At 74.3% G+C, this 57,671-nt stretch carries 44 protein-coding genes (1 of these 44 only partly in view); 19 read left to right on the top strand and 25 right to left on the bottom strand.

The window, feature by feature from the left end:
• Both ACFY32_RS12885 and ACFY32_RS12880 read right to left on the bottom strand, forming a co-directional pair.
• A protein-coding gene (locus tag ACFY32_RS12885) for a LuxR C-terminal-related transcriptional regulator (RefSeq protein ID WP_390674156.1) crosses the window boundary here: on the bottom strand, nt 1–64 show its start. Its footprint begins 1,211 nt before the window's first position; the window shows 64 of its 1,275 coding nt (coding positions 1–64); its start codon is at nt 62–64; the stop codon falls past the left edge of the window.
• Nucleotides 65–645: 581 nt separating this feature from the next.
• Nucleotides 646–1,131, bottom strand: a complete 486-nt coding sequence (locus ACFY32_RS12880) for a nuclear transport factor 2 family protein (RefSeq protein ID WP_390674155.1) — start codon at nt 1,129–1,131, stop codon at nt 646–648.
• A 460-nt stretch (nt 1,132–1,591) separates the two neighbouring features.
• On the opposite strand from ACFY32_RS12880, the gene ACFY32_RS12875 reads away from it, so the two are divergent.
• Genes ACFY32_RS12875 through ACFY32_RS12860 form a run of 4 tightly spaced genes read left to right on the top strand, consistent with a single transcriptional unit; the run spans nt 1,592 to nt 6,742 of the window.
• Complete coding sequence (locus tag ACFY32_RS12875; RefSeq protein ID WP_390674154.1) at nt 1,592–3,217, top strand: ABC transporter substrate-binding protein; 1,626 nt, start codon at nt 1,592–1,594, stop codon at nt 3,215–3,217.
• Nucleotides 3,218–3,249: 32 nt separating this feature from the next.
• Nucleotides 3,250–4,203: an ABC transporter permease gene (locus tag ACFY32_RS12870; protein ID WP_390674153.1), complete on the top strand. Its 954-nt coding sequence runs from the start codon at nt 3,250–3,252 to the stop codon at nt 4,201–4,203.
• Nucleotides 4,200–5,114: an ABC transporter permease gene (locus ACFY32_RS12865; protein WP_390674152.1), complete on the top strand. Its 915-nt coding sequence runs from the start codon at nt 4,200–4,202 to the stop codon at nt 5,112–5,114. The genes ACFY32_RS12870 and ACFY32_RS12865 overlap by 4 nt, the downstream gene beginning before the upstream one ends.
• Entirely contained in the window at nt 5,111–6,742 is a 1,632-nt protein-coding gene (locus tag ACFY32_RS12860) for a dipeptide ABC transporter ATP-binding protein (RefSeq protein ID WP_390674151.1), read from the top strand. The genes ACFY32_RS12865 and ACFY32_RS12860 overlap by 4 nt, the downstream gene beginning before the upstream one ends.
• On the opposite strand, the gene ACFY32_RS12855 is transcribed toward ACFY32_RS12860, so the two are convergent.
• Nucleotides 6,732–7,079, bottom strand: coding sequence for a hypothetical protein (locus ACFY32_RS12855; protein WP_390674258.1), 348 nt, complete (start codon nt 7,077–7,079; stop codon nt 6,732–6,734). The genes ACFY32_RS12860 and ACFY32_RS12855 overlap by 11 nt on opposite strands.
• A 174-nt stretch (nt 7,080–7,253) precedes the next feature.
• The gene (locus tag ACFY32_RS12850) at nt 7,254–7,829 is read right to left on the bottom strand and encodes a TerD family protein (RefSeq protein WP_390674150.1); all 576 of its coding nucleotides are present in this window, start codon (nt 7,827–7,829) and stop codon (nt 7,254–7,256) included.
• Nucleotides 7,830–8,033: 204 nt separating this feature from the next.
• On the opposite strand from ACFY32_RS12850, the gene ACFY32_RS12845 reads away from it, so the two are divergent.
• Nucleotides 8,034–9,218: an acyltransferase family protein gene (locus ACFY32_RS12845; protein WP_390674149.1), complete on the top strand. Its 1,185-nt coding sequence runs from the start codon at nt 8,034–8,036 to the stop codon at nt 9,216–9,218.
• 152 nt (nt 9,219–9,370) lie between these two features.
• Here the strand turns inward: ACFY32_RS12845 and ACFY32_RS12840 are convergent, their stop codons facing one another.
• A complete protein-coding gene (locus tag ACFY32_RS12840) occupies nt 9,371–10,468 on the bottom strand; it encodes a class I mannose-6-phosphate isomerase (protein WP_390674148.1) in 1,098 nt (365 codons plus the stop codon).
• 258 nt (nt 10,469–10,726) lie between these two features.
• On the opposite strand from ACFY32_RS12840, the gene ACFY32_RS12835 reads away from it, so the two are divergent.
• The 8 genes from ACFY32_RS12835 to ACFY32_RS12800 all read left to right on the top strand — a co-directional run bounded on the left by ACFY32_RS12835 (nt 10,727) and on the right by ACFY32_RS12800 (nt 21,380).
• Nucleotides 10,727–11,008 carry a polyprenyl synthetase gene (locus tag ACFY32_RS12835; RefSeq protein WP_390674147.1) on the top strand — a complete coding sequence of 94 codons (282 nt, stop codon included), beginning with the start codon at nt 10,727–10,729 and terminating at the stop codon, nt 11,006–11,008.
• The gene (locus ACFY32_RS12830) at nt 11,001–12,053 is read left to right on the top strand and encodes a polyprenyl synthetase family protein (RefSeq protein WP_390674146.1); all 1,053 of its coding nucleotides are present in this window, start codon (nt 11,001–11,003) and stop codon (nt 12,051–12,053) included. The genes ACFY32_RS12835 and ACFY32_RS12830 overlap by 8 nt, the downstream gene beginning before the upstream one ends.
• A 58-nt stretch (nt 12,054–12,111) precedes the next feature.
• Nucleotides 12,112–13,275 carry an oxygenase MpaB family protein gene (locus tag ACFY32_RS12825; RefSeq protein WP_390674145.1) on the top strand — a complete coding sequence of 388 codons (1,164 nt, stop codon included), beginning with the start codon at nt 12,112–12,114 and terminating at the stop codon, nt 13,273–13,275.
• Nucleotides 13,276–13,314: 39 nt separating this feature from the next.
• Nucleotides 13,315–14,235: an NAD-dependent protein deacetylase gene (locus ACFY32_RS12820; protein WP_390674144.1), complete on the top strand. Its 921-nt coding sequence runs from the start codon at nt 13,315–13,317 to the stop codon at nt 14,233–14,235.
• Between the two features lie 147 nt (nt 14,236–14,382).
• Entirely contained in the window at nt 14,383–17,397 is a 3,015-nt protein-coding gene (locus tag ACFY32_RS12815) for a family 16 glycoside hydrolase (RefSeq protein ID WP_390674143.1), read from the top strand.
• A gap of 148 nt (nt 17,398–17,545) precedes the next feature.
• A complete protein-coding gene (locus tag ACFY32_RS12810; protein ID WP_390674142.1) occupies nt 17,546–18,565 on the top strand; it encodes an LLM class flavin-dependent oxidoreductase in 1,020 nt (339 codons plus the stop codon).
• Nucleotides 18,566–18,876: 311 nt separating this feature from the next.
• Nucleotides 18,877–20,238 (top strand): bifunctional o-acetylhomoserine/o-acetylserine sulfhydrylase, encoded by a 1,362-nt coding sequence (locus tag ACFY32_RS12805; RefSeq protein WP_390674141.1) that lies wholly within the window; start codon nt 18,877–18,879, stop codon nt 20,236–20,238.
• Complete coding sequence (locus ACFY32_RS12800; protein ID WP_390674257.1) at nt 20,235–21,380, top strand: homoserine O-acetyltransferase; 1,146 nt, start codon at nt 20,235–20,237, stop codon at nt 21,378–21,380. The genes ACFY32_RS12805 and ACFY32_RS12800 overlap by 4 nt, the downstream gene beginning before the upstream one ends.
• Nucleotides 21,381–21,395: 15 nt before the next feature.
• Here ACFY32_RS12800 and ACFY32_RS12795 read toward each other — a convergent pair whose 3' ends face one another.
• Nucleotides 21,396–22,223, bottom strand: a complete 828-nt coding sequence (locus tag ACFY32_RS12795; RefSeq protein WP_390674140.1) for an alpha/beta fold hydrolase — start codon at nt 22,221–22,223, stop codon at nt 21,396–21,398.
• A gap of 66 nt (nt 22,224–22,289) precedes the next feature.
• Here ACFY32_RS12795 and ACFY32_RS12790 point away from each other — a divergent pair, with 66 nt between their 5' ends.
• The gene (locus ACFY32_RS12790; RefSeq protein ID WP_390674139.1) at nt 22,290–22,745 is read left to right on the top strand and encodes a MarR family winged helix-turn-helix transcriptional regulator; all 456 of its coding nucleotides are present in this window, start codon (nt 22,290–22,292) and stop codon (nt 22,743–22,745) included.
• Nucleotides 22,746–22,780: 35 nt separating this feature from the next.
• On the opposite strand, the gene ACFY32_RS12785 is transcribed toward ACFY32_RS12790, so the two are convergent.
• On the bottom strand, nt 22,781–23,530 hold the full coding sequence (locus tag ACFY32_RS12785; RefSeq protein WP_390674138.1) for a MerR family transcriptional regulator: 750 nt from the start codon (nt 23,528–23,530) through the stop codon (nt 22,781–22,783).
• Between the two features lie 47 nt (nt 23,531–23,577).
• Between ACFY32_RS12785 and ACFY32_RS12780 the strand changes: the two genes are divergently transcribed.
• A complete protein-coding gene (locus ACFY32_RS12780; RefSeq protein WP_390674256.1) occupies nt 23,578–24,033 on the top strand; it encodes a DUF6194 family protein in 456 nt (151 codons plus the stop codon).
• A gap of 60 nt (nt 24,034–24,093) precedes the next feature.
• Here ACFY32_RS12780 and ACFY32_RS12775 read toward each other — a convergent pair whose 3' ends face one another.
• Nucleotides 24,094–24,654 (bottom strand): TetR/AcrR family transcriptional regulator, encoded by a 561-nt coding sequence (locus ACFY32_RS12775; RefSeq protein WP_390674137.1) that lies wholly within the window; start codon nt 24,652–24,654, stop codon nt 24,094–24,096.
• A gap of 72 nt (nt 24,655–24,726) precedes the next feature.
• On the opposite strand from ACFY32_RS12775, the gene ACFY32_RS12770 reads away from it, so the two are divergent.
• Nucleotides 24,727–25,887 (top strand): FAD-dependent monooxygenase, encoded by a 1,161-nt coding sequence (locus tag ACFY32_RS12770; protein WP_390674136.1) that lies wholly within the window; start codon nt 24,727–24,729, stop codon nt 25,885–25,887.
• Between the two features lie 49 nt (nt 25,888–25,936).
• Here ACFY32_RS12770 and ACFY32_RS12765 read toward each other — a convergent pair whose 3' ends face one another.
• From ACFY32_RS12765 to ACFY32_RS12710, 12 genes are all read right to left on the bottom strand, one after another.
• Entirely contained in the window at nt 25,937–28,645 is a 2,709-nt protein-coding gene (locus ACFY32_RS12765) for a SpoIIE family protein phosphatase (RefSeq protein ID WP_390674135.1), read from the bottom strand.
• A gap of 150 nt (nt 28,646–28,795) precedes the next feature.
• The gene (locus ACFY32_RS12760; RefSeq protein ID WP_390674134.1) at nt 28,796–30,538 is read right to left on the bottom strand and encodes an ABC transporter ATP-binding protein; all 1,743 of its coding nucleotides are present in this window, start codon (nt 30,536–30,538) and stop codon (nt 28,796–28,798) included.
• A complete protein-coding gene (locus tag ACFY32_RS12755; RefSeq protein WP_390674133.1) occupies nt 30,535–32,274 on the bottom strand; it encodes an ABC transporter ATP-binding protein/permease in 1,740 nt (579 codons plus the stop codon). Before ACFY32_RS12755 ends, ACFY32_RS12760 begins: the two co-directional genes overlap by 4 nt.
• 274 nt (nt 32,275–32,548) lie before the next feature.
• The gene (locus tag ACFY32_RS12750; protein ID WP_390674132.1) at nt 32,549–33,664 is read right to left on the bottom strand and encodes a SagB/ThcOx family dehydrogenase; all 1,116 of its coding nucleotides are present in this window, start codon (nt 33,662–33,664) and stop codon (nt 32,549–32,551) included.
• 17 nt (nt 33,665–33,681) lie between these two features.
• Nucleotides 33,682–35,061, bottom strand: a complete 1,380-nt coding sequence (locus ACFY32_RS12745) for a YcaO-like family protein (RefSeq protein ID WP_390674131.1) — start codon at nt 35,059–35,061, stop codon at nt 33,682–33,684.
• The gene (locus ACFY32_RS12740) at nt 35,058–36,533 is read right to left on the bottom strand and encodes a CocE/NonD family hydrolase (RefSeq protein WP_390674130.1); all 1,476 of its coding nucleotides are present in this window, start codon (nt 36,531–36,533) and stop codon (nt 35,058–35,060) included. The genes ACFY32_RS12745 and ACFY32_RS12740 overlap by 4 nt, the downstream gene beginning before the upstream one ends.
• Nucleotides 36,530–37,372, bottom strand: coding sequence for a hypothetical protein (locus tag ACFY32_RS12735; protein WP_390674129.1), 843 nt, complete (start codon nt 37,370–37,372; stop codon nt 36,530–36,532). The genes ACFY32_RS12740 and ACFY32_RS12735 overlap by 4 nt, the downstream gene beginning before the upstream one ends.
• A gap of 93 nt (nt 37,373–37,465) precedes the next feature.
• Entirely contained in the window at nt 37,466–37,579 is a 114-nt protein-coding gene (gene amiA, locus ACFY32_RS12730) for a streptamidine family RiPP (RefSeq protein WP_240661371.1), read from the bottom strand.
• Between the two features lie 75 nt (nt 37,580–37,654).
• Nucleotides 37,655–38,479, bottom strand: a complete 825-nt coding sequence (locus ACFY32_RS12725; protein ID WP_390674128.1) for an ABC transporter ATP-binding protein — start codon at nt 38,477–38,479, stop codon at nt 37,655–37,657.
• Between the two features lie 19 nt (nt 38,480–38,498).
• Complete coding sequence (locus ACFY32_RS12720; protein WP_390674127.1) at nt 38,499–39,506, bottom strand: FecCD family ABC transporter permease; 1,008 nt, start codon at nt 39,504–39,506, stop codon at nt 38,499–38,501.
• Entirely contained in the window at nt 39,503–40,537 is a 1,035-nt protein-coding gene (locus ACFY32_RS12715) for a FecCD family ABC transporter permease (RefSeq protein WP_390674255.1), read from the bottom strand. Before ACFY32_RS12715 ends, ACFY32_RS12720 begins: the two co-directional genes overlap by 4 nt.
• A gap of 83 nt (nt 40,538–40,620) precedes the next feature.
• Nucleotides 40,621–41,595 (bottom strand): ABC transporter substrate-binding protein, encoded by a 975-nt coding sequence (locus ACFY32_RS12710; RefSeq protein ID WP_390674126.1) that lies wholly within the window; start codon nt 41,593–41,595, stop codon nt 40,621–40,623.
• A 105-nt stretch (nt 41,596–41,700) separates the two neighbouring features.
• On the opposite strand from ACFY32_RS12710, the gene ACFY32_RS12705 reads away from it, so the two are divergent.
• A complete protein-coding gene (locus ACFY32_RS12705; protein ID WP_390674125.1) occupies nt 41,701–42,906 on the top strand; it encodes a hypothetical protein in 1,206 nt (401 codons plus the stop codon).
• A 63-nt stretch (nt 42,907–42,969) separates the two neighbouring features.
• Here ACFY32_RS12705 and ACFY32_RS12700 read toward each other — a convergent pair whose 3' ends face one another.
• Nucleotides 42,970–43,905: a LysR family transcriptional regulator gene (locus ACFY32_RS12700; protein ID WP_390674124.1), complete on the bottom strand. Its 936-nt coding sequence runs from the start codon at nt 43,903–43,905 to the stop codon at nt 42,970–42,972.
• 110 nt (nt 43,906–44,015) lie between these two features.
• Between ACFY32_RS12700 and ACFY32_RS12695 the strand changes: the two genes are divergently transcribed.
• On the top strand, nt 44,016–44,861 hold the full coding sequence (locus tag ACFY32_RS12695; protein WP_390674123.1) for an oxidoreductase: 846 nt from the start codon (nt 44,016–44,018) through the stop codon (nt 44,859–44,861).
• Between the two features lie 90 nt (nt 44,862–44,951).
• Here the strand turns inward: ACFY32_RS12695 and ACFY32_RS12690 are convergent, their stop codons facing one another.
• From ACFY32_RS12690 to ACFY32_RS12675, 4 genes are all read right to left on the bottom strand, one after another.
• Nucleotides 44,952–45,932, bottom strand: coding sequence for a TIGR03557 family F420-dependent LLM class oxidoreductase (locus ACFY32_RS12690; protein ID WP_390674122.1), 981 nt, complete (start codon nt 45,930–45,932; stop codon nt 44,952–44,954).
• 87 nt (nt 45,933–46,019) lie between these two features.
• Nucleotides 46,020–46,598, bottom strand: coding sequence for a hypothetical protein (locus tag ACFY32_RS12685; RefSeq protein WP_390674121.1), 579 nt, complete (start codon nt 46,596–46,598; stop codon nt 46,020–46,022).
• A 176-nt stretch (nt 46,599–46,774) separates the two neighbouring features.
• Nucleotides 46,775–47,239: an Imm10 family immunity protein gene (locus ACFY32_RS12680; protein WP_390674120.1), complete on the bottom strand. Its 465-nt coding sequence runs from the start codon at nt 47,237–47,239 to the stop codon at nt 46,775–46,777.
• Entirely contained in the window at nt 47,212–54,153 is a 6,942-nt protein-coding gene (locus ACFY32_RS12675; RefSeq protein ID WP_390674119.1) for a polymorphic toxin-type HINT domain-containing protein, read from the bottom strand. The genes ACFY32_RS12680 and ACFY32_RS12675 overlap by 28 nt, the downstream gene beginning before the upstream one ends.
• A 236-nt stretch (nt 54,154–54,389) precedes the next feature.
• Between ACFY32_RS12675 and ACFY32_RS12670 the strand changes: the two genes are divergently transcribed.
• Nucleotides 54,390–57,527 carry an FG-GAP repeat domain-containing protein gene (locus tag ACFY32_RS12670; RefSeq protein WP_390674118.1) on the top strand — a complete coding sequence of 1,046 codons (3,138 nt, stop codon included), beginning with the start codon at nt 54,390–54,392 and terminating at the stop codon, nt 57,525–57,527.
• Nucleotides 57,528–57,671: the final 144 nt, after the last annotated feature.

Raw genomic sequence — 57,671 nt, 5'->3', positions numbered from 1 at the left:
AGCCCTCCCGGAAGGGTCCCCTGCCGCTCCCCGGCCGGCCGGTCGTAAGTGCCGTCTCGGTCATCGTTTCCCCCTCGGCTCGGCGTGGTGTGCCCGCCGGGGCGTGTCCGGTCCATGGCCGTGGTGCGTGGGCGGTTCTCAGAAGGTGCGGTCGGCGGACGGGCGTCAGCGGCTCGTGATCGCCGCGCCGGGCTCTCTTCCGGACATCGTCGTCCGGGGGCCCCTGGCGGGCACGGGTGGGAACGGCATGGACGGGACACGCTCTCGGCAGAACCGGACCGACGGTACACGCTGAACATTGCTGGCGTGTCAAATAACTGTTCGACTTCCGGCGGTCGCGGTCGATTGCCGGGCCACTGACCGGGCATCCTTCCGGCAAAACGTGAACGTTGCCACAGGAGAAAGAAAAACGGACGCCCGTCCTCCGCACTTGGCGGAGAAAGGACGTCCGTTCGGGGAAGATGTCACCGAAGCATCCGAACGAATGTCACCGATGTCCTCGAATAACCGTCACCGATGTCTCCGAACATCCGCCACCTGCCCCTCCGAATAAGTGTCACCCATGTATCCGAATAACCGGTGTTCGAGCGTCCGAATACACCCTCTGCGCGTGAGAGAACGGGAGGCGTCCCGGGGCGGGGGCGGTCACGCCGGGCCCCTGCCCGCCGCGACCAGGCCCGCGACCGGCGCCACGTGGCGGCGGCTGATCAGCCAGCGGCCGTCCTCCTGCTCGAAGTCGTCCTCGACCAGGCCCACCACGGTCCAGTCCGCCGGACGGTGCCGTCCGTCGGGCGTGCGGGTGGCGCTCCAGTGCCAAACCGTGGCGTAAGCCTGCACGTGAGGGCGGCCGTCGGTCCACTCGATCAGGGTCTGGCCCAGGACGTGGGCGACCGTGGGCTCCCGCCGGAAGGACCGGCCGGCGGACATGAAGGCGGTGAACTCGTCCCGCCCGTGGAAGCGCTGGGTGGGCCCCGGCATGACGTCGTACTCGATGAGCGCGTCCTTGGTGAAGCAGTCCACGAGTTCCTCGTACCGCCCCGTGTCCACCACCCGGAAGAACTTGTAGAAGGTGCGGTAGATCTCTCGTTCCGCCTGGATGGTGGTCAGGAGATCGTCGTTGGGCAAGGCCATGTCGTTCCTTTCCGGGGCACTGCTCGGCTTTCCGCTCATGATGCCACGGAAATTCCCACCCACTGAAACAGGCCATTGACGGTTCCGGCCGCACCTGGTTACGGTACGCCCGTTATCGGGTTTCATCACGGCCGGGCCGTTCACGGGGGAAGGAAAGCAGCCATGCGCAGCGCGCCTTTCCCCGTTCGCCGTACCGTGTTCGACGCCGTGCCCGCCCCGGCGCGCACCTTGTTGTCGTCGCGCCGCCACATCGATCTGCGGCGCGTGAACAGCGCGGGGTGTCCCGCCGTCAGCCGCGCCGCCTGATCCGTCCCGCGGCCCGCGGCCGCGCTCCCTGGGCGCGCCGGCTCCACGGTCCGCCCCGGCGGCCCGCTCCCCCACCCGGCCCCCGGTGACCGTCGCCGCGTGCCTCCGCCCCGCCCTTCCCGGCTTTCGCACACGTCCGCAGGAGACACCACCCGTGAAGCAGGATCGTCCGAGCCACTACCGCTCGGCTTCGTCGCTCGCCCTGATGCTCGCCCTCGTCGCCACGTCGAGCGCCTGCGGGGGCGCCGCCTCCGGCGGTTCGGACGCGGACGGCGGCCCGCCCGTGTCCGGCGGCACGCTGTCCTTCGCCGTCGCCACCGACGCCGGGTGCCTCGACCCGCAGCAGGTCGGCAGCAGCGACACCCTCTACGCGCTGCGCCAGACCGTCGACTCGCTCACCGACCAGGACCCCGCCACCGGCCGTGTCGTGCCCTGGCTGGCCCGCAGTTGGGAGGTCGGCGACGACGCCCGGACCTTCACCTTCCACCTGCGCCCGGGGGCGACCTTCAGCGACGGCGCGCCCGTGGACGCCGCGGCGGTGAAGAAGAACTTCGACGCCATCCCCGACCTGGGCGGCCTGGCGATCCTCGCGCAGGGCTACCTCGACGGCTACCGCGGCACCCGCGTCGTCGACGAGCTGACCGCCGAGGTCACCTTCGACCGGCCCAACGCCCAGTTCCTCCAGGCCACTTCCACCCCGGGCCTGGGCCTGGTCTCCCCGGCCGACGTGGCCAGGTCCCCCGAGCGGCGGTGCGCCGACGGCGTGCACGGCTCGGGGCCCTTCACCGTCTCCGGGTACCGGCAGAACCAGTCCCTCACGCTGAAGCGGCGCGCCGGGTACTCCTGGGGCTCCGCCGCCTGGAAGAAGAAGGGCGCGGCCTACCTCGACGCGGTGAAGTTCACCGTGGTCGCCGAGTCCGGCGTACGGGCCGGCAGTCTCGGCTCCGGGCAGGTCGACGCGATCGGCGGGGTGCGCCGGCAGGACGAGGGGGTGCTGCGCCGCGGCAACGCCCGGGTGGTGCGGCGCGCCAACCCCGGCGTGGTGTTCAACCTGGGCTTCAACAACGGGCGTCCGCTCACCCGGGACGCCCGGGTGCGGCAGGCGGCGCAGGCCGCGGTCGACCGGGCGGAGATCGCCGAGGCGGTCTTCCCGACCGGCACCCGGCCCGCGACCAGCGTCCTGTCCCGCACCACCCCCGGCTACACCGACCTGTCCGGCGACCTGGCGCACGACCCCGGCCGGGCCGCGGCCCTGCTCACCGAGGCGGGCTGGACCGAGGGGAGCGACGGCATCCGCCGCAAGGACGGCCGGAGACTGAGCCTGACCGTGGTGTCCTTCAGCAACGCCGGTGCCTACGGTTCGGCGCTCGAACTCGTCCAGCAGCAGCTCAAGGACGTCGGCATCGAGCTGGTGATCAAGCAGCTCCAGGTCACCCAGTTCCCGGGGACCATCAAGACCGGGGACTACGACGCCCTGTGGGGCGGCGACCTGACCCGCGCCGACCCCGACGCGCTGCGCACCCTGTACTCCACCCACCAGGTCAACTCCTACCGGCTGCCCGGCGGCGAACTCGACGCCCTCCTGGACCGGCAGGCGGCCACCACCGACACCGCCGAGCGGGACAGGCTGGTCGCCCGCGCCCAGCGACTGGTGGTCCGCCAGGCGTACGTGGTGCCGATCGTCGACCAGGAGGCGCTGATCGGTGTCTCGCGGCAGGTCCACGACCTGACCCCCGGCGCGTCGGGCGGGATACGGCTGCACGACACCTGGAAGCGCTGAGCGCTCCGCTACGAGAGTGAGTGAGTGACGACATGCGACGCTACGTGCTGTGGCGGCTCGCGCAGGCGGCCGGGGTGCTCTGGGCGGCGTACACCCTGGCCTTCCTGCTGCTCGACCTCCTGCCGGGCGACCCGGTCGCGGCGATGGCCGGGGCCGGGCTGAACTCCACCCAGGTCACCCCCGAGCGACTGGCCGAACTGCGCACCGAGTACGGCTTCGACCGCCCCCTGCTCGTGCGGTACGCGACCTCGCTCGGGGACGCGCTGCGCGGCGACTTCGGCACCTCGGTCGCCACCGGCCGGCCGGTCGCCGACACCCTCGCCGACGCCCTGCCCCCGACCCTGCAACTGGCGGGGACCGCCCTGCCGCTGGCGGTCCTGGGGGGCGGCGCGCTGGCCCTGGCGGCGACCGCCACCCGGCGCCGCAGGCTGCGCAACCTGCTGCTGTCGCTGCCCTCGGTCGGCATCTCCCTGCCGGCGTTCTGGGTCGGCCTGATGCTGATCCAGTTGCTCTCGTTCCGGGTGCCGCTCTTCCCGGCGTTCGGCAACGACACGGCGGCCGGGCTGGTGCTGCCCGCGGTGACGCTGGCGGTGCCGGCCGCGGTGCTGGTCGCGCAGGTGCTCTCCAGGAGTCTGCTGGACGTGCTCGACGAGCCGTACGTGCAGACCGCGCGGGCCAAGGGGGCGGGCCCGGCCCGGGTGTGGTTCCGGCACGCGCTGCGCAACGCCTCGCTGCCCGCGCTCACCGTGGTCGGCGTCCTGGCGGGCCAACTGACCGCCAACGCCGTGGTGGTGGAGAACGTCTTCTCCCGCAACGGCCTCGGGCGGATCACCACGGACGCGGTGACCGTGCAGGACATCCCGGTGGTGCAGGGCGTGGTGGTGTTCGGCGCGCTGGTGTTCGTCCTCATCAACCTCCTGGTCGACCTGGCGTACCCGCTGCTCGACCGCCGTATCGTCACCTCCGCCCGAAGGAGCCCCGCGTGACCGAGGCACTGACCACCGACCCCGCGGCCGGGGCGGGCCTGCGACGCCCCGAGGACCCCGCCGGACGCGCCCCGGCCCGGCGCGACGGCCGGCGCCCGCTGCGCTTCCTGCTGCGCCGCCCCGGGCTCGTGCTCGCAATGCTCTTCCTGGCCACCGTGCTGCTGGCGGCGTTCTGGCCCGGACTGTTCACCGACCGCGACCCGCTGCGGGGCACGGCCGCCGAGATCCTCCAGCCGCCCGGCGCGCGGCACTGGTTCGGCACCGACGAACTCGGCCGGGACCTGTACGCGCGGGTGGTGCACGGCGCCGCGCTCTCCCTGAAGGCCACCGTGATCGCCGTGGCCGTCGCCTTCCTGGTGGGCAGCGGGCTCGGGCTGGTGGCGGGGTTCGCCGGGGGCTGGGTGGAGACCGCGCTGATGCGGTTCGTCGACGTGCTCCTCGCCGTCCCCGGGCTGTTTCTGTCGCTGGCCGTGGTCACGGCACTGGGCCGGGGCACGGTGCAGGTGGCGCTCGCGGTGGGCGTCGCCGGTGTCGCCGGGTTCGCCCGCGTCATGCGGGCCGAGGTGCTGCGGATTCGCCACACCGCGTACGTGGAGGCCGCCCGGTTGTCCGGCGCCCGCTGGTACGCGGTCCTCGGCCGGCATGTGCTGCCGAACGCGCTGGGCCCCGTGCTCGTCCTGGCCACCCTCGATCTGGGCACGGCCGTGCTGGCGGTGTCCTCGCTGAGCTTCCTCGGCTTCGGCGCGCCGCCGCCCGCCCCCGAGTGGGGCACGCTGATCGCGGGCGGCCGTGACTACCTGGCCGACGCCTGGTGGGTGTCGACCCTCGCGGGCCTGACCGTGGCGGTCCTGGTCCTCGCGGTGCACCGGGTCTCCCGCGCGCTCGACGGCGAGGGGGCGGGCCGGCGATGACCCCCGCCCCCACCCCCACCCCCCTGCTGTCCGTGCGCGGACTGCGCGTCTCCTACGCCACCCGGGGCGGCCCGGTCCGGGCCGTGCACGGTGTCGACCTCGATGTGGCACCGGGCGAGATCGTCGCCCTGGTGGGCGAGTCCGGGTCCGGCAAGAGCACCACCGCGCACGCCATCACCGGCCTGCTGCCACCCGGCGGCCGCGTCGACGCCGGGCAGATCCTGTTCGCGGGACAGGACCTGGCCGCGCTGTCCGAGAAGGAGCTGCGGGCCGTACGCGGCGCCCGGATCGGCCTGGTCCCCCAGGACCCGGCCGTGTCCCTCAACCCCGTGCAGCGCGTCGGCCCGCAGGTCGCCGAGGCGCTGCGCGTCCACCGCCTCGCCGACCGGCGTACGGCGGCGCAGCGGGCGCTGGAACTCCTCGCCCGCGCCGGACTGCCCGACCCGGCCACCCAGGCCCGCCGCTATCCGCACGAGCTGTCCGGCGGTATGCGCCAACGGGCCCTGATCGCCGTCGCGTTGGCCGGTGAGCCGCGACTGGTGATCGCCGACGAGCCGACCAGCGCCCTGGACGTCACCGTGCAGAAGGCCGTCCTGGACCACCTCCAGCGGCTCGCCCGCGAGTCCGGAACCGCGATCCTGCTCGTCACCCACGACCTGGGGGTCGCCGCCGACCGGGCGGACCGGATCGCCGTGATGTCCGACGGCGAGATCGTCGAACAGGGCCCGACCGCCCGGGTCCTGACCACCCCCGTCGTCCCGTACACCCGGCGGCTCCTGCACAGCGTGCCCCGCCTGGACGCCACCCCGATCGCCCCGCCGGTCCCCGCTCCCGCCGGCCCCCCGCTGCTGCGGGCCGAGCACCTCACCAAGGAGTTCCCCCTCCCCCGCACCGCCGGCGGCCCCCGCACCCTGCGCGCGGTCGACGACGTCTCCGTCACCGTGCGCCGCGGCGAGACGGTGGCCCTGGTCGGCGAGTCGGGCTCCGGGAAGTCGACGACGGCGCGCCTCGTCCTGCGTCTGACCGCGCCGACGGCCGGCCGGATCGTCTTCGACGGCGAGGACCTCACCGACGCCCGGGGCACCCGGCTGCGCGCGCTGCGCCGCCGCGCCCAACTGGTGTACCAGAACCCGTACAGCTCGCTGGACCCGCGGCTGACCGTGGGTGACATCGTCGCCGAGCCGCTGCGCTCCTTCCGGGTCGCCGACCGGGCGGGCCGCGCGGCCCGGGTCGCCGCGCTGCTGGACCGGGTCGCGCTGCCCGCGTCGGTACGGGACCGCAGGCCCGCCGAACTCTCCGGCGGCCAGCGGCAGCGCGTCGCGATCGCCCGCGCGCTGGCCCTCTCCCCCGACCTGGTCGTCTGCGACGAGCCGGTCTCGGCCCTCGACGTCTCCGTACAGGCGCAGATCCTGCGGCTGCTGGTGGAACTACAGGCCGACACCGGGGTGGCGTACCTCTTCGTCTCGCACGACATGGCCGTCGTGCGCCGGCTCGCCCACCGCGTGCTCGTGCTGCGCGCGGGCCGGGTCGTCGAAGAGGCGGCGGCCGACACCCTGTTCGACGCCCCGGCCCATCCCTACACCCGGGAGCTGCTGGCGGCGGTGCCGGGACGGGGGGTCAGCCGGTGATGCCCGCCTGAGGGGTGTCCGGGGTGTCGTGGCCGTCGAGGAAGCGGAGCAGGACGGCGGCCTCCGCCCGCAGTCGCGCGGCCCGTTCGGCGTGGGCGGGGGCGGCCGGACCGGCGGCGGCGGCCAGGCGTTCGGTGACCTCGGCCCGTACGATGTCCGCCATCGCGCGCTCGCTCAGCTCCTGCCGCGCGGCCTCGGTGGCACCGGCGCCGACCGGCGACTGCTCCAGGGCCACACCCCGCAGGTCCGCCTCGGTCACGGGCGCCGCCTCCGCGTTGTCCAGCGCGGCCAGGGCGGAGCGCAGAGCGCTCACCGCGGCCTTGTCGCGGGCGCGCATCGCTTCGGGGAGGGCTTGACGCAGACGATCACGTAGGGACATGCCCGGACTCTACGGCCATGGTCCCGGCGCCACAACGGAACCGCCGCGCCGGGCCGGTGGCGGTCGCGGGGGACGCGGACGCCGGGCCCGTGTGCGGCGGCGGGCCCGGCGGGGTGGTGCGGTGCGGTGCAGTCAGACGTCGACGCCGAAGTCGGCGGCGATGCCGGCCAGGCCGGAGGCGTAACCCTGGCCCACCGCGCGGAACTTCCACTCGGTGCCGTGCCGGTACAGCTCGCCGAAGACCATGGCGGTCTCGGTGGAGGCGTCCTCGCTCAGGTCGTAGCGGGCGATCTCGGCACCGCCGGCCTGATTGACCACGCGGATGAAGGCGTTGCGGACCTGGCCGAAGCTCTGCCCGCGGCTCTCCGCGTCGTGGATGGAGACCGGGAAGGCGATGCGCTCGACCTCGGCGGGCACGGCGGCGAGGTCGACCTTGACGGCCTCGTCGTCGCCCTCGCCCTCGCCGGTGAGGTTGTCGCCGGTGTGCTCCACCGAACCGTCGGGGCTGCGGAGGTTGTTGTAGAAGACGAAGTGCTGGTCGGACAGCACCTTGCCGGAGGCGTCCAGCAGCAGCGCGGAGGCGTCGAGGTCGTAGTCGGTGCCGGTGGTGGTGCGCACGTCCCAGCCCAGGCCGACCAGGACCGCGGTCAGACCCGGGGCCTCCTTGCTGAGCGAGACGTTGCCACCCTTGGACAGCGAGACTCCCACTGCGTACTCCTCTTCGCCGTGTGCGGACGGCCCGTGACACGGGCCCGGATCATGAAATCTACATCACTGTAGAAGAAACGTGCGGAGGTGCCGGGTGCCACGACTGCGGCACCCGTACACCCGGACAAACACGTGTGACTTACAGGTAGTCGGGTAGCAGGAGTCTTTCCAGCGGCGGAGTCGGCGGGTGGGAAGCGTTCTCTCATGGGCAGGGCACAGAGCGCGCCGGTGTCGGCCGGCGAACGGCCGTCGTCCGGGCGGGGCTTCCCGTCCGCGCCGGCCCGCGCGGGCCGGGTGAGCGGCCTCGACGGACTGCGCACCCTGGCGGTGGCACTGGTCCTCGTCTACCACGTACGGCCGGACCTCCTGCCGGGCGGCTCGGTCGCGGTGGACGTCTTCTTCACCATCAGCGGCTTCGTCATCACCCGGCTGCTGCTCGCCGAGTACGCGCGCACCGGCGGCATCGGCCTGCGCGGCTTCTACCGGCGGCGCTGGCTGCGCCTGGTCCCCGCGCTGCTGGCGGTCTGCGCGGTGTGCGCGGCGCTGTCCCTCACCACCTCGCTGTGGGCCTTCGACGGCGCCTGGGCGGCCGCGGGTCTCGCCGCGCTGTTCGTGGTGAACGTCGTACGGGCCGGGGAGTCCGGACCGTACTCCGACCTGACCGCGCCGCTGGCGCACAGTTGGTCGCTCGGCGTGGAGGAGCAGTTCTATCTGCTCTGGCCGCCGGTCCTGCTGTTCCTGCTGCGGCGGTTCCGGGCGCGTACGGTGCTGGTGTGCACGGCGGCGCTGTGCGCGCTGCCGGTGCTGTGGCGGTACCTGCTGTGGACCCCCGACGCGGCACACCGCCTGTACAACGGCACGGACACCCGCGCCGACCAGTTGCTGGCCGGTGCCCTGGTGGCCGTCGTGCTGGCCCGGCTGCGCGCCGGCGACCCCCGACTGGACACGCTGCGCGACCGGGCCGGCAAGCTGGCCTGGCCGGCCCTCGCCCTGCTGCTGCTGACCGCCTGGCAGGTGCCGGTCACCGCCGACCTGGGGGCCTGGACCGCCCTCTGGTACACCGTCGGGTTCCTGGCGGTCGCGGCGGTGTCCGCCACCTTCGTGGCCGGACTCGAACTGCGCCCGGACACCCGCCTGTCGCGTCTGCTGTCGCTGGCACCGCTGGCCTGGGCGGGCCGGAACCTCAGCTACGGCATGTATCTCTGGCACTACCCGGTCGTCCGCCTGCTGGCCTCCCTCGGGGTGGAGGACGGACGGCTCTCCGCCACGGTGGTACTGACCACCGTCCTCGCCCTGCTCTCGTACGCCGTCATCGAGGCGCCGCTGCTGCGCCGGGGCCGGCGCTCCACCGCCGTGAGCGCTCCGGCCACCGCGCGCACCGCGCCCTGAGCGGCCGGCGCGGGCCGGCCGGGAGGTTCAGCCGAGGACACCGCGGGCGCTGAGGGCCCGTCGCAGGGCCCGCATCGCGTAGGTGGCACTGCTGCGCCGGGTCCCCGGGCGCCGCCGGGCGCTGCCCGCGCCGGCGGTGCCCAGCGTGCTGGTCAGCCTGTGCTGGGTGTGGGACCGGGTGTCCCTGGCGGCGTGAGGCCCTCGCCGAGCGCGGCGATGGCGTCCGCGCCGTATCCGGCCGCCGCTAGGGGGCGGCGGACGTCCTGGTCGAGGTCGGGGAGGTAGCCCACCAGGACGTCGGCCGGGCCGCGCAGTCGTACGCCGCCGAGCGCGGCGGGGAGCAGCAGGGTCTCCGCGCGGCCCAGGGTCACCGGGTGCGGGCCGCAGGTGAGGGCGGCGGGCGCCCCCGCGTTGCTCACCAGCAGGGCGGTGCTGAACGGGTGCTCCAGCACGGCGCCGGCCGCCACCTGCCACCGTTCCAGGGCGAAATAGGGGCCGGCGCAGAGGATCACCCGCTGGGCGTCCTCGTGGACCGGCAGCCTCAGGCCCGGCACGAACTGCGGGCGCGGCTCGGGCTTCCACTGCTCCAGCAGCGCGTCGATGTTGGCGTGCCACTGGTCGTCGTCCAGGGCGGCGCCGTCCTCCATGCGGTGCGGCATGGCGTGTTCCTGGAGGTCGGAGGTCTGCTCGATCTCGTGGACGAGGGTGCCCGGACCGAAGCTGTGCAGGGTGCCGGCCGGGACGTACAGGGTCTGTCCGGCGCGTACCGGCAGTCGGCGCAGGACGGCGTCGTAGTCCTGTTCGAGCAGCGCGCGGCGCAGGCGCTCGCGTCGTACGCCGGGGCGCACGCCCACCAGGGCGGTGGCGCCGGGCCGGGCGTCGAGGATGTGCCACGCCTCGGTCTTGCCGTTGGGTTCGCCCTGGGCGCGGGCGGCGGTGTCGTCGGCGTGCAGGTGGACCGGCAGCGGTGAGGCCGCGTCGATGAACTTGGTGAGCAGCGGGAAGCGGGGCCCCCGCCAGTTGCGTCCGACCAGGTCGTCGGGGTGGTCCAGGGTCAGCTTCCGCAGCGGGGTGCCGGCCAGCGGGCCCTCGCGTACCGCCGCGCCGTCCCCGTCGACGTCGCTGACCTCCCAGGTCTCGGCGATACGTCCCTCGGGGAGCCCGGAGCGGCCCAGGCGGTCGGCGATGGCCCGGCCGCCGAAGACGTGCTGCTTGACGGGCGTGGTCAGCCGCAGGGGGTACCAGTCCACGTCCGGCTCCTTCACTGGGCTCTCTCCTGGCGTCGACGCGGGGGTCCGGGTGTCCGGCTCCGGCCGGTTCTCTTCCTCTGCCGGTACTACCCCGAACAGGAGATTCGGACACGGCTTCCGCTTGTCACTCGATGGGGGTAATGCGGGCCGCGGGCGCTGACCGCGGGGCCATGCTGTGACCGGCGGCCCGGTGCGGCGGGGCCCGCCGCACCCGACCGACGATCCAGGGGGACGAAGGGGATGGGGATGGGGATGGGGATGACATCGACGCCGTCCGGTGACCGTGACCCGGCCGGGCAGGCCGGGCAGCTCGTGGCGGGGCTGACGGATCTCGCGCTGAGCACCGTCGGCTCCGCCGTGGGCACGCTGCGGGGGCTGCTGCGCCGCTCCGACGGACCGGAACTCGCCCGGGAGGCGGGGCGGGACCTGATGGCCCGGGGCCGGATCGCGCTGGACCGTGCCGCCCCGCCGCCCGCCCATCTGGAGGTGCTGGCCCGGCACGCCGTCGCCCGGCGGGCGGCACCCCGCGGCGATGTCTGAGAGCTGGGACGCCGCCGCGTTCAAGGACCGCGTCGACACCCTGCTGGCCGGGTTCCTGGCGGAGGAGGCCGGGCACCTGCTGGCCATCGACGAGGCGCTGGCGCCGGTCGCCGGGCAACTGCGGGCGGCGGCCCGGTACGGCAAGCGGCTGCGGGCGGCCTTCTGCTACTGGGGGTGGCGGGCGGCGGGGCAGCCCGACAGCGACCCCCTGGTGCGGGCCGCCGCCGCCATGGAGCTGGTGCACGCCGCGGCCGTCGTGCACGACGACCTGATCGACGACAGCCCGCTCCGCCACCACCTGCCCACCGCGCACGTCGCCCTGCGCGCCGCGGTCGCCGGCCGGCCCCGGGCGCGGGCCGCCGGCCGGTCGCTGGCCATGCTGGTCGGGGACCACCTGATGGCGCTGGCCGGCCAGATGTTCGCGGGCTGCGGGCTGCCCGCCGCCTATCTGGCCAGGGCCCGGCCGGTGTGGGCGGAGCTGGCGCGGGACCTGATCGCGGGCGAGTGCCTGGAGATCCTCAGCACGGGCGCCGACCCCGACCCGGATCTGTCGGTGAAGGTGATCCGCTACAAGACCGCCAAGTACACCGTGGAGCAGCCCCTGCTCATCGGCGCGCTGCTGGCCGGCGCCGCCCCGAGGCTGCGGGAGGCGCTGTCCGGGTACGGGCTGCCGCTGGGCGAGGCGTTCCAGCTCCGCGACGACCTGCTGGGCCTGTTCGGCGAGCCCGGACGCACGGGCAAGGCCGGACTGGACGACCTCCGCGGCCGCCGGCCGACCGCCCTGCTGGCCAGGACCTGGCAGGCGGCCGGGCCCGCCCAGCGCGAGCGCCTCGCCGGGCTGCTGGGCCGCCGCGACCTCACCGACGAGCACCTCAGGGACGTACGCGAGCTGATGACCGAGGTGAAGGCGCCGCAGCAGATCGAGGAAATGATCGACACGCGCGTCCGGGAGGCCCTCGGCCGTCTGGACGGAGCCGTCCTGCCCCATCCGGCGCGCCGGGCCCTGACCGCCCTCGCCCGCTCCGCCACCGACCGCCTCCACTGACCCGCCCCGCGTCCGGCCCCGGCCGGGTCCGCGCGGGCCGCCGAGAAGGGCCGCTGTCATGACCTACACCGAGACCGACCTGGACGCGCTGCGGCACGACGGCGACGAACTCGCCGACGCCGTGGTGGCCACGCTGTTCGAGCGGGGGGAGGTGGGCCGGTTCAACACGCTGATGCGCCATGTCTCCACCGCCGGCTCACCGCTGCCCGAGGGACTGCCCGACGTCGCCCGCGAGTACCTGCGGGCCACCGCCGCCCCGCCGGACTGGGTGGACTGGGAGCAGATGGAACGGGCCCGGCTGTTCTTCCTCGACAACAACGTGCACATCTCCACCGCGCTGTCCTTCGCCTCCATGCCCGCCTGCTACGTCGTGCCGCGGGTGGCGAAGCTGCTGTCCACCACGCACGGCCTGGACTATCCGTCCAAGCGGATGGCCGAGACCGGTCAGTTCACCGTGTACCTGATGCAGCCGGACGCCTTCGAGGCGGGCAGCCGCTTCCTCCCCGCCGCGCAGAAGGTGCGCCTGCTGCACGCCTCCATCCGCCACCACCTCAAGCGCGAGGGCCACTGGGACACCGAGGCGCTCGGGACGCCGATCTGCCAGGAGGACCTGATCGGCGGGCAGATGTTCTTCTCGCTGCTGGTCCTGGACAGCCTGCACCGGCTCGGCGTCCACATGTCCACGGAGGGCGCCGAGGCGTACTTCTACGCCTGGCGCGTGGTCGGCGCGCTCCTCGGCGTCGACCAGGACGCCGTACCGAAGACGCTCCAGGAGGCGCGCGAGTTCCTCGACCTGTACATGATCCGGCACATGGGCCCCTCCGAGGAGGGTGTCCGTCTGACCCGGCAGCTCATCGAGCTGTACGAGGAGGTCGTGCCCGGCACCTTCTTCGACCCGGTCGTCTCCGCCCTGATCCGCCACCTGGTCGGCGACACCTGCGCCGACTGGCTGGAGGTGCCCCGCACGGCGTGGGACGGCGTGGCCCGGGTCGTCCCGCACCTGCTCGGCGTGCTGGAGACGATCGAGGACCGTTCACCGCTGGGTGCCTGGGCCCTGGACCGGCTCGGCCACCTCACCACGGTCCTGGAGCTGTCCTCGCTCACCCGCGGCCGGGTGATGCACTACGCCGTCCCCGAGCGGCTGAGGAAGGAGTTCGGGGTGTCCTCCAGCGTGCCCCCCACCCGGCGCTGGACTCCCCCCGCGGCGACGGTCGCCCCCTGACCCCGGCGCCGGTCCGTCCGGATTCCGTACCCTGGCCGCATGCGGATGCGCCCCACTCTGAGCTGGACCCCCACCGACGACCTGCCGCCGGGCACCACCGACCTGGAGCCGGTCGCCGACGCGCTGCGCACCGGCGGGGTGCTGGTGCTCAGCGGAGCCGGCATCTCCACCGAGTCCGGCATCCCCGACTACCGGGGCGAGGGCGGCAGCCTGAGCCGGCACACCCCGATGACCTACCAGGACTTCACCGGCAGCGCCCAGGCGCGGCGCCGGTACTGGGCGCGCAGCCACCTCGGCTGGCGCACCTTCGGCCGGGCCCTGCCCAACACCGGGCACCGGGCCGTGGCCGCGTTCGAACGGCACGGCCTGCTCACGGGGGTGATCACCCAGAACGTCGACGGACTGCACCAGGCCGCCGGCAGCGCGGGGGTCGTGGAGCTGCACGGCAGCCTGGACCGCGTCGTCTGCCTGTCCTGCGGCGCCCTGAGCCCGCGCCGGGAACTGGCCCGGAAGCTGGCGGCGGCCAACCCGGGGTTCGCGCCGGTGGCCGCCGGGATCAACCCGGACGGTGACGCCGACCTCGGCGACGAGCAGGTCGGGGACTTCCGGGTGGTGGACTGCGCGCTGTGCGGTGGCATCCTCAAACCGGACGTGGTGTTCTTCGGCGAGAACGTACCGCCGGCGCGGGTCGAGCGCTGCCGCGACCTGGTCCGCGCGGCGGCCTCGCTGCTGGTCCTGGGGTCCTCGCTGACGGTGATGTCCGGGCTGCGGTTCGTCCGGCAGGCCGCCGAGGCCGACAAGCCGGTACTGATCGTCAACCGGGACCCGACCCGGGGCGACCGGCACGCCGTCACCCGGATCGCGCTGCCCCTGGGGGCGGCCCTGACCGCCGTGGCCGGCCGGCTGGGCATCACGGTCGAGGGGGTCGAGAGCGGGACGGACGCACCGACGGGGCGGTAGCGGCGACGCCGGACTTTCAACACGGCGATGACAAAGTATGGACATGTCAAGCAGAAGTCTCCTACCTTGACGGCGGAACTGCAGCCATTCCGCTCATGACCGGAGCGATTTCCGGCACGGTCCGGTCCCCACCCCCACGGAGGACCAATGCGCCAACGCCACCGTCCGCTGCCACGCCTGCGCAGACGGGTCGTCCTTCTGCTGACCTCGGGCATCCTCGCCGCCGGCCTCTCCGCCGCCCCGGCCGCCCCCGCCGCGCCCTCGGACGTCCCGCCCCAGGAGCCCGGCGTCACCCTGCGCGTGTTCGACGTGCAGACCCCGCTGAGCAAGCTGTGCACCCTCAAGCCCGGCCAGACCCCCAACCACGACAAGCTGATGCCGACGGTCGACTGGTCCACAGAGGCCGACTTCGGCGGCTTCGCGGACGACTTCGTGACGGAGGTGACCGGTTACCTCCTCGCCCCCACCGACGGCACCTACGTCTTCCGGCTCACCAGCGACGACGGCTCCCGGCTCACCCTCGACGGCAGCACGGTCGTCGACCACGACGGCCTGCACGGCGCCGAACCGAAGGACGGCACGGTCCACCTCACCGCCGGGGCGCACCCGCTGCGCATCGACCACTTCGAACGCGACGGCGGGCAGGAACTCCGGTTGTCCTGGCGTCCGCCGGGCGCCGCCGACTTCACCGTCGTCCCCCGCGAGGCACTGACCACCGACGCCGGTGTGGTCCGCGTGACCGCGCCGGGCCGCAAGGAGTGCGAGGCCGGCGGCGACACCCCCGGCGACGGCCTGCCCCTGACCTCCGTACGCCCCGACCTGACCCTCACCGACCTGCGCCCCGAGGGCTTCGAGCCGCAGGTCAGCGGCATGGACTGGCTGCCCGACGGGCGCCTCGCCATCAGCACCTGGGGCGGCAGCCAGCAGACCGCCGGGGAGGTGTACCTGCTGGACAACGTGACGGGGAAGACCAGCCGGGACGAGGTCACCGTCAAGAAGGTGGCGAGCGGACTGCGTGAGCCGATGGGCATCAAGTACGTCGACGGCGCCCTGTACGTCTCGCAGAAACACGAGCTGACCCGGCTCGTCGACGACGACGGCGACGAGGTCACCGACGAGTACCGCACGGTGGCCACCTGGCCGTACGGCGGCAACTTCCACGAGTTCGCGTTCGGCCTGCTCTACCGCGACGGCCACTTCTACGTGAACCTCTCCGTCGCCATCGACTACGGCGGCGCCACCAGCGTCCCGCAGCCCGCGCCGAACCGCGGGGTCACGTACAAGGTGAGCAAGAAGACCGGGAAGATCAGCCCCGTCGCGGGCGGGCTGCGCACGCCCAACGGCCTCGGCTGGGGGCCCGGCGGCGGCCTGTTCGCCACCGACAACCAGGGCGGCTGGCTGCCCGCTTCGAAGCTCGTGCAGATCGAACGGGACCGCTTCTTCAACCACTACACCGAACCCGCCGGGCCCTTCGACGACCAGCCGGTCACCCGGCCGGTGCTGTGGCTGCCGCAGAACGAGATCGGCAACTCGCCCTCCACCCCGCTGTATCTGACGAAGGGCCGGTACGCGGGCCAGATGCTGATCGGCGACGTCACCTACGGCGGCCTCCAGCGCGCCTACCTGGAGAAGGTGAAGGGCCAGTACCAGGGCGCCGTCTTCCGCTACACCCAGGGCCTGGAGGCCGGCGTCAACCGGACCGTCCTCGGCCCCGACGGGGCGATCTACACCGGCGGCCTGGGAGCCGACGGCAACTGGGGCCAGGAGGGCAAGCTCAAGTACGGGCTGCAGAAACTGACGCCCAACGGCGGCAACACCTTCGACATCGAGTCGATGCGCGCGGTACCGGGCGGCTTCGACCTGACGTACACCCAGCCGGTGTCAGAGGAGACCGCGGCGCAGTTGGCCGAGCGGTACCGGGCCGAGCAGTGGCGCTACACCCCGACCGCCGACTACGGCGGCCCGAAGATCGCCGAGGAACAGCTCTCCGTGCGCTCGGCGTCCCTGTCGAAGGACGGCCGCACCGTCCGGCTGCTGTTCGACGGCCTGAAGCCGGACCGGGTGGTGCACGTGCGCTCGCCGCGCCCCTTCACCTCGGCGTCCGGCGAGTCGCTGTGGAGCACCGAAGCCTGGTACACGCTCAACGAGATGCCCGGGAAGCAGCCCGCCCCCGCGACCCTGTACGAGGCCGAGGAGGCCGCCCTGACCGGCACGGCCGGGATCAACACCGACCACACCGGCTACTCCGGCAGCGGCTTCGTCGACCGCTACGCCACCGAGGGCAAGGCCGCCACCACCTTCGACGTGACGGTCCCGAAGACCGGCGACTACGACGTCAGCCTGCGGTACTCCAACGGCCCGAACCCCTTCCAGGGCACCAAGTCCTTCTCCCTGTACGCCGACGGCAAGAAGGTGCGGCAGACCTCGCTGCCCTCCACCGGCGACTGGGACACCTGGTCCACCCGGACCGAGCGGCTGCGCCTGCGGGCCGGGCACCATTCCCTCTCCTACCGGTACGACCCCGGGGACACCGGGCACGTGAACCTCGACCTGATCACCGTGCGCCCGCACGGCTCCCCCGTCGCCCTCTTCGACGGCACCGCCGCCTCGCAGGCGCGGTGGCAGCACACCGACGGGCGGGCCGCGGCCTGGCCGCTCGCCGCGGAGAAGTCGATGGAGGTGTGCTGCGGCGACCTGCGCACCAAGGAGGCGTACCAGGACTTCGCGCTGCACGTGGAGTTCCGCGTCCCGCTGCTGCCGCCGGAGGTGACCGGGCAGGACCGCGGCAACAGCGGCATCTACCTCCAGGACCGCTACGAACTGCAGATCCTCGACTCCTACGGTGACACCTCACCGGCCACCGACGAGGCCGGGGCGCTCTACCAGAAGAAGGCACCCGACCTCAACGCGGCCACCGCGCCGGGGACCTGGCAGACGTACGACATCGTCTTCCGGGCGGCCCGCTTCGACGACACCGGGCGCAAGACCGCCGACGCCCGGGTGACGGTGGTGTGGAACGGCAAGAAGGTCCACGACGACGTGGCCCTCGACGGCCCCACCGCCGCCGGACGACCGGAGACCCCGGCCGCCGGGGCGATCCGGCTCCAGGACCACGGCAGCACGGTCCGGTTCCGCGACATCCGGGTCCGGCCGCTGGACTGACCGGCCGCTCCCGGATGGTGGGACCGGGTGTTGCGGTCTCATGAACATCCACGCCCCGACCGCTCCCCCACCCCTTCCGACCGGCCGTCCCGCCCCCCGCTCGGTGACAATGACCATGACGTCCCGAGAAGCGGAGGGTGGGATTCGGATGGTCATGGGTGGCAGACCGCTGAAGAAGCTGGGGTTCCTCACGATCGGACTGTTCGACGCGGGGGACCCCGGCCGGGGGCACGAGTCGACCCTGCGACTGCTGGAGGTGGGAGAACGGCTCGGTTACGACACCGCGTGGGTGCGCCACCGCCACCTCCAGTACGGCATCGCCTCGCCGGTGGCGGTCCTCGCGGCCGCCACCCAGCGCACCCGCCGCATCGAGCTGGGCACCGCGGTCACCCCGCTGGGCTGGGAGAACCCGCTGCGGCTCGCGGAGGACCTGGCGACGGTCGACGTGCTGTCCGGCGGACGCCTCAACCCCGGCGTGAGCACCGGCCCGCCCATGCACTACGAGCGGGTCAAGGACGCCCTGTACCCGGACACCGCCGGCACGGAGGAGTTCGGGTACGAGCGGGTACGGCGGCTGCTGGACCACATATCCGGCGAGCCGGTGACGGACTTCCGCGGCACGGAGGGCATCGAGACCTACTCCGACCGGGTGCAGCCGCACTCCCCCGGCCTGCGCGCCCGCATGTGGTACGGCGGCGGCAGCCTGCGCTCGGCCCGCTGGGCCGGGGAGAACGCCATGAACCTGCTCACCAGCAGCGTCGTCAAGGCCGAGGAGTCCGAGGACTTCGCCGCCGTCCAGCTCTCCCACATCCGGGCCTTCCGGGCGGCCCACCCCGACGGCGACGCCGCCCGGGTGTCGCAGGGGCTGGTGGTCGTCCCCACCGACTCCGCCGGTGCCGCCCAGCGGGCCAGGTACGAGGCGTACGCGGCCGGGCGGCTGCCGCGCACCCGGCAGCCGCAGGGCCCGGCCCGGATGCTGTTCGCCCCCGACCTCGTCGGCCCCGCCGAACAGATCGCCGAACGCCTCGCCGCCCACGCGGCGTTCCGGGAGGTGGACGAGGTGGCCTTCGCGCTGCCGTTCACCTTCGACGAGGAGGACTACGAGCAGATCCTCACCGACATCGCCGGCCTGCTCGGCCCCGCGCTGGGCTGGCGGCCGGCCGTCTGACCCACCGCGCCGCGGCGGGTCCAGGAAGTGGGACGCCCTCTTGGTGGGCGGCGGGGGTGTGCGGTACAAAGAGCCCATGATGCCCGAACCCCTGGTGCGACGCCTGGTCATCGACCTGTGCCGACGCCCGGGTTCGTGTTGTTGATCCGCGTGTCCTGACGCGCTCCCGCCGAGGCGGTTCCTCGGCGCTCCCCGCGGCCCCGGCGCCGCCCGTATCCCCGCACTCCTGGCCGCCCCCCGCTGGGCGACGGCAGCGATCTCCGAGCCGTACCCGGCCCCATCCGCGGCCGCCCGATCCCCTACGGAGAACCATGTCCCAGCCGATCGACTCCGTCACCGCCGGTCACACCCCCGACGAGGGACCCGCCGGTCCCGACAGCTCCGCCTGGTCCTTCGAGACCAAGCAGGTGCACGCCGGTGCCGTGGCCGATCCCACGACCGGCGCCCGCGCCACCCCCATCTACCAGACGACGTCGTTCGTGTTCCGGGACACCCAGCACGCCGCCGACCTGTTCTCGCTGGCCGAGCCCGGCAACATCTACACCCGCATCCACAACCCCACCCAGGACGTGTTCGAACAGCGGATCGCCGCGCTGGAAGGCGGGGTCGCGGCCGTGGCCCTGTCCTCCGGGCAGGCGGCGGAGACCCTCGCCCTGCTCACGCTGGCGCGCGCCGGCGACCACGTCGTCTCCAGCGCGTCGCTGTACGGCGGCACGTACAACCTGTTCCGGCACACGCTGCCCAGGCTGGGCATCGAGGTGTCCTTCGTCGAGGACCCGGACGACCTCGCGGCCTGGCGGGCGGCCGTCCGGCCGGGCACCAAGGCGCTGTTCGCGGAGACCCTGGGCAATCCGCGCGGCAACGTCCTCGACGTGCGGGCGGTCGCGGACGTCGCCCACGAGGCGGGCGTACCGCTGATCGTGGACAACACCGTGCCCACTCCCTATCTGCTGCGGCCGATCGAGCACGGCGCGGACATCGTGGTGCACTCGGCGACCAAGTTCCTCGGCGGGCACGGCACCGCGATCGCCGGTGTGGTGGTCGACGGCGGCACCTTCGACTTCGGCGCGCACCCCGACCGGTTCCCCGACTTCACCGAGCCCGACCCCAGTTACCACGGGCTGCGGTACTGGCCGGCCCTCGGCCCGGGGGCCTTCGCCGTCAAGCTGCGCGTCCAGTTGCTGCGCGACCTCGGGCCGGCCCTCTCCCCGCACTCCGCGTTCCTGCTGCTCCAGGGCGTGGAGACGCTCAGCCTGCGGATCGAGCGGCACTCGGCGAACGCGCTGGCGCTCGCCGAGTGGCTGGAGCAGCGCGACGAGGTCGCCGCCGTGCACTACCCGGGCCTGCGCTCCAGCAGGTGGTACGAGGCCGGGCAGCGGTATCTGCCGCGCGGTGCCGGTGCCGTGGTCTCCTTCGAGCTGCGGGACGGGGTGGAGGCGGGCAAGCGGTTCGTGGACGCGGTGGAGCTGTTCAGCCATCTCGCCAACATCGGTGATGTGCGCAGCCTCATCATCCATCCGGCGTCCACCACCCACAGCCAGCTCGACGCGGAGCAGTCGGCGGCCACCGGCGCCTCCCCGGGCCTGGTGCGGCTGTCGGTCGGCATCGAGAGCCTGGCCGACCTCAAGGCGGACCTGGAGGCCGGGTTCCGGGCGGCGAAGGGCGCGTCCTGAACACCGTACTGACGCCTTCGGCGGTCCCGCTCCCGCCGGCCTCGGGAAGCTGGCAGGAGGGGGACCCGCCGGGCCGCCGGCGGTGGTACGTCCGGGACCGGCCGCTCGCGCTGGAGGCGGGCGGTGAACTGCCGGGCCTGCGACTGGCGTTCGAGACCTGGGGGCGGCTGGCGCCGGACCGGTCCAACGCCGTGCTGGTGCTGCACGCCCTCACCGGTGACAGTCATGTCGCCGGGCCGGCCGGACCGGGGCACTCCACGGCCGGCTGGTGGGACGGGCTGGTCGGCCCGGGGCTGGCGCTCGACACCGACCGCTGGTTCGTGGCCGCCCCCAATGTGCTGGGCGGCTGCCAGGGCAGCACCGGACCGTCCTCCGCGCGGGCCGGCGGCCGCCGCTGGGGCGGTGACTTCCCCTTCCTGACCCAGCGCGACCAGGTGGCGGCCGAGGCGGGCTGGGCGGACGCGCTGGGCATCGACCGCTGGGCCCTGGTGGTGGGCGGGTCGATGGGCGGGATGCGGGCGCTGGAGTGGGCGGTGTCGTACCCGCGGCGGACGGGCGCGCTGCTGCTGCTCGCCACCACGGCCGCGGCGAGCGCCGAGCAGATCGCCTGGGCCGCGGCGCAACTGCACGCCATCCGTTCGGACCCGCACTGGCACGGCGGTCACTACCACGACACGGGCCGGGGACCTCATGCCGGGCTCGGTGTGGCCCGGCGGATCGCGCATGTCACGTACCGCAGCGAGCCGGAACTCCAGGCCCGCTTCGGCCGCTCGCCGCAGGACGCGGAGGACCCGTGGCACGGGGGCAGGTACCGGGTCGAGTCGTATCTCGACCACCACGCCGCCAAGCTGGTGGGCCGCTTCGACGCGGGCAGCTATGTGGTGCTGACCGAGGCCATGAACAGCCACGACATCGGCCGGGGCCGCGGTGGTGTGCGGGCGGCCCTGCGCCGGGTGACCGCCCCGGCCCTGGTCGCCGGCGTCGGCTCCGACCGCCTGTACCCGCCGGCCCAGCAGGCGGAGCTGGCGGCCGGCATCCCTACGGCCGACCGTCCCCGGCTGATCGAGTCGCCGTACGGCCACGACGGCTTCCTCATCGAGACGGAACAGGTCGCGGCGCTGGTGGGCGAACTGATGGGCTGAAGCCGGCCGGCGGTGTCAGCTCAGGAAGGCCAGCAACCGGTCGTTCAGCGGCTCCGGCGAGGTGAGCGGCAGGGAGTGGTGGGTGGCCCTCGGGAGCAGCGCCACCTCGCCCTTGGCGAGTGTGCGGCGGGCCCGGTCCGCGACCTTGGCGGCGTGGTGGACGCGGCTGCGTCCGGCGAGCAGGACCAGGACCGGCATGGTGAGGTCGGCGGCCCGGGGGCGGGCGCCGGTGACCAGCTTGCGGCCGGGCACGGTGCCGGCCAGCGCGTAGAGGCGCTGCCAGGACTCGTCCGGGTGGGTGCCCGCCGTCTCCCAGGCCAGGAAGGCGCGGGCCCGTGCCTCGCTCGGGCGGACCAGGGTGGGCAGCGCGCGCAGCAGGTAGCCGAGGCGGAACCCGGCGAAGACCTGGGTGGGGTCGAGGAGGGCGAGACGGTCCACCCGGTGCGGTGCGCGCAGCGCGTACTTGACGGCCAGCCAGGCGCCGTACGAGTGGCCGCACAGGTGCGTGCGGGTGAGCCCGAGCCCGTCCAGCAACGCGTCCAGCCAGGCCGTCAGGTCGTCGGCGTTCTTCAGGGGTGTGCCCCGCCGCTCGGTGCGGCCGGCGTCGCCCAGCAGGTCCACGGCGTGGACCCGGTACCGCTCGCCGAGGGCGGGCGCGTTGGCGTACCAGACGAGGCCGGTGGCGGAGCCGCCGTGCAGCAGTACCAGCGGGCTGCCGTCCGCGGGGCCGTACACGTGGACCCTGGTCCGCCCGTACGGTGTGGCGATGTCGCGGTCCTCGGTGGACTCGGGCCAGCGGGCGCGAAGCTCGTCGTAGGCCAGGTCGAAGGGGGGCAGGGACACAGCATTCCTCTCGCTGGGCGATAATCTCGCTCAGCGAGATATTACCTCCGAGCCCGGGGAGTGGGCATGGACGAACAGAACCCGGTGCCGGGACTGGTCCACCTGTTGCGCGCGGTCACCGTGGAATTCGACCTGCTGGGCGCCGAGTTCGCCGCGCGCCACGGGCTGCACCCCACGGATGTGCGCGCGCTGATCCACCTGCTGGACGCCGGCCGCGCCGGTACGCGCGCCACGCCCGGGTGGCTCGGTGAGCAACTGCGGCTGAACTCCGCGGGAACCACCGCCCTGGTGGATCGCCTGGAGAGGCTGGGACTGGTGCGGCGCAGCAGGGACACGGCAGACCGGCGGCGCGTGCTGCTGGAGGTGCGGGAGAAGGCCATGGAACTCGGGTGGGGCTTCTTCGGGCCGGTGATCGGCGAGGTGACGGCGGCCGCGGAGGGTTTCCGGGCGGATGAGCTGGCGGTGGTGCGTCGTTTCCTGACGGCGGTACTGGAGTCCACCGGGCGGGCGCGCTCAGATTGAGCCCTCTGGGGGCGCGGCGGCCCGCCGACCGGGGGTCAAAGAGACGTGCCGCGGGCGTCCGCCGTCTCCCGGGCGGAGGTGACGACGGCCGCCAGGTCGGTGCCCGCGCGCAGCAGCGCCACGGTGCGTTCGGCGATCCGGTCGAGCCGTCGCCGCAGGATGTCCCGGGCCTCTTCCGCGCCGTCGAGCCGGTCCAGGGAGGCCATGATCTCGCGCACCGCGGGGATGCCGTGTCCCGCGCCGCGCAGGGCGGTGACGATCCGGGCGGCCCCGACCGCCGAGGGGCCGTACCGGCGGGCCCGCAGGGACGTCACCCGCTCGGGCCGGACGAGTCCTTCCTGTTCCCAGAACCGCAGGGTGGAGGGGCGTACGCCGAGTGCGCCGGCGAGTTCGGTGATGGTCATCGCGTCGCCCTCCCGCCCGGCCCCGGGCGCGGAACCGGCCTCGCCCCGGATCGCGTCCAGTGCCCGCTGGGCGCGCAGCGCCTCGTCCCGCTCGCGGGCGAGCCGCACATGCACGTCGGTGATCGCCGAGGCGGCCTCCGCGAGCGTGGCGGTGCGCAGGCGGGCGAGCGTCTGCCGGGCGGCGACCGGTCCGACGGCGCCGGCCAGGCCCCGGTAGGCGTGGAGGGCCCGTACGTGCGTGGGGTTGTACGCCCGGTAGCCGTTGGCCGAGCGGGCGGCCGGGGGTATGACGCCCAGCCGCTCCAGGTCGCGGACCTGTTGCGGCGAATACCCCGACGCCCTGGCGACGTCCGTCGTCCGGAGCGGTACCGGCCCGTTCATCGGCCAACCCCACACAAGCACTTGAAGATGATGCTCGAACCATGAGTATGGAACAGATCATCGCGGCCGTGCGGGGTTTCGACGGCGCGCTCGTCCTCGTCCCCGGGCCGGGCAGCGACGTCCCGGAACCGGCGTGGGGGGACGCCTTCTTCTACTACGCCCCCGACGGGCGGGTACCGCACCGCACACAGCCGTACGGGACGATCGTCACCAAGGACTACCCCGACGACACCGCCTCCGACCTCGACCCCCCGGGGCGCTGGCGGGTGAACGTGCGCGTCGGCGGCGCCGCGTTCCGACGGCTGACCGGGGAGTCGCCCCGCGCCCTGGAACGCCGTCGCGACCACGCCGCGGTGGACACCGTGCTGCCGCACCCGGTGTACGGGGCGCTCGGCTGGGTCTGCGTCGTCAATCCCGGTGAGCGGACGGGCGACACGGTGCTGCGGCTGCTGCGCGACGCCCACGACGCCGCTCGCGCACGGGCCGAGCGGCGTTCCTCATAGGCCGGCCGGCGGTCCGGGCGGCGGGGTGCTGGGCGCCGGTCGGCGGGCCCGCGCTGGGCGCTAGCGCAGGGCGGCGGCGATCAGGGTTTCCAGGGCCTCGCGCGGCACCTCGTCGCCGCCGCTCACCAGCCGGTCGAAGACCAGGCCGTCGACGCAGGTCAGCAGGGTGTGCGTACGGGTGTCGACCTCGGTCACGCCGTGCGCGGCGAGGAACAGCCGGACCGCCTCGCGCCCGGCGTTCTCGCGGGGCACGAGGATCTCGCGCAGCTCGGGATCGCGCACGCTCTCCACGGCGCAGGCGTAACGGGCGAGCGAGCGGCGGCGGCCCTCGCCGGTGAGCCGCCGCCGGGTGAGCAGCGCCAGGCCGTCCGCCAGTTCCCCGGCGGTGCGCAGCGGCGCGAGGTCCTCGGCGACCGTGCGCAGTTCCGTCTGGTCGAGCTGGACCAGACGGGTGACCAGCCCGGTGAGCAGCGCGGCGCGGGTGCGGAAGTAGGCCGAGGTGGTGCCGGCCGGCAGCGCCGCCCTGCGGTCGACCGCCCGGTGGGTCAGACCGCGGATGCCCTCGTCGGCGAGTACGTCGAGGGCCGCGTCCGCGAGCAGGGTGCGCCGTTCCGAAGCCATACCCCCTTTCTACACCTGTAGAGCCTCGGGTAGCCTCACCCTTCTACAGGTGTAGAAGGACGAGGGTGCGCCATGGGTAACACAGCAGTGGTCGTCGGAGGGGGCATCGGCGGGCTGGCCGCCGCGATCGGCCTGCGCCGAGTCGGCTGGGAGGTGACGGTCGTCGAGCGCGCGTCCGTGCTCGACGACGCGGGGGCGGGCATCTCGCTGGCCGCCAACGGCCTGCGGGCGCTGGACGAACTCGGCGTCGGCGCGGCGGTACGGAGCGCCTCACGCGGCCAGTACAGCGGCGGCACCCGCACGCCGGGGGGCGGTTGGCTGGCCCGGATGGACGGGGCGGCGCTGGAGCGGGCGGTGGGTACGCCGATCATGGGCATCCCCCGCTCCACCCTGCACAAGCTGCTGCGCGAGGCCCTGCCCGCCGAGGCGCTCCGGATCGGCTCGCGGGCCGGGGCGGTCCGGCAGACGGGTCCCGGCACGGTCCGGGTCGACTGCGGGGACACGGCGCTGGAGGCCGATCTGGTCGTGGCGGCCGACGGCGTCGGCAGCAAGGTGCGCGGCCTGCTCTTCCCGGCCCACCCCGGCCCGGTCTACAGCGGCTCGACCGTGCTGCGCGCCGTCACCGAGCGGCCGGTCGACCCGCGCACCGACTTCGAGCTGACCTGGGGCCGGGGTGCCGAGTTCGGGCACATCGCCTTCCCGGACGGGCGGGCCGAGTGGCACGCCGTCCTCACCCTCCCGGCCCGGACCCGGTTCGCCGACCCGCTGGCGGAGCTGCGGCGGCGGTTCCGCGACTGGCACGATCCGATCCCCGCCCTGCTGGACGCGACCCGGCCCGCCGACGTCCTGCACCACGACGTCGCCGAACTGCGTGCCCCGCTCCCCTCGTTCACGGCCGGCCGGATCGCGCTGCTCGGCGACGCGGCGCACGCGATGACGCCCAACCTCGGCCAGGGCGCCTGCCAGGCCCTGGAGGACGCGGTCACCCTGGCCGCCGCCCTCGCCGCCGCGCCCACCATCGAGGCCGCGCTCGCCCGCTACGACGCCGAGCGCCGGCCCCGCAGTCAGGCCGTCGCGCGAGCCGCCCGGCAGGCCGGACGGATGGGCCACCAGCTCTCCCACCCGCTGGCCGTCGCCCTGCGCGACACGGCGATGCGGCTGACGCCCTCCCGCGCCGCGATCCGCATGATCCTGCGGCACCACGCCTGGGTCCCGCCCCGGCTCGGCACCTGAGCCCGCGCCCACGCCGGTCAGCCGGGTTCCGGCCCCCGGGCGCCCGGGGTCAGGCCGTCACCGGGCCGGTCCCCTCCGGCGGCGGGCCGGTCCCCTCCGGCGGCGGGCCGGTCCCGTCCGGCGGCCGGCCGGGGCGGACGGCCAGGACGGCGATGTCGTCGTCGTTGTCGGCGCCGAGACCGATGAGCAGTTCGTCGCAGAAGACGTCGAGGGGCTCGTGGACCAGGGCGGCGGTGTGCCGCCGGAGCCGGTCCATGGCGCGGTCCAGGGACTCGCCGCGGCGTTCGATGAGGCCGTCGGTGTAGAGCAGCAGCGTGGAGTGGGCGGGGAGCGCGGCGCGGGACCGGGGGCGGCGCATGCCGATGTCCATGCCGAGCAGCAGCCCGGAACCGTCCTCCAGGTAGTGGGTGCGGCCCTCCGGGGTGATCAGCAGCGGCGGCAGGTGCCCTGCGGAGGAGTGCACCAGCTCCCAGGGGCCCTGCTCGTGCCCCTTCACCAGGCCGTACACGCAGGTGGCCGTCGCCTCCCGGTACAGGGTGTGGTTCGCCAGGTCGAGGCGGCGCAGGACCATGTCGGGCGGTTCCTGGCGGTCCACGGCGATCCCGCGCAGCATGCTGCGCAACTGGCTCATGGCGATGGCGGCGTCCAGGTTGTGCCCGGTCACGTCGCCGATCACCACGGCCGTGTCCCCGCTGGGCAGGACGAAACTGTCGTACCAGTCCCCGCCGACCTGCGCGGTGGTGGACGAGGCCGCGTAACGCGCGGCCAGCTCCAGGTGCGGGACCTCCGGCAGTACGGGCAGCAGGGAGTGCTGGAGGCGCTGGGCGATGTCCCGGGTCTGCTGGTACAGGCGGGCGTTGTCCACGCCCAGGGCGAGGCTGCGGACCAGGTCGTCGACGAGCGACAGGTCCTCCTCGGTGAGCGGCCGGCCGGCGCCGCTGCGGGCCACGGTGAGGGCACCGATCACCTCGCGGCGCACCCGCAGGGGCGCCACGACGGCGCTGTTCGTCTCCAGCGCCCGGAACAGCTCCCGGTAGTGGGCGTCGAGCGCGCTGGCGACCTGGTCCGAGGGTGGCTCCCCGGCGAGCAGCAGGGGGCCCGCGCCGCGCAGCACCCGGGCCAGCGGGCCGCGGGCGCTCTCGGTCACGGGCGGGAGCCGGCCCTCGTACTCCCCCGACCACGGTCCCTGGGGGCCGCCGCGGACCAGGCAGATCCGTTCCGGTTCGGCGTCCTCGGTGAACAGGTCCACCGCGCACCAGTCGGCCAGCCGTCCGGTGAGAATCCGGCCCACGTGCTGCAGGCCCTCCTCCAGGTCGGAGGCGTTGCTCAGCGCGGCCCCGGTGTCGGCCAGCAGCGACAGCCGCTCCACCGCCGTCATGCTGCCCCGGCCGTGCCCCGGGCCGCGGCCGGCGGCGCGCGTGGCGGCCGGGGGCGGCCCGGTCGGCGCGTGCGGCGACGCGTTCCGCACCCGGCCCGAGCGGTCCGCCGGGGACTCGGGCGTGGTCGCCCGGGGGGTGAGCTGGCCGATGAACACGGTCCGGCCGTCGGCGGTCTCCTGGGCCTGGATGAACAGCCGGACGGGGACCAGGTGCCCGTCGCGGTGCAGCGCGGGCAGCGGCACCGACCGGCCGAGGATGTGGGGGTGCCCGCTGAGCAGCAGGGCGGTGAACGCCGTGACGTGGCGTTTCCTGAGGTGTTCCGGCATGAGCACGGTGAGGGGCTGCCCGACGAGGTCGTCCGGGTCGCGGCCGAGGAGGTCGCCGGCGGGCCCGTTGGCCGCGATGATCCGGTTCCGCTCGTCGGCGACGACGGTGGGGACCCGGCTGGCCCGCACCTGCCCGGGGTCCCACGGGACCAGTTCGGAGGGGCTGGCGCCCGGCTCCCGGGGGACCACCGTCCAGGCGGTGGGCCGTCCGCCGGCGAGCTGCCCGGCGATCTGGTCGAACAGCCAGTGCTGGAAGACCCGGCTGCGCGGCAGGGCCGGCAGCGTCAGCAGCCGTTCGCCGCGGGCCGCGTCCTCGGCCGCGTCGAGGACGTCGCACAGGGTGCGCACCGCCGGCGCGGCGTCGGCCGGAACGGCCAGGGGGAGGGAGCGGATCTCCGTCCCGGCGGGCTGCCGGCGCAGCGCCGCGGTGACACTGGCGGTGATCACGTTGTCGAGGTCCTGCGCGGTGGCCAGGTCCTCCGGTGATACGCCGAAGTCGTCTCCGGCCGCCAGGGCCAGGGTGGCCTCGCGCAGCAGGGCGTGCCGGTGCTGCTGCGAGGCGGCGTAGAGCGCGCCCGGCACATCGATCAGCGTCACGGTCGCGTCGGCGCCTCCGCCCGCGGGCGGCGCGGGCGGCTCCCAGCCCGTGGTGCTGGGCGCCGGTGTGCCGGGGCCCAGCTCGAACCAGACGGTCTTGGTCCGGTCGTCCGCGTCGACGCCGTACCGGTCCGCGAGCTTCTCGACGAGGGCGAGTCCCTGTCCCGTACCGGCGTAGGAGGAGCAGTCGTGCGGCACCGGCGGGCGGTCCGGGCGCCGGTCGGTCACTCCCACCCGGACGGTGCCGTCGGCGAGGCGGGCCGAGACGTCGACCTCCGTGCGGGCGTGCAGTACGGCATTGGTGACCAGCTCGCTGACCAGGAGCTGGGCGGTGTCCACGAGGTCCGGCGCGACGTCGTGGAGGGCGGCCCGCACGAAGTGCCGGGCCTGCGCCGCACTCTCCGGGCACCGGGGGAACCGCCGCGCCGGGGTTCCCGAGGCACTGAGGTCGCCCATGCCCTCAGTGTGCCCCAGGAACACCGGCACCCGCGGCCCCGCCCGCCGCAGGCGTGCCAAACGGATGACGGCCCACCGCCGGACCGGCCGGGGCTACGGGCGCGCGGGACTCCGCAGTGTCGTAGATCTTGCGGTGGCGGGTCCGAACGCTCAGGCCGCGGGGCCGGCGAGGTTCCGGTTGAGCGCGCTGTCGGGGCGGGCGGTGAGTTCCTCCCAGGTGCCTTCCTCGGCGATGCGGCCGCCCTCCAGGACGGCGATGCGGTCGGCCCGGCGGATGGTGGCGCGGCGGTGGGCGATGACGACGGTGGTGCGGCCGGTGTCGCGCAGCGCGGCGGACAGTTCGGCGTCCGAGGAGTTGTCCAGGTGGGCGGTGGACTCGTCCAGGACGAGGACCCTCGGCCCGGTGAGCAGGGCGCGGGCCAGGGCGATACGGGCGCGCTGCCCGCCGGAGAGGGTGGCGCCGCGCTCGCCGACCGGGGTGTCCAGGGGGGCGATCCGGTCGACGCCGCAGAGCCGGGCGACCTCGGCGAGCCGGTCGTCGTCCGCGTCGGGTGCGGCGAGCCGCAGGTTGTCGGCGAGGGTGCCGTGGAGGAGGGGGGTGTCCTGGCCGACCAGCGCGACCGCGCGGCGGAGCCGGGCGTCGTCGATGTCCCGCAGGTCGACGGGGTCGCCGTCGCCGGGGATCAGGTGGACCGCGCCCTCGGTGGGGTCCCAGAACCGGGCCAGCAGATGGGCGCAGGTCGACTTCCCGGCCCCCGAGGCGCCGACCAGCGCGAGGGTCTGTCCGGCGGGGACCGTCAGGTCCAGGCCGCGCAGGACGGGTCCGGCGCCGTAGTCGAACCCCACCCGGTGCAGCCGGACGCCCAGCGGGCCGTCGGGCAGCGGGCGGGGAGCGGCGGGCGGCGGGGCGAGCGCGGGGGCACGTACCGCGGCGTCGACCCGGGCGGCGGCGGCGCGCAGGGCCATGGCCTGGCTCAGCGCCCTGGCCGACTCGGCGACCGGCCCCAGTACCGACAGCGCCAGTGCCATGGCGGCCGGCGCCCAGGCGCCGTGCAGGTGTCCGGCGGTGACGGACCGGGCCGCGGCGGCGACCACGCCGAGGACCGCGAGCACGATCAGCAGGTCACGGACGGCGGCGGCGGTGGCCTCCCGGGTGGCCTCGGCGCGCTGGGCGGCACCGACCTGCCGGCCGCGCTCGGCGAGCAGCCGGCGGCGGTCGGCCAGTCGGCCGAAGGCGAGCAGTTCGCGGAGCCCGTCGACGCTCTCCACGGTGTCCGCCGACAGTTCCGCGGCGGCCGTACGGGTGCGTCCGCCGCGCGCCTCGCGGCCGCCCGCGTCGGCGAAGGGCGCGGCGGCGAGCAGCGCGGCGACCGGCAGCACCGCCGCCGTCAGCCAGGGCTCCGCGGCGGCCAGCACCGCTATCCCCGCGGTGAACACCGTTCCCGAGGCGAGGAGTTGGGCGGTGGTGTGGGCGTAGAAGAACTCCAGTGCCTCCACGTCCGCCATGGCGGTGGCGGCGAGGTCTCCGCTGCGCCGGCCGGCGACCCGGGCGGGCGCGCTGCGGGCGAGGCCGTCGAAGACGCGCACGCGCAGCGCGGCGAGCACCCGGTAGGCCAGGTCGTGGGAGAGGTCCATCTCGCGCCAGGTCGTCAGGGCGCGGACCAGGACGAGGGCGGTGAGCGCGGCGACGGTGCCGGGCGAGGGGGCGCGGTCCTCGATGACGGCGGTGCCCACGGTGTGCGCGGCGAGGGTCAGCAGCGCGACGAGGGAGCCCTGTTCGAGGAGTGCGGCGGCGCAGGTGCGGACCGTCATGGCGCGGTGTGCGGCGAGGGCGGGCAGCAGGGCGCGCAGGGCGCCGTGCGCGGGCGTGCCCGTGTCGGGGGCGGTGGTCACGCGGCCAGTCCTTCCCGGTGGGCGTGCCCGGCCTCGACGAGGTGGGTGTAGACGCCGCCCGCGTCGACGAGGGCGGTGTGGTCGCCGATCGCGTCGACCCGGCCGCCGTCGAGGACGACGATGCGGTCGGCGTGCCGGACGGCCGCCAGGCGGTGGGCGACGACCAGGACGGTACGGCCGCCCGCCGCGCCCGGCAGGTCGCGGACGATGTCCGCCTCGCGGCGCTCGTCGACGGCGCTGGTGGCCTCGTCGAGGACGAGCACCGGGGCGTCGGCCAGCAGCCCCCGGGCGAGGGCGAGCCGCTGGCGCTGGCCGCCGGACAGGGTGGCGCCGCGTTCGCCGAGGACGGTGGCGTAACCCTCGGGCAGGGCGGTGATCTCGTCGTGGACACCGGCGGCGCGGGCCGCCCGCGTCAGCTCCTCGTCCGTCGCGTCCGGCCGGGCCAGACGCAGGTTCTCGGCGACGGTGGCGTGGAAGAGGTACGTCTCCTGGGAGACGACGGCGATGCCCCGCCGCAGCGCGTCGAGCGGGAACGCGGTCGCGCACCGCCCGCCCAGGAGGACCCGCCCGCCGTCCGGATCGTGGTGGCGCAGGAGCAGGGCGAGGAGGGTGCTCTTGCCCGCGCCGGACGGTCCGACGATCGCGGTGGTCCGGCCGGCCTCGGCGGTGAAGGTGACCTGGCGCAGCGCGGGCGCGACGGCGCCGTCGTAGGTGAAGTCGACGTTCTCGAAGCGCACTTCGGGCGGGCCGGACCACCGCGCGGGGGCCGTGCCCGTGTCGGGGACGGCGGGCGGGGCGGTGCGCAGGGCCGCGATGCCGTCCGCGGCGGAGGCGCCCAGGTATCCGGCGTGCCACTCGCGGGCCAGGTCCCGGACCGGCCGGAAGCACTCGGAGGCCAGCAGCAGCGTCAGGTAGGTGCCGGTCGCCGCGGCGGAGCCGGTCGCCGCCGACCAGCAGGCGAGGAGCGCGGCGGCCGTGGTGCCGCCCTGGACGGCCAGGTCGGTGATGCCGGTGTCCACCAGGGACACCCGCAGCTTGGCGACGGTCGCCCGGTGCAGCGCCGCCGACCGTCGCTCCAGGCGCTGCCGGGTCCGGCCGACCGCGCCGGCGGCCCGCAGGGCGGGCATGCCCTGGAGGGCCTCCAGGTAGTCGGCGCCGAGTCCTTCGTAGGTGTCCCAGTGGTCCTTGCCGCGTTCGGCGAGGAGCCGGTCCCAGGCGCGCGGCCCGAACAGGGCGAGCAGCAGGGCGGGGACGAGCCCGAGGAGGGCGGCCGGGCTGACGGCCGCGAGGGCGGCGAGCACCAGGGGCGGCACGGTGCGGGTGATCAGGAGCTGGGGCAGGTAGCGGGAGACGTAGGCGTCGACGCCCTCGACGCCGTCGACGAGGGTGGTCCGGACGGCTCCGGCGCGGGCGGTGGTCAGGTGGGCGGGGCCGAGCCGGCCGAGGTGGGCGAGGAGTTCGTCCCGCAGCGCGACCCTGACCTCGGCGCCGGCCCGGGTGGCGGTGCGCCGCTGCGCGTGGGCGAGCGCGGCGCGGGCCGCGACGACGGCGAGGACCGCGCCGAGCAGCGGCGGGAGCCGGCCGGTGTCGCCGCGGGCGAGTCCCGCCAGGGCATGCGTCAGCAGGACGGCCTGTGCCAGGTGGGTGAGCGTGACGGCACCCAGGAGCAGGGTGGCCGCACCCAGGGGGCGGCGGGCGCGGCGGGCGGCACGGCGGAGTTCGGGGTGGACGGTCACGGGGTTCTCTCCTCGTCGGCGTGACGGATGCCGAGGGCTGGTGCGTGGACGGTCACGGGGCTCTCTCCTCGCCCGCGTGACCGGTGCCGAAGGCCGGGGCGTGGACGGTCACGGGGCTCTCCCCTCGCCCGCGCGGCGGGTACCGAAGGCCAGGCGTGGACGATCACAGGCCCCTCCCCTCACCCGCGCGGCGGGTACCGAAGGCCAGGCGTGGACGATCACAGGCCCCTCCCCTCCCCCGCGCGGCGGGTACCGAAGGCCAGGGCGTGGACGATCACAGGCCCCTCCCCTCACCCGCGTGACCGGTGCCGAGGGCCAGGGCGTGGACGATCCAGTCCCGGCCCGGTGGGGTGCCGAGCGCGGCGCCGAGGTCGGCGCGCTGCCAGGAGCCGACGGGCCGGGTGGCGAGGCCGTGGCGGCGGGCGGTGGCGTCGGCCAGGTGGACGGCGTAGCCGGCGTGCAGGTGGGTGCGGCGGACCCGGGCCGCGTCGGCGTCGGACGGGCAGCCGTGGGCGAGCAGGACCGCGCCCGCGTCCGCGAGCCACGCCTGGCCCGCGGCCCAGGCGGCGAGGGTCGGCCGGGCCTCGCCGGTGGCGTACCACCGCGGCGGCCGACCGTCGGGGCCCGGCCGGAGCAGTCCGGGCCGGGGCTTCCCGACGGCGGCGCTCCAGCGCAGTTCCCCGGCGGCCGCCCGGACGGCGGTGGCGAGCACCGCCCCCAGCGCGTCGGGGGACGGGGTGCCCCGCAGTGCCTCCGGTGGCGCGCTGCGGCGGGCCGTCGGCGGGAGCGGTGGCCGGTCCCGGTCCGCCGGGCCGGGGGCGGTGAGGTGGACGCAGGCGAGAGGACCGCATTCGTGCCCGTCCATCCGGGTCACGGCCCGGTACGGGCCCAGCGCGCCGGCCGCCAGGCACACCGCCGCGAGGGCGTGCCCGGTGTCCAGCAGCAGCAACGGCCAGGCGCGATGCCCGTAGTGGGAGACGGTACGCCGTGGGGTGACGGACAGTTCGACGCGCACGCCGGGCGGGGTGCCGCCGGGCGGCGGGCCGAGGTGGTGGACGCGGTCGCGCAGCGGGTCGTATCCGTAGCGGCCGGGCGGCAGCGGGCAGCCGTCGCCCGTGACGAGTTCGGCGTCGACCGGGTGCAGCGCGCCCGCGGAGGGCGCGGGCCGCAGCCGTCCCGTGCGGTCGGAGGCCGCGAGGGAGAGCCGCAGCAGCGCCCGCAGGTCGAGTTCCCCGGGTCCGGCCTCCGGCACCGGGCGCGCCGGTCCCGGCCACGCCCGTACGGCGGGCCCGGCGGCGGTGTCGGGGCCGGGGGGCTCGGCGGAGCGGGCGCGGGCGAGGGCGGCGGGCAGGCCGGCCGCGAGTTCCGCGGGCCGCGGTGAGCCGTTCATCGGGTCCGTACCGCCCGTCACATGTGGGGCGGAGGAGCCAGCGTGAAGTCCTCCGGGCCGGTCGGGGCGTGGGTGCGCCAGCCCCGGGCGAGGGCCGCGCCGGCCAGGCGCGGGCAGCCGAAGTAGCCGAAGGCGGCGGGGGCGTTGGGCAGCAGCCCGGAGACGAGGACGCGGGCGACCCGCAGGGACGTCTCGGCCACGTCCTCGGTGGTGAGGTCGAACGTCATGACCCGGTGACCGCCGCGTTCGAGGGCGCGGTCGAGGCGCGGCCGGTCGCCGGGGGCGACCGCGTCGACGGGGACGGTGCCGTGCGCCGGGTGGGTGAACCGGCGGGCCTCGGCCGCCATCCGCTCGTCCAGCCACACCTGGACGTGCGCGCCCAGGTCCCGGACCCGCTCGAACCGGTCGCCGCAGGCGTCGAGGTAGCGGCGGTCCGCGCGGTGTTCCAGGTACAGGCCCCGGGCGAGCAGTCCGGCCTCGACGGCCTGGAAGACCCAGCCGTCGGGGTCGGTGAGGCCCTGGGTGAAGACCCAGGTGTGGACGGCTTCGAGGACGGCCTTGCGGGCGGCCTCCGCGGGGTCGTACCGGCAGGCGAACCCGGCGGCGTACAGGCCGAGCCGGGGATCGTGGACGAGCGCCGCCACGCAGGGCGCGAACTCGGAGGGCATCTCCACGAGGTGGACGTCGAGGGCCGATCCGGCGAGGTCGTCGGCGAGGCCGGGGACACTGGCCGGGTCGATGCCGCGGGCCGGTCCGTCGAGGTGCCACCACAGTTCCAGGGCGTCGCGTTCGACGATCTCCAGCAGCGCGCGTTCCACCGCGTCGTCGAGGCCCTGGCCGGTGGCTATGCCCGCGTAGTTGAGGTGGTGCGTGCGGGGCAGCGAACGCAGCTCGCCCTGGCGCCAGTTGAGGTGGGTGAGCGCGACCGGCGCCCACACCTCGGCGGTGCCCCCGCCGGGCAGCGGTTCGGTGCCCCGGGTCCACAGCGCCGGGGTGTCGGCGGTGAAGGGGCGGTACGGGAAGTCCGCGCGGGCGTACTGCCAGTCGGCGTAGGCGGGCAGGTCGCCGGGCCCGTACAGCCGCAGGCCCTTGCCGGTGAGTTCGGCGGCCGTGGCGCGCAGCGGGGCGTCGGGGTGGCCGGGCGGTGGCACCCGGTTGCCGCAGTACCGCTCGACCCCCTCGGCTATCGCGGCGACGCGGGCGCCCTCCGGGTCGCCGAAGGTGGTACCGAGGGACACCCGGTCGGCGGGCCAGAGGCCCAGTCTGCGGGCGTCGGATATCTCCGCGGTGAGCGCGGTGTAGCGGGGCGGGGCGCCCGCGGGGTGTTCGACGGGCTTGACCTTGCGGACGATGCCGCAGACGGGGTCGACGAGTGCTTCCGGCGGCAGCGCCGTCATCGCAGGATCTCCTTGGCGGGGTCGGTGGGGGCGGGGCGGGCGGTGAGGACGGGCAGTCGCAGGACCACCCCCGCCGGGTCCACCTCCCGGCGGGAGGCGAGCAGCCGGACGGCGGTGACCGGGTCGTCACCGGTGTGCGGATTGCGGGCGTGGGCCGGGAAGTGGTGTCCGGCGATCTCCAGGCGCAGCCGGGTGCCCGCGGCCAGTCGCCGGGCGAGCCGCCCGAGGTCCACGGTGAACTCGGTCCGCGCCCCGGCTGGTCGCTCGCGGCGGACGATGCCGACGGCGAGCCGTTCGGCCGTGCCCTTCGGGGTGAGGGCGACGAGCCGGGCGGCCCAGTCGGCGGACGGGGTGTCCGCGGTGGCCCGCAGGTGTACCCGCACGGGACCGACGACATCGAGCGGGCGCGGCAGCGGTGGGGTGACCAGCAGGCAGCGGTCGGGCGGCCCGTCGGCGGGGACGGTCAGGTCCCCGGACCGCACGGGCCGGGCGGGGTCGGCGGTGAAGCGGGGGCCGCGCAGCAGACGCAGGTCCGGTGCGTGTGGTGCGCCCTCCGTGCCGGCGGGCAGCCACCAGGGGCTGTCGCCGAGCGCGATCGCGCCATGGTGCCCGGGGGCCAGGTCGCCGGCGAGGGCGCGGCGGGCCCAGCGCGCGTACAGCCCACCGAGATCGAGACGGTGTGCCGGGCGGGCGTCGGGGCCGGGCCGGGAGACGAGGCCGTGTCCCCAGGGGCCGAGCAGCAGCCGCGCCGAGGGGCCGCCCCAGCGCCGCCACAGCGCGACGGTGTCCTCGGTGAAGTGGTCGTGGTGCCCGCCGACCGCCAGCAGGGGCATACCGGCGCGCTCCGCGTCCGCCAGGAGCCGTCCGCGTCCGTGCCGCCGCCACAGGCCCGGCCAGGAGGGCAGGCTCCGCCCGAGCCGTTCGGGCAGGCCGGTCAGCGGCAGGTGGGTGAGCAGTGCGGGGTCCGCGGCGAGGGACTTGTCCAGCGCGTCCTCGTCGGAGTCCGGCCGGTCCCCGTGGGCGGCCCACCAGGCGGCCCGGGTCCACAGCCGTTCGGGGCCGGAGGGTTCGCGGGCCGTCTCGGCGGCGCCCAGCGCGGGCACCGCGGCGATGACGGCGTCCGGGCGGGCGTCCGGGCGGGTGCCGAGGACGAGGGCGCAGTGGGCGGCGTAGGAGCCGCCGGCGGCCACCAACCGCCCGTCCGACCAGGCTTGCCGCCTGATCCAGCGGACGGTCGCCGCTCCGTCGGCGGCCTCGTTCTCGTAGGGCCGCCACTCCCCCGGCGACGCGTACCGGCCGCGTACGTCCTGCGCCAGCGCGGCGAATCCGCGTCGTGCCCAGCCCCGCAGCTCGGCCCGGTGCCGGCGCCGGTCGTACGGGGTACGGACGAGGACCGCCGGGAAGGGCCCGTCGCCGTCGGGCAGGTGCACGTCGGTGGCGAGCCCCGCGACGGCCTCGGTGCTGAGGGTCATCCGTCCCTCTTCGGCATCGGGGCGACGGCGGGCACGGGCAGCACGGGGTGCTCGGTGACGGTGAGGGCACGCAGGTCGACGCACCGCAGCCGCCGCCGCGCGGGCAGGCCGCCGGTGTCGGGGGCGGCGGTGGCCCAGCGGGTGAGGTCGTCGGCGAGCAGCGCGGCGAGGAGCCCGGCCGCGGGCGCGGTGAGCGGGACGGGCGGGCCGGAGGTGCGGGGCCCGCTCCAGTAGGCGGCCAGTTCCCGGTGCGCGGGGGTCGCGGCGAGCCGGCGGGCCCGGACGTGGGCCGAGGTGACGTCCCCGGGAGCGGCGGCGAGGGGTTCGACGTACGCCTGCCGGCCCTCTCGGTGGCAGCGCAGCCAGGCCACGCCCCGCTCGGGCAACCGGTCGGCCGCCTCCCACAACCCGTCGGGCACGGGCCCGTCGAGGCACCAGACGACGGCGGCGGGCTCTCCTTCGAGCAGTTCGTCGAGCGTGACCGGCGAGCGGCCGGTGTCCCGTGTGCGGGGTTCGGCGCCCAGGGCGCGCAGGTGGGCGGCGAGCGGTCCGGTCAGCACCGGGTCGCCCAGCAGCCGGACGTCCCGGCGGGCCGCCGGCCATGAGGGGTTCCGCGTCTCCGCGGCCAGGTATCCGGCCTCCTCGAACGCCCGCACGAGCCGGGCGAGTTCGCCGGTGGAGGGCCCCGGGGCCGCTCCGGAGAGCGCGGCGAGCAGGGCGTCCTCGTCGGCGTCCGCCGTGCGCACGCTCAGGAACTCCCCGTCGGCCGTGCGGACGGCAAGCCCCCTTCCGGGTACGGCGACGACCTCGACACCGGGGGCGAGCTGACTGCGGGACACGTGGGTCCTCCTGGGGAGACGGGGGCTGCGGGATGGGCGTGGGCCCGCCCGGAAGGCAACGGGCGGGCCCACGGTCAGGGGTTCGGCTCGCGCCTACTCCTCGGTGTCGTCGAAGGGGTTCTCGACGAGGGCGTTGGAGTGGGAAGCGGAGTCGTGGGCGAGCTGACCGGGGTCGGCGATGGGCGCGAAGACCTGTTCGTTGTCCATGAACTCTCCTTGTGGATCAGGGAAGTCGCGGCGTCCGGTTGAGCACCGCGAACAGCACTCTAATGAATCTGATTTTCATATTCTAGTACTCAGGGGCACCGAGTGATCGGGAAGAGGGTGATCCGGGTAACACACCGGCCATCCCCCCTCGGGGTCCCGGCCCACCCGGCCGGCCACCCGCAGCACATCGGCGAGCAGCCCCGGAGTGACGACCTCCTCCGGCGTCCCGTCGGCCACCACCCGGCCCTCGCGCAGCGCGACGATCCGTTCGGCGAACCGGGCGGCGTGGCCCAGGTCGTGCAGCACCATCACCACCGTCAGGCCGCGTTCCGCGCGCAACCGGACCACCGTCCGCAGCACGTCGAGCTGATGGTGCAGATCCAGATACGTGGTCGGCTCGTCCAGCAGCAGCACCCGGGTGTCCTGGGCGAGCGCCATCGCCAGGCGCACCCGCTGCCGTTCGCCCCCGGAGAGGGCGTCGACGTCCCGGTCGGCCCACCGCTCCACCCCGACGTCGCGCAGCGCCCGGCGTACGACGGGATCGTCGCCCTCGCGCAGCATGCCGAGCGGGCCCCGGGCCGCGTACCGCCCCTGGCGCACCAGGTGACGTACCGTCATGCCCGGTACGGCGGGGGCGGACTGGTGCAGCAGCGCCACCCGCCGGGCCGTGGCACGCCGGGAGAGCCCGGCGAGGTCCTCCCCGCCGAGCAGGACGCGGCCCCGGTCCGGCCGCAGCAGCCCGGCGGCGAGCCGCAGCAGGGTCGACTTGCCGCAGCCGTTCAGGCCGGTGAGCGCGGTCAGTTCGCCCGGCCGGACCGTCAGGTCGACGCCTTGCAGCACGGGTCGGCCGGGGTAGCCGAAGTGGACGCCCTCGACATGGATTCCCGTGGGTTCGGTCATGTTCTGTCCTTTGTCGACATCAGAAGGTCCGGCCCGGCGCGCGGCGCACGACGACCAGCAGCAGCGCGGCCCCGAGGCAGGCGGTGAGCGCCCCGACCGGCAGGACCAGCCGGCCGGAGTCCAGCACGAGCGCCAGCAGTCGCGAGGACGCCTGCGCCGCCGCGTCCGCCCCGCCCACCACGACCGCGCCCACCAGGGCCGCGCCGGGCAGGGTCACCCGCAGGTCGGCGCCGAAGACGGCCACGGCGAGGTGCGGGGCGAGCAGCCCGACGAACCCCAGGGCGCCGACGGCGGCCACCGCGCCCGCCGTCAGCGCCACCGCGCACAGCAGGGCGAGGCCGCGGGCCCGCCGGACGGACAGCCCCGAGGCGAGGGCGGTGTCGTCGCCGCAGCGCAGCAGGGTCAGCGGCCCGGCCAGCAGCCAGGCGGTGGTGCCCCAGGCCAGTGCCCACGGCCACAGCAGATGCCAGTGCTGCCACACCCGGCCCTCGGTGGTGCCGATCAACCACTGGACGACGCTGCCGAGTTCGCCGGGCGCCACCAGCAGCACCATGGCGGTGAACCCGCCGAGCACCGCCGACACCAGCACTCCGTGCACCGCGGTCCGCGCCGGGTCGCCGCCGCCGCGCCCGGCGAGCAGCCAGAGCAGCGATGCCCCGGTGCAGCCGCCCGCGCACGCGGCGACGACCACGGCCAGGGGCGAGTCCCACCCGGCCAGTCCGAGGCCCGTCGCGACGACCGCCCCGAGCACCGCGCCCGGTGTCACGCCCGTGACCTCGGGCCCGGCGAGGGGGTTGCGCAGTGCCGACTGCAGGACGAGTCCGGCCACCGCGAGACACGCTCCCGCACCGAGGGACACCAGCAGCCGGGGCACCCGGAGCTGGAGCAGGATGTGCCGCTCCGTCGCGTCACCGCCCCCGGCCAGCACGTCCCACACGGCCCCCGGGGTCATGCCGCGCCCGGCCACGAGTTCCCCCGCGGCGCAGAGGACGGCCAGGGCCGCGAACAGGACGAAACGGCGGCTCATCGGGCTCCTCCCGGGTCCTCGGAGCCGGGGGCCGGTGTCGCGTACGGGAGGGCGGCGGGCCCGGCCGGCGGGTCCTCGCGCCCGCCTGCCGGTCTCCGCCGTCCCGACCGCAGCAGGGCGACTCCCGCCGGTACGCCGAGCAGCGCCGTCCAGGCGCCGGCCGGGGTCTCCACGGGGGCCAGGGCCAGCCGGGCCGGTACGTCGGCGACGGCCACGACGGCGGCGCCCCAGGCCGCCGACCAGGGCAGCCAGCGCACGGCACCCGCCGTCGGGGCGAACCGCCGGGCCAGGTGCGGCGCGAGGAACCCGACCCAGGCCACCGGCCCGCACACCGCCGTCACCGGCGCGATCAGCACGACGGCGATGGCCAGGGCCGCCAGCCGGGCCCGCTGGGCGCGCACCCCCAGCGCCCGCGCGTCCTCGTCGCCCAGTCTCAGCACCGACAGCACCGGCGCGCACAGGACGAGCGCGGGAACCGACAGCAGCAGCCACGGCCACAGCCCGGTGACGTCGTCCCAGGTGCGGGCGGAGAGGGAGCCGAGGAGATAGCGGTAGATGAGCTGGAGGTCGAGCTGGTCGGCCATGACCATGAGCACCAGCAGCACGGCCTGGAGCGCGGCGGCGACCGCGGCGCCGGTCAGCAGGACGGCGGACGGACCCCGGCCCAGCCCGGCGGCGAGCAGCGTGAGCCCGCCGCCGAGCACGGCCCCGCCGATGGCCGTCAGGGGCTGCGCGACGGCGGGCAGCGACAGGGACAGGACGAGCGGCGCGGCCACCCCGAGCGCGGCCCCCGAGGACACTCCCAGCATCTCCGGTACGGCCAGCGGGTTGCGCAGCGCCTCCTGGAGCACCAGCCCCGCCGCGCCCAGACAGGTGCCGGCGACCAGCGCCAGCAGCAGCCGGGGGACGCGCAGTTCGCCGACGACGATCCCGGCGAGGGTGGCGTCCCCGTCCAGCAGCGCACCGGGCAGCAGGTGCGGCGGTACGTAGGGGGTGCCGAGGCTCAGGGCACAGACGGACGACGCGGTCAACAGCACGGCCAACAGGACGAATTGGCCGGTTACGGCGTGCCGTCGTGCGGACGGCTCGGCGTCCGCGTCCGGCTCGGGCGATCTCATCGCAGCGCGGCCGTGGCCTCGTCGAGGACGATGCCCAGGGAGCGGGTGCCGCGGCCCTTGGCCCAGACCTCGGAGTCGACCTCGTGGACGTCACCCTCGCGCACCGCGGGGATCTTGCCCCACAGGGGGTTCTCGGCCAGCTTCTCCGAGAGGGTGCCGTCGGTGCCGCCGAAGCTCATCGTCTCGACGAACAGCACGTCGACGTCGGCGGCGAGGATCTCCTCCAGGCTGTAACTGCCCTCCACGCCACGGGACTTCCAGGGGTAGTCGGCGAGCTTGGGGAACAGGCTGGCGGTCACGTCGGTCTCCGGGGTGGCGACGCCGAAGTTCTCGTCGCTGCCGTAGATGACGAGGGCGGTCCTGTCGCTCGGGGACTTCTCGGCCGCGGCGAGCTTGACACGGAAGGCCCGCTCCGCCCGCTCGCCCTCGGCGGTACGGCCGGTGAGCGCGGCGACGTCGCGCAGGTAACCCACGCTGTCCTGCCAGGACTCTGGCTGCATCGGCCAGAACGTGGTGGCGTCCTCGAGCGCCGGGGCGAGCTTGCCGTGCGTGTCGCCCAGGCCGATCACGAGGTCGGGCTTGTGGGCGAGGATCGCCTCGACCTCGGGGGCGATGAACCCGCCGGGTATGACGTCGACGGCCTTCGCCTTCTTCGCTCCCAGGAAGCCGGGGTGGGCGAGCAGCGCGCTGTTGGTGGCGGTGGGGACGACACCCAGTTCGGTGAGGATGTCGTCGCAGAGGGCGAAGAGGCAGACGATGCGCTCGGGGCGCTTGCCGAGGGAGACCTCGACGCCGCCGGTGTCGGTCAGCCGGGTGGTCGCCTCGATGGGTTCGACCGTGACCTCGGTCCGCGGGCCGGGGGCGCCGTCCGCGCTCGCGGGTTCGGTGGCGGTGCCGCAGTTGGCCAGGAGCGGGGTCAGTAGCACCGCGGCGATCCAGCCTCGGACGCATCGTGACGGTGAGCGCAGCATCGAAGCCCTCGCTTCTTCTCGGGGAGCCGGAACGCCACGAAGATACATGATAATCATTTTCATGAGATCGCTCCGAGCCCCTGCCGCGTCGTCCCTGGAGGCCCCATGACCATCCCCGCCCCGCCCGCCGTGCTGTTCGTCTCCGACCACCGGGCGGGGACCGTCCAGGTGCTGACCGTGCCGGACGGGGTGCGCGTCGGGTGTCTCACGGGTCGTCATCTCTCCGAGCACGCCGGGTTCCTGGCGTTGCCGGGCGGGCGGGTGGCCTGCGTGGACGACCGCAGGGGCGAGCTGCTGGTGCTCGATCCCTACGGCGAGCACCTGGTGGAGACCGCGGTCCCGGTGGCCGGCCCGGCCGAGCACCTGGCCTGCGACCCGGCCGGCCGCCGACTGGCCGTCACCACCGGTCTGGGCGCGAACGGCGCACCCTGGTCGGACCTGTTGACGGTCGTCGACCGGGAGACGGGCGAGGCGGCGAGGGTCCGTACCCGCGTGGGCGAACCGGGTGTGACGGTCCTGGGCGGCGGCGATCCGCTGGTCGTCCTGCGGCACCGGGAGCCCGGCGCGCTGGCCGTGCACCGCTTCGCCGGCCTGCTCACGGCCCCGCCCGGCTGCCCCCGGGCCGAGCCCCACGGCCGGCTGCCGCTGCCGGACGACGGGCACGGGGACGCTCAGGACCCCGACGCCGGGCGGGTGTTCGCGGCCACCGGAGAGGGGGTGCACCGGGCCCGCCGGGAAGGTGACACGCTCGTCGAAGAGGCGGTGATCCCGTGGGGATCGTCCGCGCGGGGCTGGTACCTGCGTCTCGACACCCGGCGCCGGGCCCTGTGGTCCACGCTGCGCGGCGGTCCCGGGGACCCGTCGCGGTGGCCGGAGTGGACCAACGAGGCGTGGTGCCACGACCTCGGCTCGGGCCGCACGGTACGGACGGAACTCGGTCCCGGTCTGGTGTTCCGCCTGGCCCTCGCCCGGCAGCACACCGCCTTCACCCGCATCCACCCCGAGGGCGACGAACTGGTCCTGCTGGACGCCGGTCACACCGCCCGCCGCGTCCCCCTGCCCGCCATGGCCGGCGCCCCCCGGCGCGGCGGCACCCCCTGGGAGGGCGTCCAGCGCCGGGCGGTGGCCGCCTCACCGGGCTCGGACTGGGTCGCCGTCACCCGGGGCGGCCACGGCGAGGTCCACCTCGTGCACGCGGCGACGGGCGACGAGGCACCCCCCGTACACCTGGGGACGCCCCTCGATCACGGCGGTCACGCGGTCCTGCGCACCCGGGACGACGGCGCCGAGGGCGATCCCGTGGGCCGGTGAGGCGGCACGTCCGGAAGGGCGCGAAGAGGGACGCCCCGGCCACCTCGGCGGCCTCACGGACGGTCACCCGGGCCCGGGAGACCGCTCGGCCGTCGCGCCCGCCATCGTGCGGGCCGCGTCGAGATAGGCGAGGACGAGTGGCCGCCGGTCGTCGTGGCGGGCGGCCACGGCGAGCCGGGCCGGGGAGATGCCGCGGACCGGCAGGGCGAGCACGTCGTCACGGACGACCAGCGGGGCGTTGCCGGTGGCCAGCAGGGCCACTCCCTGGCCGTTGGCCACGGCCTCGTGGGTCTCCTCGGCGCTGGTGACCACGGCGCCGACGCGCGGCGGGCGGCCGTCCCGGGCGTCCAGGGCCAGCCAGTGGTCCCGCAGTGGGCCCGCCTCCGGGGGCAGGGCGAGGAAGGGCTCGTCCATGAGGTCGGTGAAGTCGACCTTCCCCTCGGGGTCGGCCGCGGCCCGCTCGGCCAGGGGGTGGCCGGCCGGCAGCGCCACCAGGCGCGGCTCGCGGGCCACCACCACGTACCGGTAGCGGTCGGCGTCGGGCAGCGGCAGCCAGACGAGGGCCACGTCGCTGGACCCGTCCGCCAGCCCTGTGGTGGGATCGGCCCAGTTGACCTGGCGCAGCACGGGCCGTGCGTCCGGGTGCCGGGAAGTGAGGCGGGTGCGCAGGGCGGGGAGCAGCCCGCGCCCCGGGCTGGTGGACATGCCGACCGTCAGGACGCCCTGCCCGGCCGTCCTGGCCGCCCGCACCGCGGCGCGGGCCCGGTCCCAGGCGGCCAGCACCTCGCGGGCGTACGGGAGGAGGGCTTCACCGGTGCGGGTCAGCCGCACGGTGCGCCGGTCCCTTGCGAACAGCTCCGCGTCCAACTGCTTCTCCAGCATGCGTATCTGCTTGCTCAGCGCCGGCTGGGAGACGAACAGGTGCTCGGCGGCCCGTGTGAAGCTCAACTCGTCAGCGACCGCCACGAAGTAGCGCAGGTCGCGCCCGTGGACATCCATAACGCATGGCTATCACAACGGGTCTTGGACGCCGTCGCGGTACGGGGCGAAGGATGGGACCTGGCCGGCGGGGAAAGCCCCGGGCGGCCGTCGACGAGGGAGACGCGGAGATGAGCGAGCAGGCCAAGGTGTGGCTGGTCACCGGTGCGAGCAGCGGATTCGGACGGGCCATCGCGGAGGCGGCCGTCGCCGCCGGTGACACGGTGATCGGCACGGCCCGGCGGCCGGAGGCGCTGGCGGATCTGGTCGCCGCGCACCCGGACCGGGTGGAGGCGGTCCGTCTCGACGTCACCGACGGCGAGCTGATCGACGCGGTGGCGGCCGATGTCCTGTCCCGTTACGGCCGCGTCGACGTGCTGGTGAACAACGCCGGCCGCACCCAGGTGGGCGCGTTCGAGGAGACCACCGACCAGGAGCTGCGCGACCTGTTCGAGCTGCACGTGTTCGGTCCGGCCCGGCTGACCCGGGCGCTGCTGCCCCAGATGCGGGAACGGGGCAGCGGCTCGGTCGTGAACATCAGCAGCTTCGGCGGGCAGCTCTCCTTCGCCGGGTTCTCCGCCTACAGCGCGACCAAGGCGGCGCTGGAACAGTTGTCGGAGGGTCTGGCCGACGAGGTGGCGCCGTTCGGCGTCAAGGTGCTGATCGTGGAACCCGGCGCCTTCCGCACCAACCTGTTCGGCGCGAACGCGGCCTACTTCTCCCAGGAGATGCCGGCGTACGCGCGGACGGTGGGCGCGACCCGCCGCTCGGTGCGGGGCGGCGACGGCGGCCAGCCCGGTGACCCGGCCAAGGCCGCGGCCGCGATCCGGCTGGCCCTGGACGCCGAGAAGACACCGCTCCGTCTCGCTCTGGGCGGTGACGCGGTGGACTTCCTGACCGCGCACCTGGACTCGGTGCGCGCCGAGCTCACCGAGTGGGAGAAGGTCTCCCGGTCGACGGACTTCGACGAGCGGTGACCACCATGGCCCGCCCCGGGCAGTCGTACGGGGAGGCACCGCGGCCTCCCCGCACCACCGGCGACGGCGGGGGTGCGGGGGCACTGCTTCCTAGGCGGCGGAGTCCGACGGACGCAACCCGCGCAGCGGCTCGGCGAGTTCGCGCTGGTAGAAGTCGATGAATCCGTCGGGGTCGGGGCCCGCGTTCTGCATGACCAGCCGGTCGAAGCCGGCGTCGGCGTACCGCTGGGCGGCCGCCAGATAGCGGTCCGGGTCGGGGCCGCAGGCGAACTTGCCGAGGACGTCCTCCAGGCGCACCGTGGTGGTGGCGGCCTCGAAGTTGGCGGGGTTGGGCAGTTCGCTCATCACCTTCCACCCCGTCAGCGCCCACCGGGAGGTGCGCAGGACCTCCTCGGCGGCGGAGCGCTCGTCCTGGGCCCAGGCCATCGGCACCTCGGCGTAGCCGGGTCCGGAGCCGCCGGCGTCCCGGTAGTGCCGGACGATCGACGCCTTGTCCTCGGTGGCGAACAGGCCGTCCCCGAGTTCGGCGGCGACCGCCGCCGACTTGGGGCCGCTGGCCGCCACCGCGATGAGGGGGAGCCGCTCGGGCAGGTCGAAGACCCGGGCGTCCGCCAGCTTCAGGTGCTTGCCCTCGTAGGAGTGGTAACCGCCGCTCCACAGCAGGCGGATGATCTCCAGGGCCTCGCGCAGCAGTTCGTGCCGGCCGCGGACGGTCTCGGGGAAGCCGGGTCCGACGACGTGCTCGTTGAGGCGTTCGCCGGAGCCGACGCCGAGGACGAAACGGCCGCCGGAGACCAGGGCGAGGGTCGCCGCGGCCTGCGCGATGATCGCGGGGTGGTAGCGGACGGTCGGACAGGTCACGCCGGTCACCAGGCCGATGCGTTCGGTCCTGGCCGCGATGGCGCCCAGCACGGTCCAGGTGAAGGAGGAGTGTCCCTGGACGTCCAGCCAGGGGTGGAAGTGGTCGCTCATCTCGACGAAGTCGAAGCCGGCCGCCTCGGCGCGGACCGCCTGCCGGACGAGTTCTTCCGGACCGAAGGCCTCGGAGGCCAGTTTGTACCCGATTTCCATGGTCCGACCCTGGCACCCGGCGCGGCCGGACCCGGGCAGACAGCACCGTGCCGCTCCCCCGCCGCCATCCGAACGGCGGGCGCGCGGTCACCGCCGGCGCGGGTTGCGGCTCGGCGGGAACGGGCCGAACAGGCCGTCGTACTCCCCGGTGTCGTCGAGGAAGAGGTCGGCGGGGCCGGTGTCGCGCACGGTCGCGTGCAGGCGCTCCACCAGGGCCGGCACGGGGTCGACGGCCAGTCCGAGCGCCTCGGCGGCGCGGGCCTGGGCGGACGGCAGTGCCGGGTCGTCGGCGAGCAGGTCGCGCCGGAGGAAGGAGGCGGCGGTGCGCATGGCATCCAGGTCGCCGTTGTCCGAGAATTTCAGGCAGTCCCGCCAGTACGGCAGGCCGATCAGGAGGACCAGCGCTTCGGAGAGATCCGGGGCGATAATGCCCGCCTCGCCTTCGCTGCTGGCATACCACACGGGACGTTCGGGTTCATCGCCGCTCACATAGAATGCGCCGCCCGTGGAATCCCCGGCAATCACTTCGAGAGATGCTCCGGACGCAAGCCGCGGGGCGTCCGTGTACGCGGTGCGCCGGATGTCGAATTCAAAGGGATGCGCGAGCAGTTCGGCGAGGTTCTCGTCCTCGCGTATACGTCGCAGCAATTCAGCGGACCGGGACATGCGGCAACGGTAGCAGCCTTCGGATTCCGGCGTTGCCGTCACCGGGGACCCCGTACTGGATCTGCCCGGCTAAGGGCCCCCTCCGCGCTCCTGCGCGGAGGGGGCCCTCTGCCGGGCGACGGCTGCTCGGCCTCCCGTGCGGCATGACCTGACGGGAGGTCCTCGATCAGCGTCTCCTACTCGTCGGCGGCGGGTTCCGGCCCGCCCAGCCCGACCAGCTCCGGCCGCTTCTCGCGAGAACCCCAGTCGAGGATCTCGCGAAGGTTCCGAGACAGGTTCTCCTCGTCGACCCGGGCTTCGCTCAGGTCCACCTCGACGGGCGTCGAGATCTCAAGAGCCTCCGCGTCCTCGGCGGTGAATTCCAGCGTGAGAACCAGATCGGACAGCCGCACGCTTCGAAGGCAACCGTAGACGGTGAAGCCCCGCTCCGTGGAGACGTTGTAGGAATCCATGCCGGACTGGATTTCCTGCTCATCAGGTTCATACGTGGATCGCTGAATTGAGAACGATCGCGGGACGCCGGCCTCATCCACTCCGGCGAAGCCCACCTCCAGGGCCTCTTCGTCCTCGTAATCCTCGAAGAACCCGACCTCTGCGGCGGTCAATCTCATCATTAGCGTCTCCTCCTTCCAGCTATCCATGACCCGGCTCCCTTGACGCCGGACCATTCGTACGTGACCGACACTCCCAACTCCCTGACCATACGGTTCATCGCACCCTTGCAGCGCGAACAGGGGGGGAGTTGGCCTTGCATCCTCACTATATCGCCGGCGCTCAACGGGAACTTTCCGGCGAAGGGGTCGTTCGGGAGCGAAACCTTCGGCCCCGTGGAGGCGCCCGCCATACGCGAGAATCGATGCTCCGTGTGCGTGAAAGCCGAGTTATTGGGATACCCGAGCGCAGCCTCTTCGGGTGTCATATCCCCGCTCTCCAGCGAGAGGTTCCTCGTACTTCCGTCCGGCGAGGTCACAGAGATACCGCACATGTGACCGTTGCCACCGGTGTTGTGCACCAGGACCGGCGTGGCTCCCGCCAGCACGTAGTACGTGTGGACGTCGGTGACCGTGAGGTTGTGGACCGTCGCCTCGGGCGCCGTCCACGCCTCGACCGTGGTGATCTGGACCCAGGTGCCCGAGGACGTCTGGACCCACTGGCCGGGCTTCAGGTCACCCGCGTCGACCCACTCCCGCAGCGTCGGCACCCAGAACGGGTGGCCGGCCGTGGCGGTGACCGTGGTGGTCGTGGCCTTGGCGGCGGAGGAGCCGTCATGGACCGTGAGGGTGATGCGGACCAGGTCCTTGCGGCCCTTGCCGACGATGGTCGCCGCGGCCGTCTGGACGGAGGTCTTCCCCGTCCTCGGGTCGGTGGCCACCACCTTGTCGCCGGCCCTGACCTTCTCGATCGGCTTGGTGGAGCCGTCGGCCATCAGCACCAGCGTTCCGGGCCGGAAGCTGTTGACCTCGCAGGTCTGGGCCTGGACCTGGTTGTGCACCTCCTCCTTGGCGCTCTCCTTGGCCTCCTCCCGGACCTCCTTGGCGACCTTCTTCACCGCCCGCTGCACCTGCCGGGGCTTGGGCCGCGGCCTCGGCTGGGAACGGGGCTTGGCCCGCGGCTTGGGACGGGCCGCCGCCTTCCGGGCCGCCGCCCTGCGCGCCGCCGCCTTCTTCGCCGCGGCGCGCGCCGCGCGGGCCCGCGCCTGGGCCGCCGCCCTGCGCGCCGCCGCGCGCTTGGCCGCCGCACGGGCCGCCGCCCGCTTGGCCGCCGCGCGGCGGGCCGCCGCCGCCTTCCGGGCCGCCTCCCGGCGGGCCTTGGCCGCGGCACGCTTGGCGGCCTCGATCGCGCGCTTGCGCGCCAGGGCCGCGGCACGCCGGGCCGCCGCCTGCGCCGCCTTGCGGGCCGCGATCATCGCCGCGCGGCGGGCCGCCGCGCGGATCGCCGCCTGGATGGCGATCCGGGCCGCGATCCCGATCAGCACGGGGAAGAACTCGCCCGACGGGTCGGAGAAGGTGGCCGGCGCGTTGTTGCTGTAGGCGTACGGGTTCATCGTGGCCGGCTGGCCGTAGTCGACCATCGGGTCGACCTGGAGGAACCGGCCGGTGGCCGGGTCGTAGTCGCGGGCGCCCAGCCTGGTCAGGCCGGTGTCCTCGTCGACGGTGCCGCCGACGAAGCCCCGGTGTCCGGGCCAGGACGTGGGCTGCTGCCCGCGGGCATCGCCGAACGGCGTCGACTTGCGCCGGGTGACCCGCATCGCCGTGTCCGCCATGTCCACGACCGTGTGCGAGGTGCCGTGGTGGTCGGCCAGCATGAGCTGCCGGACACCGCCGGTCGCGCGGACCGCCGTGGAGCCGTCCGGGAGCGGATAGAAGCGTTCCGCCTTCGCGCTGGTGTTGGCCGCGTTGACGGTCAGCTCGGCCTCGGCGAGGTAGAGCGTGCGGCTGCCGTCCGCGCCGGTGCGGATGAGGCGGTCGCCGTCCGCGCCGTAGAGGTACGACGTGGTCTTCGTGCCGCCGCCCTCGACCGGCTCGGTCACCTTGCGCAACTGGCCCTCGACGTCGTATTCGAGCGTCTGGTCGGTGCCGCCGTGCTGGCGCCCGGTGGTGTTGCCGGCCTTGTCGTAGCCGAAGGTGGCGACGGACTCGCCGTGCGGGCCGGTCGACCTGACCTCGGCCAGCGCGTTGGGCCCGCCGACGCCCTGCTTGCCGTAGACGTACTCGCGGGTGACGTCCTTGGCGGTGTCGCCGGTGGGGTCGTGCTCGACGAGCCCGGTGCGGTTGCCCGCCTCGTCGTACCGGAAGGACTGCCAGTACGCCTCCGGACCGCCGACGGTGTCCTTCGACGGGGCCGCCGCGCAGGTGTCCGCCGTCTTCGACGTCCAGGCCGAGGTCATCTGCCGGAGCTGGTCGTAGACGAAGCACTGCGTGTCGGTCGCGCCGGAGCCCTCGGCCGCGTCACCGGGCACGTCGGTGATCTTGGTGACGTTGCCGGCCTCGTCGTACCCGTACCGCGTCTCGCTGATGCGGCCCGGGGTGAGCGAGCGGTCGAAGGTGGCCGTCTGCAAGCGCCTGGTGAACTCGTCGTAGACGTAGGTGCCGTACACCTGCCGGCCGGCCGGGCCCGCGTCGGTGCGCAGGATCTCGCCGAACGCCGAGTACTGCGCGTTGGCCAGATACGTGGACGCGCCGCCGATGAAGACCGGCAGGTCGTCGGAGTTGTACCGGAACACGACGCGCTCGGTGACCAGGCCGCCCACGCCCGGCACGGAGGCCCAGGCCAGGTTGCCGGTCGGAGTGTAGGCGTACTCGTACTCGTAGGAGCCGGCCAGGCCGGTCTCCTCCTGCGGGATCACCGTCCGGGTCTTCTTCACCCGGTAGGCGTCGTCGTAGGCGACGACCTCCTCGCGGTACTCGCGGCCGTTGTCGTAGCGGATCTGCGCGGTCGGCAGTCCCTTGGCGAGGGAGTCGTACGTCCATTCCACGCGCTTGGGCCCGGTGGCGCTGCCCTCGCGCAGGGTGGTCGGCCGGCCGCCCGCGTCGTAGGTGGTGAACAGGGACCGCTTGAACGGGTCGATGGTCTCGACCACGTTGTCCGCGTTGTCGTACCGCAGTTCGGTACGGCCGCCGTCGGGGTCCGTGACCGCGGTCTGGCGACCGCGCTTGTCGTACTCGAAGGTGGTGACGGCACCGCCGGGCGCGGTCACCTTGCGCAGGTTGTCGAAGTCGTCGTACTCGTAGAGGGTGTCCCGCCACTTGGTCCGGGCCTCGTCGGTGTACTCGCGCAGCTTCTCCACCCGGCCCTCGGCGTCCTCGAAGGTCGCCGTGACCGTGTCGCCCTTCGGCGGGATCGTCGTGGAGACGTCCCCGTCGCGCTCGGTGGTGGTGCGCAGCTTCTCCGTGCCGCGGTAGTAGGTGACCTCGGCGGTGGGCTGGCCCAGGCCGTCGAAGGTCACGCGGTTCTGCGACGGGACGTCCTGGTCGCCGACCTGGAGGAGCTTCGGCTCGGGATCGGCGGCGTTGTAGTAGCCGTCGTTCTCCTTCCAGACCCGTCCGGCGCTGTCGTAGAAGGTGTCGTTGACGATCCGGCCCGCGCCGACCGCCTTGTCCTGGGTCTGCCGCTCGCGCAGCAGGCCGTCGAGGATCTCGTACGACACGGCGTACTCGCCGTTGTCCTTCAGCGTCCGCGAGGTGACGACCGTGGGGCCGTCGCGGCGGACGGTGTAGTCGTAGGTGGCCGTGGGGGTCTGGGTCTTGGGGTCGCGGTCGATCTCCCAGACCTTCAGGAGCCGGCCCAGCGGGTCGTACTCCATGGTGGCCGTCCTGCCGTTGGCGTCCGTCTCGGTCAGCGGCAGGCCGCGGACCTCGTCGAACACCGTGGTCTCCGTGTGCCCCAGGGGGTCGGTGGAGATCTGCTCGACCGGGCGGGCCACGGTCTCGGGCTCGTACCGAATCCACGTTCTGCGGTTGTCCGCGTCCCAGGTCGCGGTCTCCCGGCCGTGGATGTCGTACTCGGTGCGGTCGATGGTGATGTACCCGTCGCCGGTGCCGTTCAGTTCCTGCACCTCGGTGGGCAGGCCCTTGACGGGGGCCGCGCCGAAGGCCAGGTCGTCGTAGAGCGTGCGGGTGTCCTCCACGACCTCGCCGCCGGTGCTGCCGCAGGCGCCGAGCACGGTCCTCTCCCGTGACTCCAGCTCGATCAGGTACGCGCCGGTGTTGCGGGCGTAACTGACCGTGGAGCAGCGCACCTTGCCGCCGGGGCTGGTCTCCTCGACCTGGTACGGCAGTCCGTAGCTGTCGTACTTGGTGGTCTCGGTGGAGGTGCGCCAGGTGTCGCCCTTGACGCGTTCGCGGGTGCGGACGGTCTCCGGGCGGGTCATCCACGCCTCCAGGGGCGTGGTGCCGGCCCGGGTGCGGGTGGCCGTCCGCACCGCCCACGGGGTGGTGACGGTGGCGGAGTCGACCGGCCCGCCGTCGGAGGCGTAGCCGATCTGCTCCAGCATCTGGCCCTGGTACTGCGGCAGGTCCTGGTACTCGCCGCCGTCGCTGGTGGTGACGGTGGAGGTCCGGGTGCCGGAGGGCAGTCTGTCGCCGTGCAGGCCGCGGAAGTAGCGGTGCTCGGTGAGCTGCTTGACGTCGCTGCCGCCGCCGATGCGGGTGCGGACCCGTTCGTAGCCGCGGTACTGCGACCAGGTGCGGTGCTTGTTCTCGGTGAACTCGCTGTCGTCGTACGCCCAGCCGGCGCCGCCGAGGAACTCGTAGGAGGTCACCTTGGCGGGGCTGTCGGTGACCAGGTCCTCCTCGGTGACCTCGGTGACGAGGTACTTGTGGAACCAGTCCTTCACCGGGTTCAGGGCGCCCTTGGGCGTCCAGTACTGCGGGAAGCAGCGCATGGTGTTGGACTCGGGGGAGGCCGGCATCCGCTTCGGTTCCAGGACGCGGCAGTCGCGGTCGGAGTACTTCACCCCGATCCGGCCGCCGGTCTCGGTGTCGATGGCGTGGACCCGGTACCGGCTGAACGGCGGCAGGCCCTCGACGCCGTCGACCCGGTTGTCCATCTGGAGGCCGGCGAAGGTGACCTTCGGCATGGACGCGGTGGAGCCGGCGCCGTGCCCGGTGCGGGTGACGGACTCCAGCCACAGGGCGGGCGAGGTGCCGTCACCGGTGTCCGGGAAGGACTGCTCCAGGGTCCAGGAGTCGACCGGCTTCAGCGCGGTGCCGGCCAGCACACTGGTGGAGATCTTGGTCAGCCGCTTGGTCGACCAGAACGTCGGGGAGTACTTGTCGGTGCACTTGGCGCCGGCGGCGCACTCCTGGTCCAGCGGGGTGTCCGGCCAGTACTTGGCGTTGGCCGTGGTCCGCTTGGCCTCCGCGCAGTCGAACGCGGAGGTGGCGACGCACCGTTCGGCCAGGGTGAAGGCGACCCGGCCGGCCGGCAGGACGCCGAACAGCTTGTCGGAGCGCAGGCCGTAGTCGATGCGGGACAGTTGCGCGTTGCGGTCGTAGGCCGCCTGCTGGTCGGCCTTCATGTTCTGGCCGTAGTGGTTGGTCCACTTGGTCCACCACAGGGTCATGGCGTCGCCGAGCGGGTCGACGACGTAGTCCAGGTTCCAGCGGTAGACCTGCTTGCAGTCGGAGTCCAGGAACGCGGTGGCGTGGCACGGCTCGTCGGGGTGGTTACCGAACACCGGCACGGTGAGCGCCGAGTTGGTGACCGTGCCGTCCGGGGCGCCGGGCAGCTTGTTCAGACCGAAGTGGTACTGGGTGCCGTCGGTGGTGGTCAGGACCCAGTACTCACCGTCCTTGGAACCATTGGCGGCACCGGTCTTGCGCTGGAGGCGGGAGCCGTCGTCGTCGGCGGGGCGCCACTCGTCGGTGCCGTCCTTCTTGACGAGTTCGGTGGTGTTGCCGCCCAGCGACATCACCACGTGGTCGGAGCCCCAGCACAGGTCTCCGCTGTCGCCGGTGTTGTTGGGCTTCTTGCCGTCGACCTCGCCCTTGTCGTCCGAGCAGGAGCGGTAGCGCCGCTCGATGAAGCCGGGCTCGTAGTCCCAGCCCTCGGCGATCCAGGAGGACTGCGCGTTGGTGGAGGCGGTCCGGCCGTCCACGGCCTGCGAGGAGTAGGAGAGTTCGACCTCGGGCTGCGGGCCGCCGGGGACCTCGGGCGCCTCGATCGGGTACGTCCAGGCGAAGCCGCCGGAGGACGACCCGGCCATCCAGGAGCCGGACGGGGACAGGGAGGTCGCCTCATGGCTGCCGCCGGGTCCGGAGGCGGCGGCGGTCGCGGCGAACACGGTGGGCGCCGACGCCAGGTCGGCGGTCGCGGTGACGGTCCGCGCGGCCGGGTCGTTGGCGCCGGGCAGCGCGGTGCGGGTGCGGCACTTCTCCAGGTGCGGGGTGGTCAGCGCGCAGGCCGGGAGGCGGTAGAGGCGGAGCCGGGAGCCCCAGTCGCCGCCGTAGGTGTCCTTGACGGAGGCGTAGTCCAGCTCCAGCTCGACCGCGCCGGAGGCGGCGGGGGCCAGGCCCGTACCGGCCGGCGCGGCGGTGAACAGCACGCCGTTCACCCCGGCCCTGCGGGCGGCGGCCTGGTCCTCGACCCGGACCTGGACGGCGGTGCCGGGTGCGGCGGCGGCCCGCTTCGGGGCCGTGCCCCGGGTGCGGACGCCCTTGCCGGTGCCGCTCTCACCGGTGCCGCCCGGGGCCTGACGGACCCTCACCATGCGGTCCCGCACGGCGGTGGGGGCGGGCGTGCCGGTGGCCGCCGGGGTCCGCTTGGGCAGCTTGCCGCGGCGGTCGGTGACGAGGGTGGTGAAGGTGTCGGCGGTGACCTTTCCGGTCGTCGGCCGGAAGGCGCCCTCGGCGTCGTCCCGCGCCTTGGGGCGTTTCTTCTCGAAGTCCCTTCCCGGGACGGACTTTTCGCGTTGCACGCCCCCGGTGCGGGAGCTGCCGTCGGCGGCACTGGCGTCGTCGGGTATCAGTCCGACGAAGAGAATGAGTCCCACGAGAAGGGACACGGATCTGTGCCAGTGCGCGAGCCAGCGCAACTGTCTTATCAGTTGGTCCACTGAAGGACCTCCCCCTTACTCACTCTGTGTGATCGAGTGGTGAACGGTCAGACAGTAGGCCGTGAAGATCACCCTGGCAAGCAAAGCGGAGGCAATGCGATCATCCCCACTTCGCCCATGGGTGAGTAAAGAACTGCCCTGTGAACGTGTACTGTTCGGCGCTGCGGCCCGCGTGAATGGGCTCGCGGCGGACTCCGGGGGAGTTCGCACGGCAACGACTCCGGGGGGATTCGCCCATGCCAGTAACATCCCGAAGACAGCACCCGGCCGGGCGCTGGAGCCGCGCCGCGCTCGTCGCGGTGCTCGCCGGCGGGACGCTCGGACTGACACCGCTGACCTCGCTGGCGCCCGGCCCGGCCGCCGCGGCGGACTCCGCCCCCACGGCGTCCGCGAGCGCCGAGGAACGCGCGCTGGAACGGGCCGCCGAGACCGGTGAGCCGGTGGAGGTGGTGTCCGCCCGCTCCGAGACCAGCGAGACCCATGCCCTGCCCAACGGCAACCTGCGCACCACCCAGCACACGCTGCCGGTGCGGGTGAAGCGCGAGGGTGCCTGGCTGCCCGTCGACACCACCCTCACCGAGCGGGCGGGCCGGGTCCGGCCCGCGGCCGCACCCGGTGACGTCACCTTCTCCGCGGGCGGGGACACCGAGTTGGTGACCCTCGCCGACCGGGGCGGTGAACTGGCCCTCACCTGGCCCGAGGCACTGCCCGAGCCGGTGCTGGAGGGCTCCACCGCCACCTACCGCGAGGTCTTCCCCGGGGTGGACCTGGCGGTCCGGGCCGGCGTGGACGGCTTCAGCCAGGCCCTGATCGTCAAGACGCCCGAGGCCGCGGACCGTCCGGAGCTGGCCGAGGTCGGCTTCGGCCTGCGCACCCGGGGACTGACGGTGCGCGAGGACGCCACGACCGGCACCTTGCAGGCGGTGAACGCGGCCGGCCAGACGGTGTTCGCGTCCTCCACGGCCCGGATGTGGGACTCCTCCGGCGAGGCGGAGCAGGCCCCGGCGCCGGTGTCGAAGACGGCACGCACGACGGCCGCCGCCGCGCCGCAGGCCCCGGCGGCCGAGCCGGAGCCGTCCCCGCTGACCCCCGGCACCAAGAGCAGTGAGGTCGGCGTCGAGATCGCCGACGGCAAGATCCTGCTCACCCCGGACCAGGAACTGCTCGACGCCCCGGACACCGAGTTCCCCGTCTACATCGACCCGCGGATGACCGGCACCCGCGAGGCGTGGACGATCGCCTACAAGCCGCACCCGACCAGCAGTTACTGGAACGGCACCGGGTGGGGCGGCGGCACCACCAGCGAGGCCCGGGTCGGCTACGAGTCGTCGACCGGTGGCACCGCCCGTTCCTTCTTCCGGGTCGGCTCGAAGTTCCTGGCCGGCGTGAAGGTGGTCGACGCTCAGTTCCAGATCACCGAGACCCACTCGTGGTCCTGCACTCCGAAGCCGGTGGAGCTGTGGCTGACCGGCGGCATCTCCGCCAAGACCACGTGGAGCGCGCAGCCCTCCTGGTCGGCCCGGCAGGACAGCCGTGACTACGCGCACGGCAACGAGACCTACGGCTGCCCGAACAAGGCGGTCGACTTCACCGCCAAGGACGCGGCGGTCAAGGCGGCGGCCGGCAAGTGGGCCAACGTCACCTTCGGTCTGCGGGCTCCGGCGAGCGCGGAGGAGAACAAGGACGAATACAGTTGGAAGAAGTTCAGCCCGGACGCCAAGCTGATCGTCGAGTTCAACCGGCCGCCGAAGGCGCCCTGGGCGCTGGACACCATTCCGAGCACCAAGGTGGGCGCCACCGAGTGCGGCCAGGGCTCGACGTACGTGACGGTCGGCAACACCGATGTGACGCTGACCGCGCAGGTGTGGGACCCGGACGGCGGTTCGGTCAACGTGCAGTTCCACCTGTGGGCCACCGGCAAGCACGATGTGGCGCCCGGCATCATCTTCGACAAGCGGGTGAAGGTCACCGTCAGATCCGACGACTCCAAGGGCGCGCAGGCCCGTATCCAGGTGCCCAAGACCCTGCTGGCCCAGCACCTCGGCGCCAGTAACGGGCAGTTCTCCTGGAAGGCGCAGGCCGAGGACGTCTCCGACGCGTCGTTCGCCTCCGACTGGACGCCGACGCTGGGCGCCGCGGGCTGCCGCTTCGGCTTCGACCCGAACGCCCCGACCGTGATGCCCACCGTCACCTCGCAGGACGGCCTGTTCCCGGAGACCTCCGCCGACATGCAGCCGGTGGAGGGCGCGCCGGCCCGTACCGAGGGCGTGTTCGCGTTCGGCGCCAACGGCGTGTCCGACACCGCCAAGTACCTGTACGACCTGGACCGGACCCCGCCGAGCAAGGAGGCCAAGCCGGCCGCCAAGGGCGGCAGCGCCACCGCCGCCGTCACCCCGCTCACCCCGGGCCCGCACACCCTGTACGTGCGCATGGTCGACGCCGGCGGCAACTCCGGCCCGGTCTACCCGTACCGGTTCTACGTCAGGAGCCCGGGGGTCGCGGACAAGCCGAGCGACGTCAACGGCGACGGCACCCCGGACTTCTTCGCCGTCGACGGGAGCAACAACCTGCGGCTGTACGGCGGCACGGGCGGCGGACAGGTCGCCACCATGCTCCCGCTGTCCTCCAACGGGGGCTGGGGCGGCGCGCTGCTGACCCACCGCGGCGACTGGACCAGCGACTTCTACGAGGACCTGGTGGCCCGCCGCTCCGACGGCAAGCTGTGGCTCTACCCGAACAACGGGCTGGGCGAGTTCACCGAGGACACCAAGCAGGAGGTGTACTTCTTCCCGGACCCGGAGACCGATACGGCGATCGACCCGGCGACGATCAAGCAGATCGTCTCCGTCGGTGACATCACCCCGGACAACGAGTCGTCCAACCCCGACTTCGTGGCGGTCATCGGCGACCAGTTGTGGTTCCTGCCGGGGTACGCCTACGGCACGCTCGACGCCGGGTACCTGATCGGCAACTCGGGCTGGTCGGTCATGCAGCTCGCCTCCCCCGGCGACGTGGACGGCGACGGCTTCACCGACCTGATCGCCCGCAACACCTCCACCGGCGACCTGTGGGTGTACCACGGCAAGTCCCGGGGTGACGCGGACGGCGACGGGGTGCCCGACGGCGGCACCGACCCGGCCTCGCTGGGCGCGGGCTCCAGCCGCACGGCGTTCGGCAGTGGCTGGACCACCACCGCCCGCCCGGCGTTCACCGCCTCCGGTGACAGTGACGGCGACGGGGTCCCGGACCTGTGGTCGACGACGGCGAACACCACGGCGGGCCTGGAGTTCGTGCCGGGCCGGCGCACCGGCCCGGTCGGTCCGCCGACGGTGGCCGGCACGGGCGGCTGGCAGGCGATCAAGCTGATCTCCTGACCCGTCTCCCCTGCCGGGGAAGCGGGGGGGGGGCCCCCCCCCCCCCCCCCTGCCCCCCCCCCCCGGGGGGCCCGCGGGGGGGGGGGGCCGGGCCGGGGTGGTTCAGCACCCCGGGGGGGTGGGGGCCCCCCACCCCCCGCGCCC

Origin of the sequence: Streptomyces sp. NPDC000134 (assembly GCF_042899225.1) — a bacterium.
In the GTDB taxonomy this organism is placed as follows: domain Bacteria; phylum Actinomycetota; class Actinomycetes; order Streptomycetales; family Streptomycetaceae; genus Streptomyces.
Note: the sequence above shows the minus strand (reverse complement) of the source record. Positions and strands in the feature narration are given on the sequence as shown.

Bases quoted from the DNA above. Each gene is read 5' to 3' on its own strand.
- ACFY32_RS12835 (WP_390674147.1), top strand. From the start codon at position 10,727: ATGACATCGACGCCGTCCGGTGACCGTGACCCGGCCGGGCAGGCCGGG.
- ACFY32_RS12790 (WP_390674139.1), top strand. From the start codon at position 22,290: ATGGACGAACAGAACCCGGTGCCGGGACTGGTCCACCTGTTGCGCGCG.
- ACFY32_RS12750 (WP_390674132.1), bottom strand. From the start codon at position 33,664: ATGAACGGCTCACCGCGGCCCGCGGAACTCGCGGCCGGCCTGCCCGCC.
- ACFY32_RS12770 (WP_390674136.1), top strand. From the start codon at position 24,727: ATGGGTAACACAGCAGTGGTCGTCGGAGGGGGCATCGGCGGGCTGGCC.
- ACFY32_RS12860 (WP_390674151.1), top strand. From the start codon at position 5,111: ATGACCCCCGCCCCCACCCCCACCCCCCTGCTGTCCGTGCGCGGACTG.
- ACFY32_RS12780 (WP_390674256.1), top strand. From the start codon at position 23,578: ATGGAACAGATCATCGCGGCCGTGCGGGGTTTCGACGGCGCGCTCGTC.
- ACFY32_RS12810 (WP_390674142.1), top strand. From the start codon at position 17,546: ATGGTCATGGGTGGCAGACCGCTGAAGAAGCTGGGGTTCCTCACGATC.
- ACFY32_RS12680 (WP_390674120.1), bottom strand. From the start codon at position 47,239: ATGGATAGCTGGAAGGAGGAGACGCTAATGATGAGATTGACCGCCGCA.
- ACFY32_RS12815 (WP_390674143.1), top strand. From the start codon at position 14,383: ATGCGCCAACGCCACCGTCCGCTGCCACGCCTGCGCAGACGGGTCGTC.
- ACFY32_RS12705 (WP_390674125.1), top strand. From the start codon at position 41,701: ATGACCATCCCCGCCCCGCCCGCCGTGCTGTTCGTCTCCGACCACCGG.
- ACFY32_RS12740 (WP_390674130.1), bottom strand. From the start codon at position 36,533: ATGACCCTCAGCACCGAGGCCGTCGCGGGGCTCGCCACCGACGTGCAC.
- ACFY32_RS12805 (WP_390674141.1), top strand. From the start codon at position 18,877: ATGTCCCAGCCGATCGACTCCGTCACCGCCGGTCACACCCCCGACGAG.
- ACFY32_RS12690 (WP_390674122.1), bottom strand. From the start codon at position 45,932: ATGGAAATCGGGTACAAACTGGCCTCCGAGGCCTTCGGTCCGGAAGAA.
- ACFY32_RS12880 (WP_390674155.1), bottom strand. From the start codon at position 1,131: ATGGCCTTGCCCAACGACGATCTCCTGACCACCATCCAGGCGGAACGA.
- ACFY32_RS12870 (WP_390674153.1), top strand. From the start codon at position 3,250: ATGCGACGCTACGTGCTGTGGCGGCTCGCGCAGGCGGCCGGGGTGCTC.
- ACFY32_RS12785 (WP_390674138.1), bottom strand. From the start codon at position 23,530: ATGAACGGGCCGGTACCGCTCCGGACGACGGACGTCGCCAGGGCGTCG.
- ACFY32_RS12825 (WP_390674145.1), top strand. From the start codon at position 12,112: ATGACCTACACCGAGACCGACCTGGACGCGCTGCGGCACGACGGCGAC.
- ACFY32_RS12765 (WP_390674135.1), bottom strand. From the start codon at position 28,645: ATGGGCGACCTCAGTGCCTCGGGAACCCCGGCGCGGCGGTTCCCCCGG.
- ACFY32_RS12725 (WP_390674128.1), bottom strand. From the start codon at position 38,479: ATGACCGAACCCACGGGAATCCATGTCGAGGGCGTCCACTTCGGCTAC.
- ACFY32_RS12845 (WP_390674149.1), top strand. From the start codon at position 8,034: ATGGGCAGGGCACAGAGCGCGCCGGTGTCGGCCGGCGAACGGCCGTCG.
- ACFY32_RS12745 (WP_390674131.1), bottom strand. From the start codon at position 35,061: ATGACGGCGCTGCCGCCGGAAGCACTCGTCGACCCCGTCTGCGGCATC.
- ACFY32_RS12710 (WP_390674126.1), bottom strand. From the start codon at position 41,595: ATGCTGCGCTCACCGTCACGATGCGTCCGAGGCTGGATCGCCGCGGTG.
- ACFY32_RS12695 (WP_390674123.1), top strand. From the start codon at position 44,016: ATGAGCGAGCAGGCCAAGGTGTGGCTGGTCACCGGTGCGAGCAGCGGA.
- ACFY32_RS12670 (WP_390674118.1), top strand. From the start codon at position 54,390: ATGCCAGTAACATCCCGAAGACAGCACCCGGCCGGGCGCTGGAGCCGC.
- amiA (WP_240661371.1), bottom strand. From the start codon at position 37,579: ATGGACAACGAACAGGTCTTCGCGCCCATCGCCGACCCCGGTCAGCTC.
- ACFY32_RS12775 (WP_390674137.1), bottom strand. From the start codon at position 24,654: ATGGCTTCGGAACGGCGCACCCTGCTCGCGGACGCGGCCCTCGACGTA.
- ACFY32_RS12685 (WP_390674121.1), bottom strand. From the start codon at position 46,598: ATGTCCCGGTCCGCTGAATTGCTGCGACGTATACGCGAGGACGAGAAC.
- ACFY32_RS12700 (WP_390674124.1), bottom strand. From the start codon at position 43,905: ATGGATGTCCACGGGCGCGACCTGCGCTACTTCGTGGCGGTCGCTGAC.
- ACFY32_RS12720 (WP_390674127.1), bottom strand. From the start codon at position 39,506: ATGAGCCGCCGTTTCGTCCTGTTCGCGGCCCTGGCCGTCCTCTGCGCC.
- ACFY32_RS12820 (WP_390674144.1), top strand. From the start codon at position 13,315: ATGCGGATGCGCCCCACTCTGAGCTGGACCCCCACCGACGACCTGCCG.
- ACFY32_RS12855 (WP_390674258.1), bottom strand. From the start codon at position 7,079: ATGCGCGCCCGCGACAAGGCCGCGGTGAGCGCTCTGCGCTCCGCCCTG.
- ACFY32_RS12830 (WP_390674146.1), top strand. From the start codon at position 11,001: ATGTCTGAGAGCTGGGACGCCGCCGCGTTCAAGGACCGCGTCGACACC.